This is a genomic window from Amycolatopsis benzoatilytica AK 16/65 (assembly GCF_000383915.1).
GTDB classification, from domain to species: Bacteria; Actinomycetota; Actinomycetes; order Mycobacteriales; family Pseudonocardiaceae; genus Amycolatopsis; species Amycolatopsis benzoatilytica.
On sequence record NZ_KB912942.1, the window covers coordinates 4543138 to 4599681 of the forward strand.

53 protein-coding genes, 2 tRNA genes, 2 pseudogenes and 1 riboswitch (2 of these 58 cut by a window edge) are annotated in these 56544 nt (G+C 69.1%); of the genes and pseudogenes, 22 read left to right on the forward strand and 35 right to left on the reverse strand.

The genetic code is table 11. From position 1 onward, the window contains the following. From AMYBE_RS0120885 to AMYBE_RS0120900, 4 genes are all read left to right on the forward strand, one after another. A protein-coding gene (locus tag AMYBE_RS0120885) for an ABC transporter permease (protein ID WP_020661336.1) crosses the window boundary here: on the forward strand, positions 1-190 show its 3' end. Its footprint begins 665 nt before the window's first position; only the last 190 of its 855 coding nucleotides appear in the window; its start codon lies beyond the left edge, outside the window; its stop codon occupies positions 188-190. A 6-nt stretch (positions 191-196) separates the two neighbouring features. Continuing rightward, a complete protein-coding gene (locus tag AMYBE_RS0120890; RefSeq protein ID WP_020661337.1) occupies positions 197-436 on the forward strand; it encodes a helix-turn-helix transcriptional regulator in 240 nt (79 codons plus the stop codon). A 67-nt stretch (positions 437-503) separates the two neighbouring features. Further along, a riboswitch (cobalamin riboswitch) is annotated at positions 504-578 on the forward strand. Between the two features lie 52 nt (positions 579-630). Then, positions 631-4236 carry a cobaltochelatase subunit CobN gene (gene cobN, locus AMYBE_RS0120895; RefSeq protein WP_020661338.1) on the forward strand — a complete coding sequence of 1202 codons (3606 nt, stop codon included), beginning with the start codon at positions 631-633 and terminating at the stop codon, positions 4234-4236. Between the two features lie 218 nt (positions 4237-4454). Continuing rightward, on the forward strand, positions 4455-5669 hold the full coding sequence (locus tag AMYBE_RS0120900) for a chitinase (RefSeq protein WP_020661339.1): 1215 nt from the start codon (positions 4455-4457) through the stop codon (positions 5667-5669). Positions 5670-5836: 167 nt separating this feature from the next. On the opposite strand, the gene AMYBE_RS0120905 is transcribed toward AMYBE_RS0120900, so the two are convergent. The 4 genes from AMYBE_RS0120905 to AMYBE_RS0120920 form a co-directional block, all read right to left on the reverse strand. Beyond that, entirely contained in the window at positions 5837-6952 is a 1116-nt protein-coding gene (locus tag AMYBE_RS0120905) for a dihydrofolate reductase family protein (RefSeq protein WP_020661340.1), read from the reverse strand. A 23-nt stretch (positions 6953-6975) separates the two neighbouring features. Then, positions 6976-8208 (reverse strand): aldehyde dehydrogenase family protein, encoded by a 1233-nt coding sequence (locus AMYBE_RS0120910; protein WP_020661341.1) that lies wholly within the window; start codon positions 8206-8208, stop codon positions 6976-6978. A gap of 209 nt (positions 8209-8417) precedes the next feature. Beyond that, complete coding sequence (locus AMYBE_RS0120915; RefSeq protein ID WP_020661342.1) at positions 8418-9134, reverse strand: M50 family metallopeptidase; 717 nt, start codon at positions 9132-9134, stop codon at positions 8418-8420. Positions 9135-9336: 202 nt separating this feature from the next. Beyond that, positions 9337-10263, reverse strand: coding sequence for a DNA-3-methyladenine glycosylase family protein (locus tag AMYBE_RS0120920; protein ID WP_020661343.1), 927 nt, complete (start codon positions 10261-10263; stop codon positions 9337-9339). 166 nt (positions 10264-10429) lie between these two features. On the opposite strand from AMYBE_RS0120920, the gene AMYBE_RS0120925 reads away from it, so the two are divergent. The 3 genes from AMYBE_RS0120925 to AMYBE_RS42060 all read left to right on the forward strand — a co-directional run bounded on the left by AMYBE_RS0120925 (position 10430) and on the right by AMYBE_RS42060 (position 13999). Continuing rightward, a complete protein-coding gene (locus AMYBE_RS0120925; protein WP_020661344.1) occupies positions 10430-11191 on the forward strand; it encodes a class I SAM-dependent methyltransferase in 762 nt (253 codons plus the stop codon). 37 nt (positions 11192-11228) lie between these two features. Then, positions 11229-12551 (forward strand): M20 family metallopeptidase, encoded by a 1323-nt coding sequence (locus tag AMYBE_RS0120930; protein WP_020661345.1) that lies wholly within the window; start codon positions 11229-11231, stop codon positions 12549-12551. Between the two features lie 566 nt (positions 12552-13117). Continuing rightward, the gene (locus AMYBE_RS42060) at positions 13118-13999 is read left to right on the forward strand and encodes a S1C family serine protease (protein WP_084470419.1); all 882 of its coding nucleotides are present in this window, start codon (positions 13118-13120) and stop codon (positions 13997-13999) included. A 119-nt stretch (positions 14000-14118) separates the two neighbouring features. On the opposite strand, the gene AMYBE_RS0120940 is transcribed toward AMYBE_RS42060, so the two are convergent. After that, positions 14119-14505: a DUF3224 domain-containing protein gene (locus AMYBE_RS0120940; RefSeq protein WP_020661347.1), complete on the reverse strand. Its 387-nt coding sequence runs from the start codon at positions 14503-14505 to the stop codon at positions 14119-14121. A 74-nt stretch (positions 14506-14579) separates the two neighbouring features. Continuing rightward, positions 14580-16118 carry a helicase HerA-like domain-containing protein gene (locus AMYBE_RS0120945; RefSeq protein WP_020661348.1) on the reverse strand — a complete coding sequence of 513 codons (1539 nt, stop codon included), beginning with the start codon at positions 16116-16118 and terminating at the stop codon, positions 14580-14582. 117 nt (positions 16119-16235) lie between these two features. Between AMYBE_RS0120945 and orn the strand changes: the two genes are divergently transcribed. The 3 genes from orn to AMYBE_RS0120960 all read left to right on the forward strand — a co-directional run bounded on the left by orn (position 16236) and on the right by AMYBE_RS0120960 (position 17336). Continuing rightward, positions 16236-16844 (forward strand): oligoribonuclease, encoded by a 609-nt coding sequence (orn, locus tag AMYBE_RS0120950; protein WP_027927853.1) that lies wholly within the window; start codon positions 16236-16238, stop codon positions 16842-16844. A 75-nt stretch (positions 16845-16919) separates the two neighbouring features. Beyond that, positions 16920-16995, forward strand: a tRNA-His gene (locus AMYBE_RS0120955). Between the two features lie 268 nt (positions 16996-17263). Beyond that, positions 17264-17336: transfer RNA gene (locus AMYBE_RS0120960), tRNA-Lys, on the forward strand. 203 nt (positions 17337-17539) lie between these two features. On the opposite strand, the pseudogene AMYBE_RS46890 reads toward AMYBE_RS0120960, so the two are convergent. The 5 genes and pseudogenes from AMYBE_RS46890 to AMYBE_RS46245 all read right to left on the reverse strand — a co-directional run. After that, a pseudogene (locus tag AMYBE_RS46890) lies at positions 17540-18532 on the reverse strand (tyrosine-type recombinase/integrase); the annotation flags it as partial. Between the two features lie 474 nt (positions 18533-19006). Beyond that, entirely contained in the window at positions 19007-19231 is a 225-nt protein-coding gene (locus AMYBE_RS0120970; protein WP_020661350.1) for a helix-turn-helix transcriptional regulator, read from the reverse strand. Next, positions 19228-20049 (reverse strand): DNA-methyltransferase, encoded by an 822-nt coding sequence (locus AMYBE_RS0120975; RefSeq protein ID WP_020661351.1) that lies wholly within the window; start codon positions 20047-20049, stop codon positions 19228-19230. The genes AMYBE_RS0120970 and AMYBE_RS0120975 overlap by 4 nt, the downstream gene beginning before the upstream one ends. A gap of 83 nt (positions 20050-20132) precedes the next feature. Continuing rightward, on the reverse strand, positions 20133-20699 hold the full coding sequence (locus tag AMYBE_RS44995; protein ID WP_154676264.1) for a hypothetical protein: 567 nt from the start codon (positions 20697-20699) through the stop codon (positions 20133-20135). A gap of 12 nt (positions 20700-20711) precedes the next feature. Beyond that, a complete protein-coding gene (locus AMYBE_RS46245) occupies positions 20712-21413 on the reverse strand; it encodes a hypothetical protein (protein WP_020661352.1) in 702 nt (233 codons plus the stop codon). A gap of 224 nt (positions 21414-21637) precedes the next feature. Between AMYBE_RS46245 and AMYBE_RS0120985 the strand changes: the two genes are divergently transcribed. Further along, complete coding sequence (locus AMYBE_RS0120985) at positions 21638-22018, forward strand: histone-like nucleoid-structuring protein Lsr2 (protein WP_020661353.1); 381 nt, start codon at positions 21638-21640, stop codon at positions 22016-22018. Here the strand turns inward: AMYBE_RS0120985 and AMYBE_RS44115 are convergent. Beyond that, positions 21945-22547 (reverse strand): hypothetical protein, encoded by a 603-nt coding sequence (locus tag AMYBE_RS44115; protein ID WP_245573229.1) that lies wholly within the window; start codon positions 22545-22547, stop codon positions 21945-21947. The two genes, AMYBE_RS0120985 and AMYBE_RS44115, sit on opposite strands and share 74 nt — an antisense overlap. Before the next feature lie 481 nt (positions 22548-23028). Next, a complete protein-coding gene (locus AMYBE_RS45470) occupies positions 23029-23412 on the reverse strand; it encodes a C40 family peptidase (protein ID WP_020661355.1) in 384 nt (127 codons plus the stop codon). 109 nt (positions 23413-23521) lie between these two features. Here AMYBE_RS45470 and AMYBE_RS45475 point away from each other — a divergent pair, with 109 nt between their 5' ends. Then, on the forward strand, positions 23522-23848 hold the full coding sequence (locus AMYBE_RS45475; RefSeq protein WP_169515260.1) for a hypothetical protein: 327 nt from the start codon (positions 23522-23524) through the stop codon (positions 23846-23848). 288 nt (positions 23849-24136) lie between these two features. On the opposite strand, the gene AMYBE_RS0121005 is transcribed toward AMYBE_RS45475, so the two are convergent. The 14 genes from AMYBE_RS0121005 to AMYBE_RS46250 all read right to left on the reverse strand — a co-directional run bounded on the left by AMYBE_RS0121005 (position 24137) and on the right by AMYBE_RS46250 (position 36924). Next, a complete protein-coding gene (locus tag AMYBE_RS0121005; protein ID WP_063710074.1) occupies positions 24137-24739 on the reverse strand; it encodes a TetR/AcrR family transcriptional regulator in 603 nt (200 codons plus the stop codon). Between the two features lie 29 nt (positions 24740-24768). Further along, complete coding sequence (locus tag AMYBE_RS0121010; protein ID WP_020661358.1) at positions 24769-25272, reverse strand: LLM class flavin-dependent oxidoreductase; 504 nt, start codon at positions 25270-25272, stop codon at positions 24769-24771. Next, on the reverse strand, positions 25269-25751 hold the full coding sequence (locus AMYBE_RS0121015) for a (2Fe-2S)-binding protein (protein WP_020661359.1): 483 nt from the start codon (positions 25749-25751) through the stop codon (positions 25269-25271). Before AMYBE_RS0121015 ends, AMYBE_RS0121010 begins: the two co-directional genes overlap by 4 nt. Next, positions 25748-26566, reverse strand: coding sequence for an FAD binding domain-containing protein (locus tag AMYBE_RS0121020; protein ID WP_020661360.1), 819 nt, complete (start codon positions 26564-26566; stop codon positions 25748-25750). The genes AMYBE_RS0121015 and AMYBE_RS0121020 overlap by 4 nt, the downstream gene beginning before the upstream one ends. A 10-nt stretch (positions 26567-26576) precedes the next feature. Further along, the gene (locus AMYBE_RS0121025) at positions 26577-27302 is read right to left on the reverse strand and encodes an enoyl-CoA hydratase (protein WP_020661361.1); all 726 of its coding nucleotides are present in this window, start codon (positions 27300-27302) and stop codon (positions 26577-26579) included. Beyond that, the gene (locus AMYBE_RS0121030; RefSeq protein WP_020661362.1) at positions 27299-29632 is read right to left on the reverse strand and encodes a xanthine dehydrogenase family protein molybdopterin-binding subunit; all 2334 of its coding nucleotides are present in this window, start codon (positions 29630-29632) and stop codon (positions 27299-27301) included. Before AMYBE_RS0121030 ends, AMYBE_RS0121025 begins: the two co-directional genes overlap by 4 nt. Next, positions 29629-30393 (reverse strand): SDR family NAD(P)-dependent oxidoreductase, encoded by a 765-nt coding sequence (locus AMYBE_RS0121035; protein WP_020661363.1) that lies wholly within the window; start codon positions 30391-30393, stop codon positions 29629-29631. The genes AMYBE_RS0121030 and AMYBE_RS0121035 overlap by 4 nt, the downstream gene beginning before the upstream one ends. 2 nt (positions 30394-30395) lie before the next feature. Further along, a complete protein-coding gene (locus AMYBE_RS0121040; RefSeq protein ID WP_020661364.1) occupies positions 30396-31190 on the reverse strand; it encodes an MBL fold metallo-hydrolase in 795 nt (264 codons plus the stop codon). Further along, on the reverse strand, positions 31187-32299 hold the full coding sequence (locus tag AMYBE_RS0121045) for a zinc-binding dehydrogenase (RefSeq protein WP_020661365.1): 1113 nt from the start codon (positions 32297-32299) through the stop codon (positions 31187-31189). The genes AMYBE_RS0121040 and AMYBE_RS0121045 overlap by 4 nt, the downstream gene beginning before the upstream one ends. Continuing rightward, positions 32296-33696 (reverse strand): aldehyde dehydrogenase family protein, encoded by a 1401-nt coding sequence (locus AMYBE_RS0121050; protein WP_020661366.1) that lies wholly within the window; start codon positions 33694-33696, stop codon positions 32296-32298. Before AMYBE_RS0121050 ends, AMYBE_RS0121045 begins: the two co-directional genes overlap by 4 nt. After that, positions 33693-34403 (reverse strand): SRPBCC family protein, encoded by a 711-nt coding sequence (locus tag AMYBE_RS42070; protein WP_020661367.1) that lies wholly within the window; start codon positions 34401-34403, stop codon positions 33693-33695. Before AMYBE_RS42070 ends, AMYBE_RS0121050 begins: the two co-directional genes overlap by 4 nt. Before the next feature lie 75 nt (positions 34404-34478). Next, entirely contained in the window at positions 34479-36023 is a 1545-nt protein-coding gene (locus AMYBE_RS0121060) for a class I adenylate-forming enzyme family protein (protein WP_020661368.1), read from the reverse strand. A 111-nt stretch (positions 36024-36134) separates the two neighbouring features. Then, positions 36135-36746, reverse strand: coding sequence for a TetR/AcrR family transcriptional regulator (locus AMYBE_RS0121065; RefSeq protein WP_020661369.1), 612 nt, complete (start codon positions 36744-36746; stop codon positions 36135-36137). A 1-nt stretch (position 36747) separates the two neighbouring features. Beyond that, on the reverse strand, positions 36748-36924 hold the full coding sequence (locus AMYBE_RS46250; protein ID WP_245573231.1) for a hypothetical protein: 177 nt from the start codon (positions 36922-36924) through the stop codon (positions 36748-36750). A gap of 114 nt (positions 36925-37038) precedes the next feature. On the opposite strand from AMYBE_RS46250, the gene AMYBE_RS46255 reads away from it, so the two are divergent. After that, on the forward strand, positions 37039-37374 hold the full coding sequence (locus tag AMYBE_RS46255) for a helix-turn-helix domain-containing protein (RefSeq protein ID WP_020661370.1): 336 nt from the start codon (positions 37039-37041) through the stop codon (positions 37372-37374). A 57-nt stretch (positions 37375-37431) separates the two neighbouring features. Continuing rightward, positions 37432-38796, forward strand: coding sequence for an MFS transporter (locus tag AMYBE_RS0121075; protein ID WP_020661371.1), 1365 nt, complete (start codon positions 37432-37434; stop codon positions 38794-38796). A 73-nt stretch (positions 38797-38869) separates the two neighbouring features. Here the strand turns inward: AMYBE_RS0121075 and AMYBE_RS0121080 are convergent, their stop codons facing one another. The 4 genes from AMYBE_RS0121080 to AMYBE_RS0121095 all read right to left on the reverse strand — a co-directional run bounded on the left by AMYBE_RS0121080 (position 38870) and on the right by AMYBE_RS0121095 (position 44012). After that, a complete protein-coding gene (locus tag AMYBE_RS0121080; RefSeq protein ID WP_020661372.1) occupies positions 38870-40480 on the reverse strand; it encodes a PucR family transcriptional regulator in 1611 nt (536 codons plus the stop codon). Further along, positions 40477-41553 carry an S-methyl thiohydantoin desulfurase family protein gene (locus tag AMYBE_RS0121085; protein ID WP_020661373.1) on the reverse strand — a complete coding sequence of 359 codons (1077 nt, stop codon included), beginning with the start codon at positions 41551-41553 and terminating at the stop codon, positions 40477-40479. The genes AMYBE_RS0121080 and AMYBE_RS0121085 overlap by 4 nt, the downstream gene beginning before the upstream one ends. A 234-nt stretch (positions 41554-41787) precedes the next feature. After that, positions 41788-43050: an NAD(P)/FAD-dependent oxidoreductase gene (locus AMYBE_RS42080; RefSeq protein ID WP_020661374.1), complete on the reverse strand. Its 1263-nt coding sequence runs from the start codon at positions 43048-43050 to the stop codon at positions 41788-41790. Next, entirely contained in the window at positions 43047-44012 is a 966-nt protein-coding gene (locus AMYBE_RS0121095) for an ornithine cyclodeaminase family protein (protein ID WP_020661375.1), read from the reverse strand. Before AMYBE_RS0121095 ends, AMYBE_RS42080 begins: the two co-directional genes overlap by 4 nt. Positions 44013-44173: 161 nt before the next feature. On the opposite strand from AMYBE_RS0121095, the gene AMYBE_RS0121100 reads away from it, so the two are divergent. The 8 genes from AMYBE_RS0121100 (at position 44174) to AMYBE_RS0121135 (ending at position 52931) form a co-directional block, all read left to right on the forward strand. Next, entirely contained in the window at positions 44174-45241 is a 1068-nt protein-coding gene (locus tag AMYBE_RS0121100) for an S-methyl thiohydantoin desulfurase family protein (RefSeq protein WP_020661376.1), read from the forward strand. Between the two features lie 8 nt (positions 45242-45249). Continuing rightward, positions 45250-46800, forward strand: coding sequence for a hydantoinase/oxoprolinase family protein (locus AMYBE_RS0121105; RefSeq protein ID WP_020661377.1), 1551 nt, complete (start codon positions 45250-45252; stop codon positions 46798-46800). Positions 46801-46811: 11 nt separating this feature from the next. After that, positions 46812-47207, forward strand: a complete 396-nt coding sequence (locus tag AMYBE_RS0121110; protein WP_020661378.1) for a nuclear transport factor 2 family protein — start codon at positions 46812-46814, stop codon at positions 47205-47207. Further along, complete coding sequence (locus tag AMYBE_RS0121115) at positions 47204-48247, forward strand: dipeptidase (protein WP_020661379.1); 1044 nt, start codon at positions 47204-47206, stop codon at positions 48245-48247. Before AMYBE_RS0121110 ends, AMYBE_RS0121115 begins: the two co-directional genes overlap by 4 nt. After that, entirely contained in the window at positions 48244-49020 is a 777-nt protein-coding gene (locus AMYBE_RS42085; protein ID WP_051124758.1) for an aspartate/glutamate racemase family protein, read from the forward strand. The genes AMYBE_RS0121115 and AMYBE_RS42085 overlap by 4 nt, the downstream gene beginning before the upstream one ends. Next, a complete protein-coding gene (locus AMYBE_RS0121125) occupies positions 49017-50000 on the forward strand; it encodes a zinc-dependent alcohol dehydrogenase family protein (RefSeq protein ID WP_020661381.1) in 984 nt (327 codons plus the stop codon). The genes AMYBE_RS42085 and AMYBE_RS0121125 overlap by 4 nt, the downstream gene beginning before the upstream one ends. Before the next feature lie 367 nt (positions 50001-50367). Continuing rightward, the gene (locus tag AMYBE_RS0121130) at positions 50368-52065 is read left to right on the forward strand and encodes a purine-cytosine permease family protein (RefSeq protein WP_020661382.1); all 1698 of its coding nucleotides are present in this window, start codon (positions 50368-50370) and stop codon (positions 52063-52065) included. A 20-nt stretch (positions 52066-52085) separates the two neighbouring features. Then, complete coding sequence (locus AMYBE_RS0121135) at positions 52086-52931, forward strand: carcinine hydrolase/isopenicillin-N N-acyltransferase family protein (protein WP_020661383.1); 846 nt, start codon at positions 52086-52088, stop codon at positions 52929-52931. A 246-nt stretch (positions 52932-53177) separates the two neighbouring features. Here the strand turns inward: AMYBE_RS0121135 and AMYBE_RS44130 are convergent. The 4 genes and pseudogenes from AMYBE_RS44130 to AMYBE_RS0121155 form a co-directional block, all read right to left on the reverse strand. Further along, positions 53178-53389 (reverse strand): annotated as a pseudogene (locus AMYBE_RS44130) (sugar kinase); the annotation flags it as partial. A gap of 1067 nt (positions 53390-54456) precedes the next feature. Then, the gene (locus tag AMYBE_RS0121145) at positions 54457-55407 is read right to left on the reverse strand and encodes a nucleoside hydrolase (protein WP_020661385.1); all 951 of its coding nucleotides are present in this window, start codon (positions 55405-55407) and stop codon (positions 54457-54459) included. Positions 55408-55534: 127 nt separating this feature from the next. Further along, complete coding sequence (locus AMYBE_RS0121150; protein ID WP_027927857.1) at positions 55535-55897, reverse strand: cupin domain-containing protein; 363 nt, start codon at positions 55895-55897, stop codon at positions 55535-55537. A gap of 216 nt (positions 55898-56113) precedes the next feature. Continuing rightward, positions 56114-56544 carry the final stretch of a phosphotriesterase family protein gene (locus AMYBE_RS0121155; RefSeq protein ID WP_020661387.1) on the reverse strand. The gene runs 667 nt beyond the window's last position, so 431 of the gene's 1098 nt are visible here — the last part of the coding sequence; the start codon falls outside the window, past its right edge; the stop codon is at positions 56114-56116.

Here is a 56544-nt window from a genome sequence, read left to right on the forward strand (position 1 = left end):
GCTGCTGCCGGACCAGGCGGTGGTAGTCGAGATCGGCCAGTCGTGGCGGCCGTGGGCGACCCTGGGGGTGCTGCTCGCCTGGGCCGTGATCGGATTGGCGCTGGCCCCGGCGCTGCTGCGGCGGATGGCCCGGCGGGAATCGGGGTCGTCGGTGGCGGCACGACGGGAAAGGGCACTTCAGCGTGTGTGAGGCGCGGTGAGCGAGAACGTCTACAACCGGATCGCGGTGCTGCGCGCCGAGCGCGGCATCTCGCGCCGGGAGCTCGCGGACGCGCTCGGCGTGCACTACCAGACGATCGGCTACCTGGAGCGCGGCGAGTACAGCCCAAGCCTGTACCTGGCGCTGCGGATCGCGGAGTTCTTCGAGGTCGCGGTGGAGGTGCTGTTCTCCACCGCGCCCTTCCCCCGGATCGGCGACGAGCGCCGGACCGGGTGAGGGTCTGCTCACCTTGACGACGCGGGTGCGCCCGGCGAGAGTGAGAGCGCACACGCGTCGGCGCGCGGAGGAACCCGGTGCGAGTCCGGGGCGGTCCCGCCACTGTGACCGTCGGCCCCGCGCCGTCGGCAGCCAGGAACTCCCGCCGACGCGCCCGACGACCCGGGGCGCGGACACCCCGAGTGAGGAACGCCGTGATCCTGCTGCTGTCCACTTCGGACACTGATCTGCTCAGCGCCCGGGCCAGCGGCGCGGACTACCGGCTCGGCAACCCGTCCCGGCTCCCGCTGCCGGATCTGCCCGCGCTGCTGGACGGGGCGCAGATCGTCGTCGTCCGGATCCTCGGCACGCCGCGGACCTGGCAGGAGGGCCTGGACACGCTGCGCGCGTCCGGCGCGCACGTGATCGTGCTGGGCGGCGAGCAGACGCCGGACGCGGAGCTGATGAAGCTGTCCACCACTCCGGCCGGCATCGCCGCGCAGGCGCACGCGTACCTGGCGCAGGGCGGCCCGGAAAACCTCACGCAGCTGCACCGGTTCCTGTCCGACACGCTGCTGCTCACCGGCGAAGGCTTCGAGCCGCCCGCCGAACTGCCCTCGTGGGGCGTTCTCGACCGGCCCGCTTCTCCGAACGACGGCCCGGTCATCGGGATCCTGTACTACCGCGCGCACCACCTGTCCGGAAACACCGGCTTCGTGCACGCGCTGGCCGACGCGGTCGAATCCGCCGGCGGCCGCGCGCTGCCGATCCACACCGCGTCCCTGCGCACCCGCGCGCCCGAGATGATGGCCGAACTGGGCAAAGCCGACGCGCTGCTGGTCACCGTCCTGGCCGCCGGCGGCACCCGCCCGTCCGAAGCGGGCGCCGGCGGGGACGACGAAGCCTGGGACGTCGCGGAAATGGCTGCGCTGGACATTCCGGTGCTGCAGGCGCTGTGCCTGACCAGCGACCGCGAAACCTGGTCCGAGAGCGACGACGGCCTGTCCCCGCTCGACGCCGGCAACCAGATGGCCGTCCCCGAGTTCGACGGCCGGATCATCACGGTCCCGTTCTCGTTCAAGGAATTCGACGAGGACGGACTCCCCCGCTACGTCGCGGACAACGAACGCGCCTCGCGCGTCGCCCGCATCGCTCTCGCGCACGCGCGCTTGCGCCACACCCCGCCGGAGTCGCGACGGATCGCCCTGATGCTGTCCGCGTACCCGACGAAGCATTCGCGAGTCGGCAACGCGGTCGGCCTGGACACCCCCGCGTCCGCGATCAAGCTGCTGCGCCTGATGCGCGACCGCGGCTACGACCTGGGTCCCGACGCCTTCCCCGGCATCGACCCGACCGGCACCGACCAGCCGGACGGCGACGCGCTCATCCACGCCCTGATCGCCGCCGGCGGCCAGGACCCGGAGTGGCTGACCGAAGAGCAGCTGTCCGGAAACCCGATCCGCGTCCCGGCCGCCCGCTACCGAGCGTGGTTCTCCGAGTTGCCCGCCGACTTGCGGGAGGCGATGGAACAGCACTGGGGCCCAGCGCCGGGCTCGCTGTACGTCGACACCTCGGCGAACCCCGAGGGCGACATCGTCCTGGCCTCGCTGCAGTCCGGCAACGTCGTGCTGATGATCCAGCCGCCCCGCGGTTTCGGCGAGAACCCGGTCGCGATCTACCACAATCCGGACCTGCCGCCGAGCCACCACTACCTGGCCGCCTACCGCTGGCTGGAAGAGGAATTCGGCGCCCACGCGGTAGTGCACCTGGGCAAGCACGGTTCGCTGGAATGGCTGCCGGGCAAGACGGCCGGCCTGTCCGCGTCCTGCGCTCCCGACGCCGTCCTCGGCAACCTGCCCCTGGTGTACCCGTTCCTGATCAACGACCCCGGCGAAGGCGCGCAAGCGAAACGCCGCGCGCACGCGACCATCGTGGACCATCTGGTCCCGCCGATGGCACGCGCCGAATCGTACGGCGATCTGGCCCGGCTGGAGCAGCTGCTGGACGAGCACGCCAACATCGCCGCGATGGACCCGGCGAAACTGCCGGCGATCCGCGCCCAGATCTGGACCCTCATCCAAGCCGCGAAACTCGACCACGACCTGGGCATCGACGAACGCCCGCACGACGCGGAGTTCGACGACTTCCTGCTGCACATCGACGGCTGGCTGTGCGAGGTGAAGGACGCCCAGATCCGCGACGGCCTGCACATCCTGGGCGCCGCGCCGGAGGGCGAGGCGCGCGTCAACCTGGTCCTCGCGATGCTCCGGGCCCAGCAGATGTGGGGCGGCAAGCAAGGTGCGGTGCCCGGTCTGCGCTCCGCCTTGGGCTTGAAGGAAAACTCGGACGCGCCGATGTCCGAAGTGGACGCCATCGAAGCCACCGCGCACTCGCTGGTCTCCGCGATGGAGTCCCGAGCGTGGAACCCGGCCGCGGTCGTCCCGGTAGTCAGCGACGTCCTGGGCTCCGAGGACGCGGAAGTCGCCCGCGTGCTGACCTTCGCCGCCACCGAGATCGTCCCCCGCCTGGCCGGCACCTCGGCGGAGGTGGAGGCGGTCCTGCACGCACTGGACGGCGGCTACATTCCCGCCGGCCCGAGTGGTTCCCCGTTGCGCGGCCTGGTGAACGTCCTGCCGACCGGCCGGAACTTCTACACCGTCGACCCGAAGGCCATCCCGAGCCGGCTGGCCTGGGAAACCGGCCAGGCGCTGGCCGATTCCCTGCTCCGCCGCTACCGCGAGGACAACGGCGACTGGCCGCGGTCGGTCGGCCTGTCCGTCTGGGGCACCTCCGCGATGCGCACCTCCGGCGACGACGCCGCGGAAGTCCTTGCCCTGCTGGGAATCCAGCCGGTATGGGACGAAGCCTCGCGCCGCGTCACCGGCCTGGAGCCGATCCCGCTCGCCGAGCTGGGCCGGCCGCGCATCGACGTGACAGTGCGCATCAGCGGCTTCTTCCGCGACGCGTTCCCGCACGTCATCGCCCTGCTGGACGATGCCGTCCGGCTGGCCGCGTCCCTGGACGAGCCGGAAGCGTCGAATTACGTCCGCGCGCACGTCGCCGCGGATTTGGCGGACCACGGCGACTCCCGCCGGGCCACCACCCGCATCTTCGGCTCGAAACCGGGTGCCTACGGGGCGGGCCTGCTGCCGCTGATGGACTCCGGAAACTGGCGGGACGACAAGGATCTGGCCGAGGTTTACGCGGTCTGGGGCGGCTTCGCCTACGGCCGCGACTTGGACGGGCGCCCGGCCCGCGAAGACATGGAGACGTCGTACAAGCGGATCGTGGTAGCCGCGAAGAACACCGACACCCGCGAACACGACATCGCCGATTCGGACGACTATTTCCAGTACCACGGCGGAATGATCGCCACCGTCCGCGCTCTGACCGGCACCGCGCCGGCGTCCTACGTCGGCGACTCGACCACGCCCGACGCCGTCCGCACCCGAACCCTGGGCGAGGAAACGGCCCGGGTGTTCCGCGCGCGGGTGGTGAACCCGCGCTGGCTGTCGGCGATGCGCCGGCACGGATACAAGGGCGCGTTCGAACTCGCCGCGACCGTGGACTACCTGTTCGGCTTCGACGCCACCGCGGGCGTGGTGGGCGACTGGATGTACGAAAAACTGTCGGAGTCCTACGTCCTGGACGAAGAGAACCAGCAGTTCATGCGCGATGCCAACCCATGGGCACTGCGAGGCATCATCGAGCGCCTGACCGAGGCGGCGGACCGGGGCCTATGGGAGGAACCGGATCCGGAGCTGCTGGCGCAGATGCGCGAGGTTTACCTGACGCTGGAAGGCGACCTGGAGAGCGACTGACGTCGCAGCTTCGCCGACATCGCAGCCCGGCCGTACAGTGCCGCGTGTCCGGACGGGCACTTCGTATTGCGCCACAAGAGTGACGCCACCACCCGCAAACCCGCCATATCCCCCAAACCGCCCGCACCCCTCCCCTCCCCCGCCGTCCGCACCTTGACTTCCTAATGGTCTAGTCCAATGCTTACCGCACCCACCTCCCCGCCCACTCCGGAGGACAGATGCAACGAAGCAGACTGGCCGCCACCCTCGTAGCCGCCGCCACCGTGCTCGGCACCGCCGCCACCCTGGCGGCGACCGCGCACGCACAGCCCGCGGCGCCGGCCGCCGCCGCGCTCGACAACAACTGGTACGCGGCCGCCCCGTACCTCATGCCGCAAAGCAACAACCCGCCCGACCCGGTGACCGTCATGAACGCCACCGGCCAGAAAGCCTTCCAGCTGGCGTTTATCCTCGCCCCGAAAAGCGGCGGCTGCACCCCCACCTGGGACGGCGATTCCCCGGTTTCGTCCGACACCACCGTCGGCGACGCGATCGCCAAGATCCGCGGCAACGGCGGCGACGTCTCGGTGTCGGCAGGCGGCTACAACGGCACCAAACTGGGCCAAACCTGCGGCACCGCCGACGCGACCGCGGCGGCCTACCAGCAAGTCGTCGACAAGTACCAGCTGAAAGCCCTGGACTTCGACCTCGAAGAACCGGAATACGAAAACACCGCCGCCATCGCCAACGAACTGGGCGCGGCGAAGAAACTCCAGGCCGCCAATCCGGGCCTGTTCGTCTCGGTGACCATGCCCGGCACTTCGGCCGGCACCGGCTGGTTCGGCACCCAGCTGCTGGACGAAGCGAAGTCGATCGGCTTCACTCCCAACGACTTCTCCATCATGCCCTTCGACGGCGGCTTCAACGGTGGCGCCTCGCAGGTCTCGGCACTGGAAGCCTTCCACGGCCTGCTGCAAAGTCACCTCGGCTGGGACAGCGCTACCGCGTACGCGCACGAGGGTTTTTCCGGCATGAACGGAAAATCCGACACCTCGGAGATCTTCAACCTGTCGGATTTCCAAACGGTGTACGACTACGCGACAAGCCATCACCTGGGCCGTTTCACGTTCTGGGCGGTGAACCGGGACCGCGCCTGCACGACGACGACGGACAATAGCGTCTGCTCGAACGTCCAGCAGAACGACTGGGACTTCACCAAGTTCACCACCAGGTTCGCCGGCGCGACCCCGCCGCAGACCAACCCGCCGACCAGCCCGACCACCAACCCGCCCGGCGCCTGCACCGCCCCGGATTGGCAGGCCGCCCAGGTCTACACGGGCGGCGCGGTGGTCTCCCACAACGGTCACCAGTGGACCGCGAAATGGTGGACCCAAGGCGACGAACCAGGCGGCAGCACCGGAGCCGGAGTCTGGACCGACGACGGCGCGTGCTGACCGTCTCGTCGGCTGCCCGTTTCACTGGCCGCCGTTTCACTGGCCGCCCCGGCTGATCAGCCTCGGCGGCCGGCACCCGGCCGGCCGGGTGCTGCAGCGCCGAACCCGCGCTGCAGCACCCATTTCCGCCTGCCCGCCAGTGCGCTAACTCGCCTTCGCCGCCAGGCTCAGGGCCGAACGCCCGGCAAATGCGTGTTCGCCCGCCGAACCTCCGACGCCAACGCGGGCACCTCGATCACCCGGCGTCCGGCCGCGACCAGCTGCTCGACCCCCTCGGCCTCCACGAACAGCGACGGCTCCCGCCAAGCCATCACCACGCGCGGAATCGCGGTCTCTAGAATCAGCTGCGTGCAGCTTTTCGGGTGCGACGCGCGGTCGCTGCACGGTTCGAGCGAGCTGTACATCGTCGCCGCAGCCAGCCGCGGATCACCCGGATCCAGCTTCGCCAGCGCCGACTCCTCCGCGTGGTTGCGCGGATCTCCCTCGCCGGAATGTCCGGTCGCCAGCACCGTTCCGTCCGGCAGCCCGACGATCGCGCCGACCCGGAACGTGGAACTCGGCGGGCACTCGTCCGCGAGCTCGATCGCTTGCCGCAACCGCAGCACGTCCAGCGGCGAAGGCTCGGCCGCCGCACGGTAACGCAGCACCGCGATCTCGCCGAGCCGCCGCACCTCGGTCAGTTCCAGCGGTCTCGGAAACGCACCCGGGCCGAGGAAGCGCGGCGCACGCGGATCGCCGACCATGATCGGCGCGATCGCGAGCCGCAGTTCGTCGGCGAGTCCGGCGTCAAGGAACTGGGTGTGCACCGCGCCGCCTCCTTCGACCAGCAGCGTCCGGATCCCCCGCGCGCCCAGGTCATCCAGGATCCGCTCTAGCCGAGGCGGGCTGCCCGCGTCCACGACCGTCGCGACCGCAGCAAGACTGTCGGCGCTGCCGGGCGGCGCGTAAACGAGCTTCGCGGTGTCCCCGACCGTGAAAAACTTCGACTCCGGGTCGAGCTTGCCGCTGCTGGTGACGGTCACCTTGACCGGCTGCTCGGGCCGGCCGGCCTCGACCCGCTCGCGCCGCAGCTCCGTCGAGCGCACGAGAAGCCGAGGGTTGTCGGCCCGCACCGTGCCCGCGCCGACGAGGATCGCGTCGGCCTCGGCACGGAGCCGGTCGACTTCCGCGAAGTCGTCCTCGTTGGACAGCAGGAGCCGGGCGCTGCCGGCGTCGTCCAGATAGCCGTCCAGCGATTGCGCTGCGGACAGCACCACGTGCGGCCGCCCGGTCGTCGTGCTCATGCGCTCATCGTGCCCCGCGTGGGTCAGGCAGGCACTACGGCGTACTGGCGTACGTACAAGTCGGTGTACGTCACCGGGCCGCGCGGCCCGGGCACCCGGTCCAGGTTGATGCCGGTCTCCGGCACCGCGAACAGCTTGAAGCCGTCGAGCAGCCGGGTCGGCGCGTTCCAGAACACACCGGTGCCGGTGTAGCCGTCGAAGAACTGCTCAGCGGCAGCCGGATTCTCGGTCGCGATCCCCGCGGCGAGTCCCGACGTGCGCTCGTTCGCGATCTCCACCGCGTCCGCGAGCCCGCCGACCTTCTCGACGGTCACGGTCGCCTCGTGCTCGGAGTCCAGCGCCCACTCGTAGCCGATCGGGTGCTCGTGCGGCGCGAGCGAAGGCGTGACCTTGCGCTCGGCCAGGGCCGACTCGATCTGCGGCCACACCGCGTCGTGCACGCCCTCGTGGATGAGCAGCAGGTTGAGCCGGTTGCAGACGCCGAGCCGGTCCAAGCTCGCGAACACGAGGTCCCGCACCTTGGCCGCGTCCGCCGCGACGTCGACGTACAGCACGCCACCGCCGTCGGCGTGCGCCAGCGTGCCGACGCCGTGCACCGCGGCCTCGGTCGCCAGCGCGCGCGTGCTGTCCCCGCTTCCGCGCAGGATCACGAGCGGCACCAGCCCAGGCAGCCGAACCAGCGCCGACGCGGCTTCCCGCTCGACACGCGGCACCAACTGCACCACGTCCGGGTTGATCCCGGCCGCCTCGAGCGCGGGCGCGATCACGACCTCGCGCAGCCGCTGCGCCGAACCGAGCGCAGCCGACCCGGTGCGCAGCACGCCGCCGTTGCGCGACTTCACCAGCTGCGACGCCACGTCGACCGTCACGTTCGGCCGCGCCTCGTAGTTCGCGCCGATGACGCCCACCGGACGCCGTCGCTCGACCAGCCGCAGCCCGCCGTCCAACGTGGACACCTCGATCGAGCGCTCCTGGTGCGGCGCGCCGGCCAGCAGCCGCAGCTGCTCGGCCATGCCGTCGAGCCGTTCCGGCGTGATGGTGAGCCGGTCAAGCAGCCCAGCGCTCATCCCGTCCGCAGTCGCCTTGGCGACGTCGGCCCGGTTCGCGTCGAGCACCGCTTCCCGGTGCTCGACGAGCCGCTCCGCCATCCCGACGAGCGCCGCGTCCACCGCGTCGTCCCCGGCGACCGCCAACGACGGCGCAGCCGCCTTCGCCGCCCGCGCGCACTCCTCGACGGCCTTCGCGACCTCGTCCATCGTCTGTCTCCCTCCGGCGGCATAGCAGACGTCTAGTCTGCCGTACCGACCACATTGGGCGACGACTGGCTCAGCCCTCGGGACGGGCGCAGGACCCGCTGTGACCGGTTCCGCGCAGCGAGGCACCGGCCATCGAGCGGAGACTATGTCGCCGCTCACACCCAGCCCGCGTCACCAAACGCCGCCGACCGCCGGCAGCGACGATTCCGTCACGGCGCCAGCGGCTGCAGCAGCCACAGCCCGCCAGCGACGACACAGCTCGCCGTGAGCACGCCGAACACCAGCACCCACAGCACCGCGGGCACGGCGGTCAACCGGCCGAGCTGGTCGGCGTCGGAGTCGCGCGCCTGGCCACGTCGCCGTTTGAGCTGCAGCTCCACCACCGGCCGGACTCCGCCCAACAGCAGGAACCAGGTCAGCAGGTACACGAACGGAGCCTGCACGACCTTCGGCGCGACCAGAGCCACCAGCCCCAGCACGACCGCGCTCGCTACCACCGTGAACACGCCGTACGCGTTGCGCACCATCAGCAGCACGCCGAGCAGCAGCAACGCGACCAGCACCAGCACCGCGGTGATCAGGTCGGACCCGACCAGCGTCGCGAACAGCAGCCCGAGGACCGACGGCGCGATGTACCCGGCCATCGCAGTGAAGGCCATGCCGGGCCCTTCCGGCTTGCCGCGCGACACCGTGACACCGGACGTGTCCGAATGCAGCCGGATCGATCGCAGCCGCCGGCCGACCAGGACCGCGGCCAGCGCGTGGCCGGCCTCGTGCACGATCGTGATGACGTTGCGCGCCCACCGCCACGGCGTCCCGCCGGTGAGCACCACCAGCAAGGCGACGCCACCGGTGACCAACGTGATGACACTCGGCGTATTCGCCTGCTGCAGCGCCGTGTTGACCGCGTCGCTGCCCGCGCTCAAGGCGGTGCCGGAGGCGCTTCCGGCACCCGGTCGGGCACTGAGAACGGTCGAGACGGCAAGTGCAGGCGTAATCACGCCGACACCTCACCACAAGCTCTATCTGGCCGCTGTGAGTGCCCGGGCAAGCGCCGCGGACCGCGGTTCGCTATGGCGGCGGCCTCATTCCATCCGGCCTCCTCTCTGCCGATGCTCGCCGCGTCGCTCAGTCCATCGGCTCCTCCGGAACCGACCGCAGCAGCTCATCCAGCCGGAAGAGGTGCGCGGCCCACGACCGGTACGGCCGCCAGCTGTCCGCCAAGCGCTCGAGTTGATCCGGCGGGGTGTCCGCCGGCAGCTCGTACTCTTTGCGGAGGAGCTCGTGCAAGCGGGCGTCCAGCCGGGGAAAGAGGTCCGGGTGCCCGGCGCCGTGCAGCAGGATCTGCTCAGCGGAGTAGGGGCCGATGCCCGGGATCGCCGACAACCGCGACACCGCTTCGGAGATCGGCAGGTCGACGAGTTCCCCCGCGTCGAGCCGTCCGGCGACGGCGGCTCGGGCGACCGCTCGAAGCCGGCCGAGCCGGAAGTTCCCGACGGACGGTTCGTTGCTCAGCTCGATCAGAATCTCCGGCGCGGGAAAGGAAACGAGCCCGTCCTCCCCGGTCGGCCGGCCGTGCCGGGCGGCGAGTTCCGCACGGAACCGGAACGCCTGATTCTCGCGCATCCCCTGGGTGAATACCGTCCAGCACGCTGCTTCGTACGGTGACGAGTGCAGCGCCGGACGAGCGCCCGGATACCGCGCCTGCAGCCGCCGGACCACCGAATCGCGGGCGGCGATCTCGACGAACCCGGAATCGTCGAGATCGAGCGAGAGCATCCGGCGCACCTGCGCGACGACCGGCGCGGCGATCTCCACGGGCGCGGCCACCCCGACTTCGACCAGCCCCGGGGATCTCTGGCGGATCGCCGCTCCGGCGTGCGTCCAGCTGCCGTCCGCCGGGAAGGCGAGGCGCAGCACACCGGCTTCGAGCGCGACCGAGCCGGCCCGGCCGGACCGGACGAGCCACTGTCCGGCCGCGGTCAGGTCGAAGGCTCCGCGGACGGCGATCTCGCCGGTCGGCAGGTCGATCGGGCGCAGGATCGGTGCGGTCATCGGACGGTCCTCCTCGCTGGCCTCCGCGGGTCGGAGACCGTGCGAACGACGTTAGGAGCGAGCACCGACAAGGTGGGGACTCGAACGCCTGATCGGGCAGATCTTCACTCTTACGAGTGATGGGTCCGTGCCGCATACTGCCGGTATCCCCAGCGAGAGGACCCCCGTGCCCCACCACAGCACCCAGGAGCGGCTGGCCGGCCTGCTCGCCGAGCCGGCCACGGCTGTCGACGGCTTCCTCGACACGCTCGGCGACGCGCCCCAGGCGGGCCCGCCTACCGGGCTGACCCAGCGGCTGATGCGCACCTCCCTGCTGCCGCAGGTCTACGAGCGATACTGGCGGCCAGTCCTCGGCCGGTTCCTCAAAGGCCCGGGCGGGCCCAGCATGACCGGCGAGGTCGAACTGGCCGCCGAACGGCTCGCGTTGCAACCGGGCCAGGTCGTGCTCGACGTCGCCTGCGGGACCGGCCGGTTCACCCGGGCGTTCGGCGAGGCGGTGCGCCCGGACGGCCTCGCGATCGGCCTCGACGGCGCTCGCACCATGCTTTCGCGCGCCGTCAAGGAAACCTCGTCCCCGACAGTCGCTTATCTTCGGGCGGACGCGGTCGAACCTCCGCTGCGTTCGTCCACTGTGGACGCGATTTGCTGTTTCGCGGCGCTGCACATGTTCGCGGAACCGGAACGCGCGTTGGACTCGTTCGCTCGCATCCTCCGTCCGGGCGGCCGGATCGTGCTGCTCACCAGCGCCCGCCGGGACTGGCAGCCGGCCCGGATCCTCGACACCGCAGGAGGAATCGCCAGCGGGCAGCGCATGTTCGACCGCGGCGAGATCTCGGCGAGCTTGCGCGCACGGGGCTTCGAAGAGGTCCGCGAACAGTACTTCGGCGTCGCCCAGCTCGTCTCCGGCAGGTTGTCCGACGTGCGGTGATCCATTTCTGTCGGGGCGCGGGACTAGCATGCGAACCATGACCCACGTCACTCCCGTCCCGCCCGACGACAGCTACCTCCGCTCCCTGGTCGACGCGACCGCCGACGCGGTTGCCGCCGCCGAACCGCTCGGTTCCGAGTACGCCGGAGCCGACCCGGAAATCCGTGCTGCGGTTGAAGAAGAAGTACGCGCCCGGGGGGACGAACTCGTCGCGCTCAGCCAAGACCTGCACGCACACCCGGAAGAAGGGTTCGCCGAACGCCGGTCGGTCGGCGCGCTCGCTGAACTGCTGCGAGCACGCGGGCACGAAGTCACCGTCGGTCTGGGCGGGCTCGACACGGCGCTGCGCACCGGAACGCCGGACAACGACGGTCCGCACATCGCCGTCCTGGCCGAGTACGACGCGCTGCCCGGTTTGGGACACGGCTGCGGACACAACGTCATCTGCACCGCCGGAGCAGGCGGGTTCCTCGGCGCGGCAGCAGTGGCGGAGCGGCTGGGCGGCCGGGTGTCGCTGGTGGGCACCCCGGCAGAGGAAGGCGGGGGCGGCAAGGAAACTCTTGCCCGGGCCGGAATTTTCGACGACATCGACGCGGTGATCATGCTGCATCCGTTCAGCCACGACATCGCCCTGCACCCGTTTCTCGGCAGGCGGCAGCTGGAGATGGTGTTCCACGGCGTCGGCGCACATGCGTCCGCGCAGCCGTTCATGGGCCGCAACGCACTGGATGCCGCGGTAGCCGCTTACCAAGGCGTTTCCGCGCTGCGGCAGCAATTGCCCGCCAGCGACCGGGTGCACGGCGTCTTCACCGACGGCGGCGCACGGCCGAACGTGATCCCGGCGCGGGCCGCGCTCCTGTTCTACCTGCGGTCGGCCAATCCGGAGACGCTGCGCGACCTAGGCTCCCGGATGACCGCGATCGCCCGCGGCGCGGCCGAAATGACCGGCTGCGGAGTGGAGTTGAACTGGGACTCCCAACCGGCCTACCTGCCGATCAGGTTCAACACCACGCTGGCCGGCCGGTGGACCGCCAATCAGCTCGGCACCGGACGGAAACCGCTGCCGCCGGGCATCGTGCCGGAATTCCTGACCGGCAGCACAGACCTGGGCAATTTATCCTTCCGGATGCCCGCGCTGCACCCGATGATCGCCGTTTCCGGGCCGACAGTCGCATTGCACACCAAGGAATTCGCCGAAGCCGCCGGCTCGCCTGCGGGTGATCAAGCGGTGCTCGACGGCGCACTGGGCCTGGCCCTGACCGCCGCCGACTACCTGGCGGACGCGGAGTTGCGCAAAGCAGTGCACGACGAGTTCGAGGCATCGGGAGGAGCGTTCGACGTGCCCAGCTTCTTCGGCTGACGGACGGCGTGGACGGTCGCGGAGGCTGGTGAGCACGGGTAAGCCGGGAAGGGAGTGGAGGCGCGGCTTTCGGCTTGCTGGCTGAGGGCCATTGCCCGGGCAGCGGCGGGCTACCTGGGCAGCAGCTGAGAATTCTCAGCTGATTCTTCTCAGCAAAGCCGGTGGGATTTCCACAGGATTCTCCTAACCTCGGACGCGAACCTGAGTGCATGACCGAGAACGAGAGCCGGCCCGGCCCCGCCACCCCCGGTGGGCGTCAGCCGCACCAGAGCAGTGAGCAGCAGTACGGCCAGTACGCGGCCGGCTCGAGTCCGCTCGGCGGCGGATGGCAACTGCCCGGTGGCGAGGAAGCGCCCACAGGCCAGCAGCCGATGCCGAACCGCACGCCGCCGCAGCCCGCGGCCCACCTGCGCCAGCCGGATTTCCAGCAGTCCGAAGCCACCAGGCAGCAGGGCGTCAGGCAGCAGGGTGTCAACACGTATTGGTCGGCAGAGGCGCTTCGTCCGGAACTGGGCGCGGCTCCGCAGCCCGGTCATCAGCGGCCCGGCACCCCCAACTACGGCCCGATGCCGCCCGTCCCCCAGCCCGGTCAGCCGCCTGCCGCATTGGCCGGGGCGCCGAAGCGGCGGGGCCGGCTCGCGGCACTCGTCGGGGCGACCGCGCTCGCCGCGGCGCTTCTCGGCGGCGGGGCCGGCGCGGCGATCGTCGGACTGACCTCCGGCGACAGCTCAGCGATCAGCGCGTCCTCGACCGCGACCGGGAAGACGGTCAGCAACACCTCCCCGTCCGGCGACGTCAGCACCATCGCCGCGAAGGTCCTGCCCAGCGTGGTGCAGGTAAACGTCACTACCGCTCAGGGCACTGCGATCGGGTCCGGCGTCATCCTCACCGGCGACGGGCGGATCCTCACCAACGCGCATGTCGTCCAGGGCGCGCGGTCGGTCACGGTTACCACGTCGGACGGCAAGAAGTACCAGGCCCAAGTCGTCGGCTCGAACACCAAGAGCGACATCGCCGTGGTCCAGGCCCAGGGCGCGAGCGGGCTGTCCGCCGCGACGCTGGGCGACTCCGGGAAGCTCGTCGTCGGGCAGCAGGTCGTCGCGATCGGGTCGCCGGGCGGGCTGCAGAACACCGTCACCAGCGGCATCGTCAGCGCGCTCAACCGGCCGCTCGCGGACGTCGGCGGCAGCGAAAGCCAGCAGGGCAGCGGACCGTTCGGCAGGCAGACCTCGAACAGCACCTCCGGTCCCAGCTACACCGCGATCCAGACGGACGCCTCGATCAACCAGGGCAACTCGGGCGGCGCGCTGGTCGACAGCCAGGGCCAGGTGATCGGCATCAACTCGGCGATCTACAGCCCGGGCGGCTCGACCGGCAGCGTCGGGATCGGCTTCGCCATCCCGATCAACGACGCCAAGAAGATCGTCGACCAGATCGTCAACGGCTGACAAAAGCTCGAGGGGCGGACCGCGGTCGGGGCGGCCCGCCTCCCGTCCTCACCCGTTCGGGGTGGTGAGGAACCTGGCCGCTCTCCCCGGGAATTCGGGGCCCGGGGAGAGCGGCCTTTTCATGCGCTCGGCAGCTCGTAGGCAAGCGTGAAGGTGTGTGCGCCCGCGTCGTCGACGGCGATGTCCGCCGATCCGGTGATGCCGGCCAGTTCGCCCGTGCCCGAGCCGGGCAGCAGGACCAGCGACAATCCCTCGTCGCCGGCCGCGTGCCGGAGGACGAAGCTGCCCTTGCGCCCGTCGACCGAACCGGCGAACCGCTCGAACGCGACGTACATCCGCGACGTCTCGTTCGACGCGGTCAGCATCTCCACCCGGCTGGTCCCCTCGACCGCGCCAGTGAACGTCTTCTCGATCCGCACCTGCGCGAACGCGGTGTTCCCGGTTTCGTCCTGCGCCTGCGGCTCCCATTTGTCCAGTTCGAACGTGGCAACGGCGATCGTGGTCATGCTTTCTCTCCTGTGCAGCGGGAACTCAGTCCACGACAGTCAACCGGCTAAACCTGCCATCTTCTGTCAGGTATCTATCGCCGCCGGTTGCCGAACAGGCCGCGAGTGAACTCTTTGCCGAGCGAGTTCGCCGCCGAGCGCATGAACGACTTGACCGCCGGGTTGCTCAGCACCTGCGAGAGCATCCCCGGCTCCTCCTTCGCTGGCTTGGTCGCGGCCGGCGCTTCCGGAGCCTCCGGTTCAGCGGCGGGGGCGGACGGCGCCGCCTTCGCCGCCAGCTTCTCGTACGCCGATTCCCGGTCGATCGTCTCCGCGTACTTACCGTTCAACTCCGACGACTCGACCGCCGCCCGGATCGCGTCCGCACCGATCGGACCCATCTTCGATCGCGGCGCGCGCAGCCGCGTCCACGCGACCGGCGTCGGAGCGCCGCGCTCGGACAGCACGGTCACGATCGCTTCGCCGATCCCGAGGGTCGTCAGTGCCGTCTCGAGGTCGTAGTGCGGTGTCTTCGGGTACGTCTTCACCGTGCGCGCCAACGCTTTCTGATCGTCTGGCGTGAACGCGCGCAATGCGTGCTGGATCCGCGCGCCGAGCTGGGACAGCACGTTGTTCGGGATGTCCGTGGGCAGCTGCGTACAGAAGAACACGCCGACGCCCTTCGACCGGATCAGCTTCACGGTCTGCTCGATCCGCTCCAGGAACGCCTTCGACGCATCGGAGAACAGCAGATGCGCCTCGTCGAAGAAGAACACCAGTTTCGGCTGGTCGAGGTCGCCTTCCTCGGGCAGTTCCTCGAACAGTTCGGCGAGCAGCCACATCAGGAAGGTCGAAAACAGCGCCGGCTTCCCCTGCAGGTTGTCCAGCTCCAGCAAGGTGATGACGCCTTTGCCGTCCTGCTGGCGCATCAAGTCGTGAACGTCCAGCTCGGGCTCGCCGAAGAACTCCTCGCCGCCCTGAGCCTCCAGATTGGACAGTGCGCGCAGGATGACGCCGGCCGTCGCCGCCGACACGCCTCCGATGCCTTTGAGGTCTTCCTTGCCTTCGGCACTGGTCAGGTACGTGATGACGGACCGCAGGTCCTTGGTGTCCAGCAGGGCCAGGCCCCGCTGGTCGGCCCAGTGGAAGATGAGGCCGAGCGTCGACTCCTGGGTCTCGTTCAGCCCCAGCACCTTCGACAGCAGGACCGGCCCGAAACTGGTGATCGTCGCTCGTACCGGGACGGCGGTCCCGCCGGTGCCCAAGGACAGGAACTGCACCGGCCCGGCCTCGGGCGCCCATGCGTCGCCCAGCTCGGCCGACCGTTTCGCGGTCCGGTCGCTGGCCTCGCCGGGAACCGACAGGCCGGACAGGTCGCCCTTGACGTCGGCCAGCACGACCGGCACCCCGGCCGCGGACAGCTGCTCGGAGATCAGCTGGAGGGTCTTCGTCTTGCCGGTGCCGGTCGCGCCCGCGACCAGGCCGTGCCGGTTCAACGTCGCCAACGGCAGCCGGACCGCCGCAGACGCGTCCGCCGTCCCGTCGATGACGACCGCGCCGAGTTCGACCGCCGCCCCGTCGCTCGCGTATCCCCGCGCGATCTCCGCCGCCGGTCCCGCCGTCTGCTCGGCCACTGGCCGCACCCCGTTTCGAGTCCGAAATCACACTCGCTGACTGGCTGGGCCGAGCGTAACGCGCCGGAAGCGCCGGGGACGGCGCCGATATCCCCGTGTCGGGTTAGGGTGATGCGGGTGAACGACCATCTTGTCTGGATCGACTGCGAGATGACGGGGCTGGACCTCGGCAAGGACGCGTTGATCGAAATAGCCGCACTGGTGACCGACGCCGACCTCAACGTGCTCGGAGACGGCGTCGACATCGTCATCCACGCCGACGACGCCAAACTCGACGGCATGCCGCAGGTCGTCCACGACATGCACGCCAAGTCCGGGCTCACCGAAGAGGTCCGCGCCTCCGCCATAACACTCGCCGAGGCCGAGCAGCGCGTCCTGGAGTACATCCGCGAGTTCGTGCCGGACCCGGCGAGCGCGCCGCTGGCCGGCAACTCGATCGCGACCGACCGCGGCTTCATCGCCCGCGACATGCCCGAGCTCGACGGTCACCTGCACTACCGGATGGTGGACGTGTCGTCGATCAAGGAACTGGTACGGCGCTGGTACCCGCGGATCTACTACGCCAAGCCGGAAAAAGGCCTCGCCCACCGCGCGCTGGCGGACATCAAGGAGTCGATCGGCGAGCTCGACTACTACCGTTCGGTCGCGTTCGTCCCGCAACCCGGCCCGACCAGCGACCAGGCCAAGGCCGCGGCCGCCGAAGTGCTGGAACGGCATCGAGGGTGACCCCCTGAAAAGCGTTCGCGGGCACCCGCTAGGATTGTCCGCAGCAAGGTGATCGAGAGGTCAGCTTGTCAGATGGTGGCTATAGCTCAGCTGGTAGAGCACCTGGTTGTGGTCCAGGAGGTCGCGGGTTCGAGCCCCGTTAGCCACCCCAACACCCCAGCTTCGCCAAGATTTCCCGGCGAGGTTGGGGTTTTGTCGTTTCCGGCTTCTTTCCGCCGGGTAACCTGGATCACGGACGGCCCGTTCCCGGGCCGGATGTCGCGCTGCCCTCCGCACGCGCCGCAGGAGTCCGGGGTCGACCCGGCTGACCTGCGGGTTCGCCCAAGCGAGGCAAAAGGGGACCCCCCTGAAACAGGGCTCGAAGGGCCTGCTAATCTTTTCCATGTCGCCAGGGAGACCAAGGCGGCGGGAAACACCAAGCGCCATTAGCTCAATTGGCAGAGCAGCTGGCTCTTAACCAGCGGGTTCGGGGTTCGAGTCCCTGATGGCGCACCCTCAATCCCCAGGTTGTCGGATACGACGACCTGGGGTTTTGTGTTATGCGGAAGTTGTTCTTCCGGTTGTCGACTGTCCATTGTGGTCTCCTGCGAGCCCGAGGGGAGCCCGAGAACGCTAGTCGGGTGCAGCGCGGCCTGACGGGGGATCGCCCCCGCCAGTCGGCGCGCGGCGTCGGCGGCGAGTTCCTGGGCGACGTTCGTGTAGAGGTCCATCGTGACCTTGATCGACGAGTGCCGGAGGATGTGCTGGATCACCTTCATCTCCACCCCCGCCGCGAGCATCAACGTCGCCGCGCCGTGGCGGAGTCCGTGGAGAGTGATCGGGGGCAGGCCGGCCAGTGCGATCAGGCGGGCGAACTCGTCCGCGACGTCCGCCGGATGCAACGGGCTCCCGTCGGGGCAGGTGAAGAGCAAGTCGTGCTCCCGCCAATCGCTGCCGAGTCGGGTCTTCGCCTCGTCCTGACGGGCCAGGTGCGCGGCAAGGACGAGCACGGTGTCCGGGTCGAGCGGCACGATCCCCTCCGACGACGGGGTCTTGGGCTTGGACTGGCCGGTCTCCCACCCGTACTGCACGATCTGGTTCGCCACCTCCAGACAGCCCGCGTCCAGGAACGTGTCCGAGCGGCGCTGCCCGCACGCCTCGCCCCGCCGCAACGCTGCATACGCGATCAGATGGAACAACGGGTAGAGCGGGTGGTCGACCGCGAAGTCGAGGAACCGCCCGGTCTGCTCCCCCGTCCACACCATCACCGGGAACGGCACCTCCCCGGTGCGCCGCCACTTCGCCACCCGCTCCGGCGTCCACAACCGCGGCTTCGGCCGCTCCGCCCGCGGCAACTCCACCAGCACCGCCACATTCACCAGCAACAACCCTTCCCGCACCCGCCGGTTGAGCAAGGCTCGCAGGGTTTCCCGGATCCGGTGCAACGACAACGGCCCCACCGGACGCTGCCACTTCACCGCCGCGACCTTCCGCGGATCACCACTGGCGCGGTACTGCTCGATCACATCGTTGTTCTCCGCGATCGCCTCGAACATCGCGTCCAAGTGCGCGACGCGGAGCCTGTCGCGCCGGACCTTCCCCAAGTGCGGGCGCAGATACAGCCGCACATGGGATTCGTAGGAACGGTAGGTGTTGCGGCTCACCGACCGCTTCTTCACCGCCAGAAACTCGTCGAACTCCTCATCCATCAAGGGATGCTCCAGGACCGTCGCGGCCGCGCGCACGAGGCGCCGCACGGCTTCGACGTCGGGCAGCGGGTCCTTCTTCGCGATCACCGACGCGACCAGGTCGCCGATCTTGCGCAACGTCTCCTCGTCCCCTTCCTGCGCGATCCCGAGCAAGTCTCGGACCCGACCGAGACCCGTCTCGGCCTCCGTCGCGCTCGCATACCCGCCGCGCCGCCGCGGGCGGCGGTTGCCCGCGGCGTCCGGCGGCAGCTCGATCCGGAAGAACCACTGCCCGTGCCGCTTGTTCCGCAGCTTCGGGCACTCCTCCCCCAGCGACCTCTTGTTGCCGTCCCGGCACGAACACCGCCGGAACACCGAACCCTTCGGCACCGTCACCCTTTGCTCCTTCGTCACGTCATCACCCACCAGGGCAGTTCTCGGGCGTAGATACTCGCGCTGCGACCACGACTCGGGGAAGCCCGAGCGGGGCCGAGATCACCGGATCAGGTGGTCGATTCCCAGCAGTCGCAGCAGGCCGACCGTCGGGACCCGGTACGCCGCGCCGACGCGCACGACAGGGCAAGGGAACGAGCCAGCCCGCGCCAGCGCATACGCGGTCGTCCGGCCGATCCCCAACGCCCGCCGCGCCGTCTCCAGATCCACGATCGCGGGCAATGCTTCGACCTCGCTCAGCGTCAACACCTCGGCGTCGACCGTCACGACCGCTCCCCCGCCAATCCCAGCCGCTGCCGCGCGATCTCGTGACACCGCGGATCGAGGTCGATCCCGATGAACCGGCACCGGTGCTCCCGCGCCGCGAGACCGGTGGTCCCGGTCCCCGAGAACGGGTCCAGCACCGTCCCGCCCGGACGACACCCAAGCCGCACACAGCGGCGCGCGATCTCCCGGGTCCCGACCGCCGGATGGTTCAGGCCCGTGCGGTCCGCCGAGACCGTCCACACCTCAGGCCCGGCCGCGGTCTCGGTGTCGTCTCGCTGGCCTCGGCCGAGCTCGAAAATAGTCTCGTAGCGACGGGCGAAGCGGTCCCGCACGCTCTCCGGTCGCGCGTTCGGCTTGTGCCACACCACCTCCCGGCGGATCACCCAGCCGCGGTCCCTCAGCGCGAACGCCACCCGCCACGGCACACCCACCAGATCCTTGGCCCGATGCTTCTGCTGCGGCGGCCGATGCGACCCGTACCGCGACCGCACTGCTGTCGAGCCGTCCGCGACGTAGTTGCCCCACGAACCGCCGTAGCTGTCGCCCAGGTTCAACCACACGGAACCACCCGGAACAAGCACCGGAGCGACCTCGTCGAACACCGCCGCCAGCGCCGCGACGTACTCCGCAACGGTCGGCTCGCCGCCCAGCTGGCCGGCGACCCGGTAGTCCCGGAGACCCCAGTACGGCGGAGACGTCACCACGCAATCGACCGAACCGGCAGGAACACGCGACAGCTCGTCGACCGCATCGCCGCAGTACAAGACGACCTGACCGTTGTCGTATGCCAACACCCGATTCTCGAATTCGTCAATCATCGCTTCCTCCACAGCCGCTGGACGTCCAGAGACACGGAGAAATCGGCACAATACGATACCGCGCGGACATTCGGCAGCCAAACTCAGGCAGCAGGAATTGCCTGCGATCCCGGAACAACTGAGCGGCCCCAGCGACGTGCCGCCGCCTCAGCATCGACCGTCAGATCCAGCACAGTCCCTCCCGGACGGCAAGCTGCCAACACGATCCTGTCGGTCAGGTGAGGCTCGCCAGCCAGTACGACGTCGCCTCGATTCGACCCCAACGCCGACCGCACGGCTGCCAAATCGAAGAAGTACCGAGTCTGTTTCACGCAGAAAAGCACTGTCTCATTCGGTCCGGAATCCGACTCGGCGACGACCGCATTGCGCAGCAGCCATCCACTGCGTTGAAGTTCGAGCGCCGCCTGCCACGGCCGCCCGGCAAGTCCCGCCGCAGTACGGACCTCCTCCACCAGAAACCATGCCGATCCGTCGGCACGCAGGACTCGCCGGAGCTCCGCCGCAAGGGCGCGCACTTCAGAGACGACCGCTGCAGGCCCCGCCCGGCTGAGCCTGACCATGCAGCAGTCCACAGAAGCGTCGGGAATTACCGCGATCACTGCGCTGACGAATCCCGGCCGAAGCGTTCGGACAGACATGCGCTCCTCCACGACCTGACGCTTTCAAAGGCCCGATATCGGCTGAATACTGCAACCGTTGGAGCAACGCGCGAGTCGATTCCTCCAGCGGCACACCCAGACTGGAACTCGACGCCCGCAACCGACTCGCGATGGTGGCCGCCGCGCGGTCACCAGCGAGCCCGGCCGCGGCTTGGCCAGGCCGGTGGCGAACCGCCGGTCGAACAGCCTGCGGACCACAGGCACGTCCGCTCCCACCTGGCGGCCGAGGAACCGCACGCCGCGCATCCGCCAGTAGTTCTCGCCCCGATACACGTCGAAGGCGCCGATCACGCTCCGCAGGCATGCCTCCGCCCGGCCTGGGATCTCCGATACGGTCGCGAACACCGGCTCGTCGGTGAGGAACTTGTTCTGCTGCAACGGTGCCCGCGCCGGGCCAGAGGAGAAAAGTCCTTGTCCGCGAGCAGCCAGAAGGAACTCGCCGGCCACCTCCGCAAGCCCCTCGCCCACCGCGCGCAACAATCCACCTGCGGACCCGGACGACGGCTGGTACTTCCGCGAGACGTGCCGCATTCGGGCCGGCGTCAGCGGGACCAGATCGATGCATACGTCGACCGTCTCGCCGAGATCCGGGCGAACATCGCCCAGCGCGTTCGCCAATGGCTGCAGGGGATCGTCCGGCCGGATCGGCAATGCCTTCGGCGAAAACTGCGGCGACCGCGCCAAAACCAGTTCGGCGCGTGCCACGTGGACTCGGTCAGCCTGCCTCATGCCAAACCCACCAGGACGGAGGCATCTCCTCCCAGCCTTCCCACGTCGCTGCCCATTGTCGGTCACCTCCGCACGTCGCGTTTCGCGGAGAAGACAAGGCATCGAGCGGCCACGATAATTCTTCCCGCCCGAGAGACCCGGATGACCGGTTGCTATCGTCAGGGCTTCACTTTCCCGCTTCCGAGGAGAAATCACCCGCCATGGCGCAAAAAGTTCTCGTCGAGATGATCGACGACCTCGACGGATCCGAAGCCGGCCAGACCGTCCCCTTCGGACTCGACGGAGCCCACTACGAAATCGACCTGTCCGACGACAACGCCGCCGCCCTGCGCGACGAACTCGCCCGGTTCATCTCCGCCGGCCGCCGGACCGGCGGCCGCCGGACCACCGCGCACACCGCTGCCGCCCCGACCGCAGAGGACCGCGAACGCTCCCGCGCCATCCGCGCATGGGCCGTCGAAAACGGCTGGGCCGTCGCCGACCGCGGCCGCATCCCAGCCGAAGTCATCACCGCATACAACGAACGCGACCAGAACGCTCCGAAGCCGCGCCGCAAGCGCACCACGAAGAAATCCTCCTGAATTCCCCGAGGCAATCGTCCCGGTTAGGGTTCTTTCTTTGCCATGATTGCCGAGGCGGTGTCTCCTCCCTCACCGGGGAGGTTTCACCGTCGCTCGCCGCCGAGGCTCGGCGGATTTCCACCTGCGGATAGCTCAGCTTGTTCAGGACGCCGGTGATCGACTCCCGCCCCTCGATGCTCATGGTCATTTTCCCGAACTCCGGGTCCGTGCTGAACCACACCCGGACACCGACGACCGACCGCGGCACCCAGCCGTGCACCGGCCGCGCCCGGCCCAGCTGGTGCGCGAACGCCACCACCGCCGGCAGCGACGGATCGAACGCCGTCGTCGGCAACAGCTCGTAGCGGACACGAGAGCGGAGGTGGCGGGAACGGAAGTGTCGGCGGAGGACAAAGACCGCGATCACGCTCGCCACCACCGCCGAGGTCACCCACCACAGCGCGGCACTCGTCAGCAGGTGGTCCGCATGGAGCGCCTGCGGCGCGCCGTTCCCCAGCACGGCCTGACGGCCATGCGTGCGGGAGAACATGTCGGCTTTATGAGCAAGTGGGTAAAGCACCGCTGAACAGCGGTTTCTCCAGTCAGCGGCCAAAGCCGCAGCGACTGGCCAAGGACGGGGTCGAGGTAGCCCCCAACGGCAAGAATCACGGCACACCTCCGGAAGATCGACCGGCGAAGACACGCCGTGTTCGACGGCGCGTGATTCGGCAGCGTGACCCCGCTGACTCGCCAATGCTGGCCGCGACAGGCCCTCTGCCGTCGAGTACCAGGAGAGGCAGTTTGACTGACGGGTCCAGATCGGGCGCCTCGCTGGCACGGAGCACACAGACGAGGTGATTGTCGCTCACCTGATCCAGCGAGGGAGCGCGGTGCGGCGGGACAGAAGCAGCCACTGAAGTTGCGGCGGATCCCCTGGTGCAAAACGAGAACCGACGACCACCGCGGTGATGCTTCCGGCTGCGCCCAGCCAGCCGAAGGCAATAAATGCCGCGCAATTGCCGCGCATGGCGCTACGGAAGAAGCCGGACACCGCCGGGGTACTCGTGGAGGTCGACAGGGTCGGTCCGAATGAAGGTGCCGGACGCAAAGGCGTTGATCATCTGGCCGTCGCCGAGGTAGATACCGACGTTGTGGATGACGCCGGGTCTGCAGAAGACGAGGTAGCCCGGATGCAGCGCCTCGATGCCCGCGGCCCGGGGCAGGCGATCGCCCAGGGCGAACTGGGCTCCGCGCTGGTGCGGCAGCGTGATGCCGACGCGGGCGCGGGCGTAGCGGGCGAGTCCGCCGCAGTCGAAGCCGATCTTGTTGTAGTCGCCGTGCCGGTCGGCTACTCTTCCGTCGCGGATTCCCTGGCTCGGACCGGCGGCGGTGCCGCCTCCCCAGGCGTAGGACACCGATCTGGGACATGGCCGCGTCGATGACCTGCTTGGCTCGTCCGCTCGCCGGTCCATGGGCGGCGGGGCGCAGTTGCAGCGCGTCGTAGCCGCGGGTGTCGGCGAGGACGTGATCGACGTAGACCCGGCTGGCGTTGTACGAGTAGATCGCGTCGCGCACTTCGGCGTCCTTGCCGAGGTCGCGGGGGCCGCGGCCGCACAGGTAGACGACGGCGAGGGCAGCGTCGAAGGCGTTCTGCGGGTTGCGGATTCCGTCATCGCTGCCGTCCTGCGCCACGGTCTGCCAAGTGGTGGAGAGGAACTGGAACGGTCCTTCGGCGCGGGCGAAGGTGCCGTCGGGGTTGCGGATCGGGGTGTGGTTGCCGCCGGTGCCGGCGCCGTCCAGTTGGGGCCGAGGATCGGCGGGTTGATGTCGCCGTTCGGTGCGATGGCGTAGCCGGCGGCGTGGCGGGATTCTTCCCCGGCGATGCCGGCGAGAATGCTCCAGCGGCAGCCGGGGCGAACCCGGGCGACCCGGTGTGCGGCGCGCGGGTGGGCAGTGAGCATGACGGACGGGATTCCGGGGCTTCTCCGGGTGCGTCGGTGGTTCGGTCGGAGGCGTCGTCGGCGATTGCGATCAGGACGCCGGCGGCCAGGACAACAGCGAGAAGCGGTCCGGCCAGATGGGAACAGCGGGGTCCAGAGCATGTCGACCCCGCAAGTCAGACCAGAAATGGCCGAGTGCTCAACTGTCCCTTGGGACTGCTGAGACAGGAGCCCTGGCCGGAATAGTTCTTATCGACTCTGCGCCAGCGATGCTCAACGCGTAACGGCTGTATTGTTCCGCGACATCGTCGGCGGACAGGTTTCCGTCGTCCCGGAACCACCGGGCGATGCTCACGCACATCTCCCGGATCGCGAATGAGGCAAGTGCCGGCGAACCGACATGGAAGGCTCCGGCGGCAGCTCCACCCGCGATGATCGCACGGAAGGCATGCTCGTGCTGTCGGCGCCGACTCTGCAGGCGGCTGCGATGGGGCTCGTCGAGAGAGTCCGTGTCGCGGTTGACCACCAGGGCCTCTCGGCGGTGTGTCGCGTGCCGGTAGGCGTAGACCCGGGTGGCCTCGCGTAGCCGAGTTTCCCAGTCTCCGTTCGCGGTCACGCGGTGGAACTCCTCGAGCACGGTCGCGGTGGTCTCGTCGACGATTGCGCGCAGCAGGTCCTGTTTGGACCGCATGTGGTTGTACAGGCTGGGTGTGCGGATGCCGAGAGTGTCGGCGATCTGGCTCAGCGCGGTGCCGTGGAACCCGCGCTCTGCGAAAAGGGTCAAGGCGACGTCGAGCACCATGGTCTCGCTCACGACAGCACGGAGTTCGGTCACCGCGTCACTCCGGCGAGCCAGGCGGATGCCTCGTCCACGGACTGGAGGCATTTCGTCAAGGGCGTCATGACTTCGTCGCGTTCCGGATGACGCCGGTGAGCGAACTCGGCGGCCAGCCGGGCGGGTCCTCGGCCGCTGCCCGCCACGAGCACAGGGAGCTTCGGCACGCGTTCGAGTACCTCTTCGAGCATCCTTTCTGCTGCCGCTGCTCCGCTGTAGGGGCCGTCGTCGGCAAGCAGCGGGCCGACGCCGAGGATGAAGCGGCCATCGCTGAGGTAATCAAGGGTTTCGGCTGCATCCGCCACGGCCGGCGCGTCCTTGGAAGTGGTCAAGCAGCAGATGCGGACCCGCCGGGTCACCACGGCGGCCGCCGCGCACGAGACGAAGTCCTCTTCGAAGTACAGCGTGTCGCAGCCGGCTTCGTCGAGAACTTGGCAGGTGCGCCGAAGCCCGGCTGCCGGCGCGCCGCGGAGCCGCAGGACGACCCCGCGGCGCGTCACGACGGCTCCGGTTCGGCGGCCAGTTCGCTCGCCGCCGCCTCGACAGCGTCGATGATGCCGACGTAGCCGGTGCACCGGCAGATGTTGCCCGACAGCTCTTCTCGGATGCGGGCCCGGCACGGCCGTTCTTCGCGGTTGAGCAAGTCGAGCGCGGACATCAGCATGCCCGGAGTACAGAAGCCGCACTGCAACCCATGGTGCGTCGAAAACGCCTCCTGGAGGGGGTGTAGGCAGCCGTCTTGCCCGGCCATCCCCTCGACCGTCGTCACCGAGGTGCCTTCCGCTTGGACCGCGAACATGAGGCACGCGCGGACCGGGTCGCCGTCGACCAGAACGGTGCACGCGCCGCAGACCCCGTGCTCACAACCGACGTGCGTGCCGGTCAGTCCGAGGTCCTCGCGCAGCGCGTCAGCGAGCGTTCGCCTCGGCTCGACGTCGATCTGCTGACGATCCCCGTTGACAGCGAGTTCGATCTTCATGCTGCGACACGCTCCTTTTCCTGCCCGAGGGCACGGAGGACGAATTCCTCAGTCATCGCACGCCGGTACTCGGCCGAGGCGTGGATGTCGGAGCTCGGCGAGGCGGCTGCGGCGGCTGCGGCAGCCACCTCGTGCGGTGGAGCGCCGGCGTCGAGCAACTGCTCAGCCTCCTCGGCGCGCAGCGGGACGCCGCCGACGCCGCCGATCGCGATCCGCCAGTGTCCGCCGACCTCGGCGGCGGCGACGGTGACCAGACCGAAGTCGCCGTGCCGGCGGGAGAACTCCGCGAATCCCCAGCGCTGCGGCAACGGCATGTCGACCGCAGTGACCACCTCGTCGTCGGCGAGCGTGGTTTCCAACGGACCGGTGCAGAAGTCTGCCGCGGAGCTTGTGCGAGTACCGTGCAGGCTAGCGATGTGAACGGTCGCGCCGAGCGCAGCGGCGACCACTGGCAGTTCCGCGGCCGGGTCGGCGTGGGAGATGCTGCCGCCGCAGGTGCCCCGGGAACGGATCGCCGTGTGCCCGATCCACCGCGCGGCCTCGGCAAGCATCGGGTGTGCCGTTTGCTCCACGAGGCGGGCGTGGCGGACGAGCGCCCCGATCCGGAGGGCGCCGTCAACCGGCACGATCGTGGACAGCCCGGGGATCCGGTTGATGTCGACCAGGACCTTGGGCCGCGCCATGCGCAGCGCGAGTACCGGCACCAGGCTCTGTCCGCCGGCGATGATCTTCCCGTCGCCGGCTGCGTCGGCCAGGGCCTGCACGGCTTCCCGGACGCTCGTGGCGCGGAGGTAGTCGAACGGAGCTGGTTTCATGGCGGACCTTTCAGCGCCCGCGGAACCGCGGGGCGCGTTTCTCGTCGCGGGCACGCTGGCTCTCGGCGAAATCTTCACTGCTCCAACAGGAATCGAAAAGCTGGTCGAGGCGGGGATCCCACCGCCGAGGCTCGAACAGCGACTCCAGCGCGGTCTTTGCGTATCGCAACGACAACGGCGCGAACTCCGCGATCTCCCGGGCCCACGCGGTCGCCTCGGCGTCCGTCCCTAGCCGGTCCGCCAGACCGCAGCCGAGTGCGCGTGCCGCGTCCAGCCGCTCGCAGCCGAGCAGCACTGCGCGCGCTGCTCCGCCGCCCGCCAGCAGCGCCAGCCGCCGGACGGTCCACGGGTCCACCGCGAGCCCATTGCGGGCTGTCGGCACCGCGAAGACCGCGGTGTCGGCCGCCACGCGCAGGTCGCAGGCGATCGCGAGCTGTGTCCCGGCCCCGATCGCGGGACCGTTGACCGCCGCGATCACTGGTACCGGCGCGGCGGTGATGGCGTGCAGAGTCGCGTAGAGCGCGGTGCGGAACCCTTCGCCGTAGACACCGCCGAAGTCGGCACCGGCACAGAAGCTCGTGCCGGCACCGGTCACGACGATCGCGCGGGAGGTGTCCGCGAACTTCTCCACCGCCGCTCGCAGCGACTGCAGATGTTCGATGTCGAGAGCGTTGCGCTTCTCGTGGCGGTCGAGCACGATCCGCCCTACGCCGCCCTGTTCCTCGGTGGTGATCATCGCAGTGCCTCCCACACGGCAGCCGGGGACAGCGGCAGGTGGGTGACCCGGACGCCGAGAGCATCGGCAATGGCCCCGGCCAGCACCGCGTTCGGGCCGAGGGTGCCGCCCTCGCCGACTCCGCGTACCCCCAACGGGTTGTCCGCCGGATTCGACAGGTGGTCGATGACGAGGTCCGGGACCTCGGCGCTCGTGGGCATGAGGTAGTCCATCAGCGTTCCGGTGGACAGGTTCCCTGACTCGTCGTAGATCAGGTGCTCGTACAGCGCGCCGCCGATGCCCTGGGCGATCGACCCGGCGATCTGCCCCTCGACGATCTGCGGGTTGATCACCGTGCCCGCGTCCTCGACGCACACCCACTTGAGGATCCGGATTTCTCCGGTCGCCCGGTCGACTTCGACGACCGCGGCCTGCGCGCCCGCCGCGAACGCGCCCCGGATCGGGTCGTAGAACTCCGTCGCCTCCAGGCCTGGCTCGATGCCCTCGGGCAGTCGATTCGACTCGAGGTAGGCGACCCGGGCGACTTCGGCCAGCGTCCCGAGCGGCTTCGGCTCGCCCACGACCCTGACCTCCCCCGCCTTGATCTCGACATCGGCCGGGCCCACCTCGAACAACTCGCTCGCCAGCCGGATGATCTTCTCCCGCACCGACGTTCCGGCACGGTGGGCGGCCCCGCCCCCGATGACGGCCTGCCGCGAGGAAAACGCGCCGAACCCCCACAAGGATTCGTTCGTGTCGCCGATGCGCACCTCGACGTCCTCAAAGCGGACACCGACCGCATCTGCGACGATCTGCGCGACTGTCGTCTCCAAGCCCTGCCCCTGCGACGTGACTCCGGAAAGGACAGTCACGCGGCCATCGGGATCGACCCGGACCGTGCAGGCGTCGTGTCCGGTGCGGAACGGCATCCGCGGCCCCGCGGCAGCAGCCCGGCCGAGGCCGGTCAGCTCGTTGTAGCAGGCCATCCCGAGCCCGATCGGGTTCTTCCCTTCCTCTCGCCGCCGGCCTTGCTCCACGAGGAAGTCGTCGTAGCCGATGGCGGCGATCGCCTTCTCGAGGCACTCGCCGTACCACCCGGAGTCGTCGACGAGCCGGGACGGCATCCGGTACGGGATCTCCGCCGGGGTAATCAGATTTCTTCTGCGGATGTCCAAAGAGGACATCCGCAGGGCGGCTGCGGCTTCGTCAAGCAGGGTTTCCATCGCGAAGACGCTCGCGGGGCGGGCGACGCCGCGATATGGCCCGGATGGCGACGTGTTGGTCGCGACGCCGCGGACAGTGCACCGGTAATTCCGCAACCGGTACGGCCCAGACAGGAGCCCGCCGGCCATCAGCGGCTCGATGCCGGCTGTCCACGGGTAGACCGAATAGGCGCCCACGTTGCACGTGACGTCGGCGTCCAACGCCACCAGCTCGCCGTCGGCGGTGAACCCCGCTCGCACCCGATACCGGTGGTCTCGGGCGTGCGTCGCGGCCAGGAGGTGCTCGGCACGGTCTTCGACCCACTTCACCGGGATGCCGGGCATCTGCTGTGCGACCAGGCAGACAGCGACGTCTTCGGGATAGAGCACCGCCTTGACGCCGAAACCGCCGCCGACATCGGGAGCGATGACCCGGATGGTGCCCTCGGGCAGGCCCAGCAGCTCGGCGAGCATGTTCCGCGCGATGTGCGGCACCTGGGTGCCGGACCAGAACGTCAGGCGCTCGCCGTCCCAGACCGCCGCCCCGGCTCGGCACTCCATCGGGTTGCCCGCGTGCCGGTTGGTCACCAACTCGCGCTCGATGACCAGATGGGCCTGCGCCAAGGCATCCGGCACCTCGCCGGTGTCGAAAGTGCGCTCCAGCAGGACGTTGTCCGGCGCGTCTGCGTGCACCGGCTCCTTCGGCGCCACCCATGCGGTGACCGCGGCGGGCAACGGCTCGTAGTCCACGTCGATCAGCTCGAGCGCATCCTCGGCCTGATACCGATCGTCTGCTACCACTACGGCCACCGGCTCACCGGCGAACCGCACCTTGTCCCGGGCCAGGATCGGCTGCTCGGTCTCCACATAGGACGGCAACGCGGACCTCGCACGGAGCCCGATCGCCGCGAACGCCGGGTGGTCGCCGCTGAACACCGCGCGCGCGGCGACGCCTAGTGCGGAGGTGTCGACGGACTTGATCCGGGCGTGGCCGTAGGGGCTGCGCAGGAACGCGACGTGTCGCATCCTCGGCAGCTGCAGGTCGGAGACGTACCGGCCGCGGCCGGTCAGCAGCCGCGTGTCCTCTTTGCGGCGGAAGGCTCGTCCGACCGCGCGCCCGTCGTCGGGCTCGTCGTCGTGCGCGGTCATGGCATCGTGTACCCGCCGTTGACCGACACGATCTGCCCGGTGGTCCAGGACGACAGCGGCGAGGCCAACAGCAGGATGGTCGGGGTGATGTCGGCGGGCGTGCCCAGGCGGCGCAGCGGGTACGCGGAGAGGATCTTCTTCATCTTGGCCTCGTCCGCGTTGCCGGTGTGGGCGTCGAGGCTCTGGGTCTGCACGAGCGCGATCGAGACGGCGTTCGCACGGATCTTGTGCCGCGCCAGTTCTTTGGCCAGCGATTTGGTCAACCCGACGGTTGTCGAGCGGGTGGTCGCCGTGACGAGCAGCCGCGATTCGCCCACGCGGCCGGAGTCGCCCATCAGGCTGACGATCGACCCGCCGCCGTTCTCCGCCATCTGCCGAGCCACCGCCTGGGTGACGCGCAGCGTGCCCGCCACCGTCACCCCGATCTGCGGCGCCCAGTCCTCTTCGGTCGTCTCGAGGAACGGCTTGCTCTGGGTCGCGGCCGCGTTGTTGACCAGCACGTCGATCGACCCCATCTGGTCGGCGACCTCGGCCACCGCGCGCATCACGGATTCGCCGTCCTGCAGGTTCGCGCCCACGGCGATCGCCTTGACGCCCAGAGCAGCCGCCTCCTTCGCGCCTTGTTCCGCGCCGTCGGAGGAGGAGTTGTAGTGGAAGGCGACATTGGCGCCTTCCGCTGCGAACGCGAGCCCGATCGCACGGCCCAGGCCCTGCCCGGCACCGGTTACGAGGACGTTCTTGCCGCGGAGCTGAAGATCCATGGTCATTCCTTCTCGAGTGGGGTGAACCGGCGCTCGCCGTCCACGGTGATCAGGCGGCCGGGCGGGAAGTGCGCGGCGGCGACGAAATCGGGCTGGTCCGTGACGACCGCGACGAGGTCCGCGCGCACCTTCCGCGCGGCCACCGGGTCAAGGTCGAAGACGGCTTCCCATGCGGGATCCGTGAGTTCGACCGGGGAGTGCGCGACATCGCCGAGCAGCATCGCCCGTTCCCCTTCGCTCGACACCACGTAGACCGCAGTCCCCGGGGTGTGGCCGGGCAGGTGGCGGACGTCGAACCCCGGAGCGAGGGTGGTGTCGTGCTCGAACGTCTCCAGCCGCTCGGTGAGCGGGGAAAGCTTGCGCACCGCGCCTGGATCGGCGTCGGGACTCTCGACGAAGTGCGCCCAGTCGGCGCGGTGGACGCGGTAGGTCGCGTCCGGGAACACGACCTCGCCCTTCTTCGTGGCCCACCCCACGTGGTCGAAGTGCAGGTGGGTGAAGACGACGTCGGTGACGTCCCAGGGATCCACCCCGAGCGCACGCAGGCTCTCCAGAAACCGCCCGCCGTGGTACTTGTCGTTGTCGATCGTCCCGACACCCGCATCCACCAGGATGACCCGTTCCCCGGTCCGCACCAGGAAGCCGCCGAGCTCGAGCCGCAGGCGGCCGGACTCGTCGAGGAGATGCTCGTGACAGGACCACGCGTCCGACCGCCCCGGGTAGGTCAGCACCTCGCGGGCAGGCTCCTGGCCGTAACCGTCGTAGACGGGTTCGACGCTCAGCGCCCCGACCTTCATCGGGCACCGTCCGGCACGACCAACGTGCGGATGCCGCGTCCGGCGGCCATTTCCGCCAGCGCAGCCTCCACATCGGACAGTTTGCCGTGCCCGGTCACCATCGCCGCCAAGTCGAGCCGGCCGTCCCGGATGTGGTCGAAATAGCGCGGCAGGTCTCGGTTCGCGTCCAGCGAGCCGGCGACACAGCCCACGAGGGTTCGGGCGAAGTGGAACAGTTCCAAGGCACTGAAGCTGACCTGGTCGTCCTTTCCGCCGATGCCGACCACGCATGCGGTCCCGCCACGCCGGGTCATTCCCCACGCGTCGCGGATCGTCCGCGAGGAACCCACGCAGTCGAAAGCGAAGTCGACGCCTTGCTTGTCGGTGAGCCCGCGGACGGCCTTCTTGGTGTTGTCGTCGGCTGGCACGAAGTGGTGCGCGCCGAGCGCGATCGCCAAACTCGCCTTGTCCTGATTGCGATCCACCGCGATGACATTCGCGGCGCCGGCGAGTCGGGCGCCCTGCACCGCGGCCAGTCCGACGCCGCCGAGGCCGACGACGAGCACCGACGAGCCGGGAGTGACGGCGGCGGTCTTCGTGACCGCGCCCACGCCAGTCGTGATGGCGCAGCCCAGCAAAGCGGCGTCTTCAGTGCTGATGTCGTCGGGCACCTTGACCGCAGCCGCGGACGGGACGACGGTCTGGTCGGCGAACGAGCCGACCGTCAGTCCGGGGTAGACCGGCTCACCCGACGAGTCCAGCGCGTAGGGCTCGGCACCCCGCGCGGACCCGTTGACGCACAAGTGCGGTTCGTTGCGCGCGCAGCTGACGCAGTGCCCGCACGGCGTGATCCACAGCAGGATGACGCGGTCGCCTTCCCGCAGGTCTGTGACGGCGGAACCGGTCTCCACTACGGTGCCGCAGGCTTCGTGCCCGAGCACCGCAGGCAACTGCTGGGCGAGCACGCCGCGGGCAAGCGACAGGTCGGAGTGGCAAACGCCAGTGGCGTCGATGCGTACCCGGATGTCACCCGCCCCAACGTCCTTCAGCCGGATGCGTTCGACCTCCATCGGCTTGTCCGGCGACCGCAGCACGAGCGCGTTCACTTCGACCTGGTATCCGTCCGTCACAGCTGCACCGCCTTGATCTCGAGGACGTCTTCGATGCCGAAGTCGCCGATCTCCCGGCCGACGCCGGACTGCTTGTAACCGCCGAAGGGGGCGCGCGGGTTGAACGGCGCCGCGTTGACGTCGATCTGGCCGGTGCGGATCCGGGCCGCCCAGTCCAGTGCCTGGTCGACGTCGTCGATCCACAGCGCGCCGCCGAGGCCGTAGATCGAGTCGTTGGCCAGCTCGATCGCGTGGTCGTCGGAGTCGGCCGGCAGGATCGACAGGACCGGGCCGAAGATCTCTTCCCTGGCGAGCCGTGAGGCGGGGTCGACCTCGCTGAAGACGGCTGGGGCGACGAAGTGTCCGTTGTCCGGAACCGGAAGGCTCCCCGTGACAAGCTTGCCGCCCTGCGGGTCGAGGAAGCTCTCGACCTCCTTGCGCTGCCCCGCCGAGATCAGCGGGCCGAGCCGGTCGCCGGGCACGTACTTGGCCGCCGCCGCGGCGGCGAGCTGCTCCACCTGCGCCAAGCGGGACGCCGGGACGATGAGGCGGGACAACGCCGTGCAGGTCTGGCCGCCGTTGAGGAAGCAGTTGGCCACGGTCACCTTGACCGCCTTCGCCAGCAGCTCGTCGGACACGTCCGAGAGCACCACGCTCGCGGACTTGCCGCCGAGTTCCAGGGTTACGCCCTTGACGGTCGCGGCCGCGGCCGCGGCGACCTGCCGCCCCACCGGCGTGGAGCCGGTGAAGGAGACGTGGTCGACGCCCGGGTGGCGAGACAGCAGGTCACCCACCACCCGACCGCCTCCGGTGACCAGGTTCAGCACCCCGGGCGGGAACTTGGCGGCCTCGAAAGCGCGTGCCAGCTCGAACGCGGTCAGCGGGGTGAGGGCGGCGGGCTTGAGCACCACTGTGCAGCCGGCCGCGATCGCCGGAACGACCTTCACGATCACCTGGTGCAGCGGGAGATTCCACGGCGTCACCGCCGCGACGACGCCGACCGGCTCGCGCAGGATCACCGAGTTGTCGCGCTGGGCGCGGAAGGGGAATTCCGCGAGGGCGTCCGCCGTGCGGGCGATGACGGCGAGCGGCACGTCCACGTGCAGCTTCCGTGCCAGCGGCAGCGGTGAGCCTTGTTCGCGGTTGACGAGGCCGGCGAAGGCGTCGGCCCGGTCCGCGAGGACGTCCTTCAGGCGGCGCAGCGCCGCCACCCGGTCTTCGACCGGCGTGGCCGCCCACTTCGGGAAGGCCGCGCGGGCGGCGCTCACCGCCTGGTCGACGTCGAACTCGGTCCCCTGGGTCACCACACCGGTGATTTCCTCGGTGGCCGGGTTCTCGACTTCGCTGTCGTCGCCGTGGCCGGCGACCCAGTCGCCGCCGATGTAGAGCGCGGGTTCGCGGATCAGCTCGTCCGTCACAGGACCGCCTCCTCGGGGTAGGTCCGGCCGGTTGCGACCGGAAACGACAGGTTGATCACTACGGGCGGGGCGACCGACGGGGCACCGGAACGGCCGCGGTTGCGCAACACCAGGATCCCGGCCAGGAGCGCGATCAGTCCGCCGACGACGGGCAGCGCGCGCTTGGCGATCAGGCCGCCCATGCTCGAGAAGACGTCGAGCGCTTCGACCTCGTCGGCGGGAGCGGCGGCGCGGGCCGCGCCAGGCGCCTCGGTCGACGCGGAGCCCGGGGCGAACTCGGCTTCCAGCCGTCGCACGAACTGGCCGATCAGCTTGTTCGTGACGTCCGAGATGACTCCCCGGCCGAACTGGGCGACCCGCCCGGACAAGTCGAGCTCGGTGCGGACGTCGACCTTGGTTCCCGACCCCTGTTCGGCCAGGCTCATGGTCACCGTCGCCGCGGCGTTGCCTTGCCCGCCCGCGTCCTTGCCTTCGGCACGGACCACCGCTCGGTGCGCTTTGTCGTCCTTCTCGGCGAACCGGGCGGTTCCCCGGTACTGCGCCGACACGGGGCCGACCTTGATCTTGACCCCGCCGCGGTACACGCCGTCCTCCACGCCCTGCAGCGAGGCGCCCGGCAGGCACGGTGCGACGCGTTCCAGATCGGTCAGCACCCGCCAGGCGTCATCGACCGGCAGATTGACCGTGAAGGTGTTGGAGAGCTCCACCTGAACCACCTTACTAATTAACGTTAGTTTGTATGCTACGGGCAGTCGGATGCCAGGTCAATGACGCGGGGCCCCTCAGCCGGCCGGCGTCGGCAACTGCTTCCGCAGAAGGAACCGCATGATCTTGCCCGAGCCTGTGCGCGGGATCGACTCGATCTCGAAGACGTCTGCCGGGACCTTGAACTTCGACAGCTCGCGGGCGCATCGGCCCAAGAGCGCGTCGACGTCCAGCTTTCCCGGCTCTTCCGGGACGACGAACGCCACCGGCACCTCGCCGAGATCGGGGTGCTCACGCGCCACCACGGCGGCATCGCGGACTTCGTCCGCTTTGAGCAGCACGGCTTCGACCTCGGCCGGGTAGATATTCTCCCCGCCCCGGATGATGAGCTCCTTGGTCCGGCCGCTGATGGTCAGGAAGCCGTTGGCATCGCGCCTGCCCAAGTCTCCGGTCCGGTACCAGCCGTCCTGGAGCACTTCGGCGGTGGCCTCGTCGAGGTTGTGATAGCCGCGCATCACATTCGGTCCGCTGACCCACAGCTCGCCTTCTTCGCCCACGCCGACATCGCGACCGCTCACCGGGTCCACCAGGCGCACCCCGATCCCCGGCATCGGCAGCCCGCACGAGCCGAGCACGCGCCCGCCGTCGGGGGTGTTCATGGTGACCATCGTCGAGGTCTCGGTGATGCCGTAGCCCTCCAGCAGCTTGACTCCGAACACCTGCTCGAATTCGGCGTTCAGGGCAGCGGGCAGGATCGCCCCGGCGGACAGGCACAGCCGCAGTCCTTCGGCATCGACCGTGCGTTCCCGGGCGGAGTGCACGAGGTACTGGAACATGGTCGGCACTCCGGGCAGGATGGTGAAGTCCTCCGTGGCCAGCAAATCGAGCACCCGGCCGGGCGAGAACCTGGGCAGGATGCGTTCGGTCGCGCCCGTCGCGAACACTCCCAGCACGCACAGGACCAGCGCGTAGGAATGGAACAACGGCAAGGGACACAGCACCCGGTCCTGTTCGGACATTCCGGCGATCGGGGCCCAGCACGCGGCCACCACCCACAGGCAGCCGCGCTGCGTGAGCACAACCCCCTTGGGCCGGCCGGTGGTCCCGGAGGTGTAAAGCATCCACGCGGCGTCGTCCAGTCCGAGGTCGTCGCGCGGCGGGCCGGCAGGCTCGGTGGTGGCAAGTTCCTCGTACGACCGCGCGTCCTCGACCCGGCCCGGCCGGACCACGAGGACCATCGCGCCTCGGAGGCGGCCGAGCTCGCGGGCGTGCGCGAGGTGGGCCCGGTCGGTGATGATGACCGAGGCGCCGGAGTCGACGAGCATGTGCTCGATCTCCGCGGGAGCGGCATCGGCGTTCACACAGACGCCGACCAGCGAAGCCCGGGTCGTCATGAGGTAGGCCTCGGCGATGTCCGCACTGTTGTCCAGGTAGATCAGCACGCGATCACCCCGGGCAATGCCCGCGCTGACCAGGTGACCGGCCACCCGGCGGGTGCGGTCGGCGAGGTCCTGGTAGCTGACTGAACGACGGTCGTCGCTGAAAACGATCTTGTCGCCCCACCGCGCAGCCTGCTCGACGAGCAGCTGCGGCACGGGACGGATCAGCTCGACTCTGAGCATGAGCACTCCTGACGGGACAAGTTACTAACTAATGCTCGTTAGTTTTGTCAGGGTAGCGCTGCCCTTCTCACTGCACAAGGGGTCGGCCGGGAGAGTCGGGCCGAGGGCCGGTCAGCTCAGGCCGGCGACGCGGAGCGCATAGCGGCTGTAGGTTTCGGCGACGGCTTCGGCCGACTGCGGGCCGTCCTCCCGGAACCACCGGGCGATGCTCACGCACATTTCGAGGATGCCGAATGCGGCCAAGGTGGGCTCCGGTTCTGTGAACCGGCCTTCGCGGACGCCCTCCTCGATGAGGTCGCGGATGGCACAGGCATGGCGGCGGCGCAGCTCGAGCACCTCCGAGCGCACTGGTTCTTCCAAGCTGTCGACGTCGCGGTTGACGATGATCGCCTCACGACGGTGGGTGGCGTGCCGCAACGCATAGACACGCGCGGCCCGACGCAGCCGTTCCACCACGTCACCGACGCCGTGCACCGCCTGCTCGTAGTCCGCCCACACCTGCTCGGTGGTGTCGGCGATGATGTCCCGCAGCAGGTCCTGCTTCGACTTCATGTGGTTGTAGAGGCTCGGCGTGCGGATGCCCAAGGCATCGGCGATCTGGCTCAGTGCGGTGCCGTGGTACCCCCGCTCGGCGAACAACGTCAGCGCGGCCTCCCGAACCGCACCCGGGCTCACGGTCGCCTTGGTCTCGCTTCGCCCCGCCGACGTCTTTGAACTCACCATCTCATGATGACAGGGCCGCTGCCCGTACCCGTCCTCCGGGCACTCCCAGCAGGCACCCCGGTGTCATCGGCATGTCCCGGATCTGCCTGCGAGCGACGTGCAGCCACAGGTCCAGGTCGGCGATCGCGTCGAGCGGGTCGACCGCGCTGGTGGCCCCGGTGCCACCCGTCGCTACCACTCACCAGGCGACGGGAACCGGTGCGGACCGCCGGGTGGTGGCGCCGATCTACCGGGCCGAGATGGTGTACCGGATCCTGCAACTGAGCAGTACCCGCGGCTGCTGGAAATCGCGGTGGTGGCGCGCAACCCGGTTAGAGAGGTCGTCTCCTACGTGCAGGACAACACGTCCGAGCCGCTGACGGTAACCGATATGGCGGAACGGGTTTCGCTCAGCCCGTCGGCGTTTTCGCACCTCTTCTGTGAGGTGACGGGGAAATCGCCGTACCAGTTCGCGAAGGAGATGCGGCTCAACCGCGCCCGTGACCTGTTGATCGGAGGAACGCTGAGTGTCACGCAGGCTCACGATTCGGGGCGACCCCGCGCGTATTCCGATCTTCGCCCCGCCGGAATTGGACGCATCGCCCAAGCCGGGCTGCTCGATCAGTGCGCACAGCACATCGTCGGCTGAATGACCGGGTGCCTACAGTTCGCACACTTCTCAAGCCGTCCGCCCGGAGGTCGTCCGATGAGCAGCGAAGAAGCGGGCCGAACCCGCGCCCCGTCGACAGAGGCGTTGGGCAGATCAGCCGCGACCGTCTCAGTCGGGTCCATGTTCCACCGGATGCCGCTGTCGCGGGTCCACATCAAGATCGGAATCGCACTCTACGCCGCGCTCGCCATCGAGTCGTGGGAAATGCTGAGCCTGACCTACATCGCCCCCGCGGTGGAGGCCGGACTGCGCGTCACCGCAGCCCAGTTGGGACTCGTCATCTCCGCGCTCTTCTTCGGCATGATCCCCGGAGCCCTCGCCTGGGGGCCGATTTCCGACCGGATCGGCAGGCGCGCGACCTGCACGTGGAGTCTCGCCGGGTACGGCGTTGTCACCCTAGTCGGCAGCTTCTCCCCCAATTACGAGATGCTTCTCGTCACGCGGGCCGTGGCGGGTTTCCTCTTCGCCGGCATCCTGACCATCACCTTCCCCTACTTTGAAGAGCTGCTGCCGGTACGGCATCGCGGCCGACTCGCCGTATACCTGGCAGCGGGCTGGCCGCTCGGCATGCTCCTCGCCGTCGGCATCACCGCGCTGCTCGGCGCGCACGAATGGCGCGGCGTCATCATCGCGAGCGCGGTCGCCAGCCTGTGGGTGCTCGTCATCCGCCGTTGGGTGCCGGAGTCCCCGTATTGGCTCGTCCAGCGCGGCCGCCGGGACGAGGCGCTGACGACCCTGCGGCGCCTCGGCGCCGCGGACGCGGAGAACCTCAGCGCGCAGTCCTTGTCCGTCCCCGAGGTGCGGGCGGGTTCGTTCGCGGCGCTGTTCCGGGGACGGCTCGGCCGGATCACTGTTTTGCAGCTGGTCGTGAATTTCCTGTTCTCCTGGGGATACTGGGGCCTGCAGACGTGGCTGCCGACCCTGCTCGAACAGCGCGGTCTGTCCGCATCCTCGAGCCTGGGGTTCGCCGCGATCAGCGCGGTGTTCATGATTCCCGGGTACGTCAGCGCTTCCTGGCTCACCGGCAGGTACGGCCGCAAAAAGATCTTCGTCGGCTACGTCCTCGCTGCCGCGGCCGGCGGATTCTACTTCGCGAACGCCAGTACGCTTGCCGAGTTGTACATCGGCAGCTTCGTGTTGTCGTTCTTCAGCCTTGGCGCATGGGGGGTTTGGGACACCTGGGTCGGCGAGATCTATCCGTCGCCGGTACGGGGCTTGGGCTACAGCGTCGGCTTCTGCGGCCAGCGCGTCGCGAACACGATCGCGCCCAGCGTGGTCGGGATTCTCCTGGCACACGCGAGCGGATTCTCCTCGACTGTTCTTTTCATCGACCTTTTCCTCGTCGCGACAGCAGTTTTCGCCGTGGTGATACCCGAAACGGAAGGGCGGGAGCTCGCGTAGCGGCCGCACGCGATACAGCACTGTGAGCCTGTCACCGCACTGCCTACCGGCGAGTGCGGTGACAGGCTCGTTCTCAGCCGCGCAGCTTCGCCAATCGACACGCGAGCTGGACCGCGAGCCGCTCGTCCGGGTCGTCGAGATCCGCGGACAGCACGCTCTTCGCCCGGGAGATCCGGTTCACGACGGTGTTGCGATGGACTCCGAGGATTTCGGCCGTCACGGTCGGAGAGGACTCGTTGTCCAGGAACACTTCGAGGGTGCTGAGCAGCTCCTCTTGCCGGTCGATCTCGAGCACCGGGCGCAGCAGGCTGCGCGCGAGGTCGCGGGACTCCTCGGAGCTGTACCAGCCGACCAAGATCCGTTGCAGGCCGACCTCGTCGATGTGCTGCACGCCGCTGCGGGATCCGGCCCCCTGGGCGATAGTCATCGCCTCGTGGGCTTCGGCCAGGCTGCGTTTCAGTCCCTGCAGTCCGAGATACGGCCGGCCGATCCCGGCATAAACCCTGAGGTGGTCCCGTTTTTCCAGAAAACGTCGTACTGCCTGGCGGACCGCCGCGGTGTCGTGCGCGAAACTCGCGGCCGGTGGCTCCACGAGCCGTACGGTCCAGGTCGTCCATCCGTCGGAGCGTTCGACGAGGGGACCGTCAAAGCCGGCCTCCGCCAAGAGCGCCCGCACCGGATCGGTGAGCGCGAGGATCTGCATCGAGTCGACGGGCCCGGCGATCCGCAGATGCACGGCGGTGGCCCAGCCGTCGGTGATCCACCCTAGCGTGGCGACCTGCTGTACCAGCGCTGCGGACGGGCGGCCGGCGGTGGCGATGATGGCGTTGAGCACGCCGAGACGAGCGCGGGCGTCGCGTTCCTGTTCGAGCCGGTCAGAAATCAGCCGATTGGCGACGTAACTGCTGCCGATCTTCAGCAACGACCGGGCCGCGCTGGTGCGCACCTCGCCTGGTGCCTCCAGCTCGGCGACGATCCAGAAGCTCGGCCGTTCGCCGCTGGCCAGCGTCACCGGCTGGGTGACGCGGTGGGTTGTGCCGACCACAGTGGACAGTTGGACGTTGACCTGGTCTTTGCGGAGCAAGGGCGGCGTCAGAGGATCCCCGGCGAGCAGCTCGCCCTCCGCGGCGACGAGCGACACCTGCGCGCCGAGAGCCTGCCGCACGACGTCCAGGACGCCCGCGACCCCGCTGCTGGGGGACAGATGGGCCAGCTTGTCCACCGCGTCCACGATCACCCGGGCCAGCACGCGTTGCGGTGCTTCGACCAGCTCCCTCAGCGCGTCGGCCAGCTCGAGGACAGTGTCGTCGGTCTCGACCAGCGCGACACCGCTGCGGTCGGCCAGACGGCAGCTGGCGATGCCCGGCGGCTGTTCCGGAGAAACGACAACGAGCATGACCGCGCCCGCCTCGCCCATCCAGCGCAGGGTGACGTCCACCAAGTACGTGTCGAGAGCGAGTTCACGACCGTCCAGCAGGACGATGGCACCGGCAAAGCTGCCTTCGCGCGAACGTCCGGCAGGAGCGATCAGCACGCGGGTCGCACGCCGGTCGAGGGCGGACTCGCCACCGAGGAGAGTGGCCGCGGCCAGCCTGCCCCACCTGAGCACCTCGCCGAGACGGATGCCCGGTCCGTCCGGATCGCGCTGCGATGCGGCGGTGCCGCTTCCGGCATCCCCACTCATCGAATCGTCCCGTTCAGCGGAGCGAAATCGACGTCGTAACCGAACGCGGCAGGCCCGACGACGTCGAGGAACCCTTCGCGGTTCCACTGTTCGGCACAAGGCAAACCCAGCACCGTGACCCGCTCGCCGTAGCTCAGCGCCTCCGTCGTGACCGGTTCCGCCGTGTCGTGGTCGAGCATGCAGATGAGATCGGGCGGCGTTACGACGGGGAGCCCGTCCTCGATCGCGAGCAGAAGCTCGTTCTGCATCTCGATCCGCATCGTGCAGGTCGGATCGACGAACCCCTCGATCGTCACGGTGCCGCGGGCGAAGCCGGTCGTCGTCCGCCGGTCCAGGTCGATGATCTTCCCCTCGAAGACCTTCCGGCCTCCGGTGAACTCGAGGAATCCCTGCCACGCGCCGTTCTCCCGGCGCTGGATCGCGCGCAGCAACCGGCCGATCGTGCTGCAGTACTCCAGCGAGTCGGGGATCGCGGTCGCCTTCGCCTGGGCGACGGTCATCGGGTACGAGGCCAAGGCGTTCGCCAGCCCGAGCATCATCGCCGAGCCGCGGACCAGCCGTTCGCCCACCTGGTTCGTGATCGCCTCGAAGGTGATCTTGTTGCCCTTCTCGTCCGCGAGGCTCATCGGGGACGCGCTGATGCCGCCGAGGGTGAACGTGGTCATCTCGATCTGCGGGAAAGTGCGTCGCATCCCGTCCGCGTCCACGCAAGGAACGCCCAGTTCGACGGCCACCGCCAGCGGGATCAGCGTGTTCATCCCGCCTGCCTCGACCGGCATGATGCCGTCGACCTTGCGGCCGAGGTACGACGAGAGAGCGCGCACCGCGGCGATGAACTCCCGGCCGGCGGGGATTTTCTCGACGATGGCCGTGGACGCGCCCACTACCCCGACCGTGACCAGCTGCGCGTCGTCCGGGAACTCGTCGAGTTTGGCTACGGTGACCGGCCCGTAGTCGTCGATGGCCTGCTCCGCGATGAGCCTCGCGAGGGCCGGGTCTCCCCCGCCGCCGTTGCCCAGCAACGTGGCGCCGAGCGTCAGCTCGTCCAACTCCGGTTTGCCGAGCTGCCTCATGGCACGTCCTTCCCCGGGCGACGATCCGAAGATTACGAGGACACCGTAAGCCCGGCGACCAGCAATCTGCTCAACCGGAATCCGGATTATTGTGCGTTCCGCACAATGGCTGCGCGTACCCGCGAGCGTCCTCGCTCGGCGGCTCACCTGCCCGGCCAGTCACTCCGCGACGAGGGAGCTCCCGGGCATCCCGGCACTTCAGCCGGGTGGCCGCTGCCGGCGAGGTGCGTGGGATCAGCCTCTCTTGGACCGCGCCAGCCGGTGCCGGTCCGGGCCGAACGGGGCGAGCAGCGGATCGGATTCGCCGGTCACGATCTGCCTGCTCAGCAGCTGCCCGGTAATCGGTCCGAGGGTGATCCCGAGCATCGCGTGGCCAGCCGCGACGTAGATTGGCGCCCGCGTAGGCAGGCGTCCGACGACCGGCAGTCCGTCCGGGGTGAGGGGTCGCAACCCGCTCCAGGCCCGGGGAGCGCGGACCGGCCAGCGGGGGAAGTACGCGCGCATCGCGTTGGCGACACCGGCCGCGCGACGGTGATCGATCTCGCTGTTCTCCGCCCCGAACTCCATCGTTCCGGCAAGGCGGATCCCCTGGTCCAACGGCGTCACGGCGACCTTGTGGTCGCTCAGGTACACGGCATGGCCGAGGGTGAACGGCGCTGGACGGTAGTCGAATCCGTAGCCCTTCCCGCCGCGGATGCGGACCGGCTTCGCCACCATCGCGGTGAGTGCGCGGGTGCCGACACCGGCAGCCAGCACCAAAGCACCGGTGGACAAGGAGACGCCGCCCGCGGTCAGGCGCACGCACCCGACGCCTTCGGCGATCTGCGTTACGGGGGCATGAAGACGCAGCCGCACACCGGTTTGCGCGCACGCGGCCGCCAATCCGTCGACCAGGGAAGAAGGGTCGACGTGTTGGTCGCTGCGGCACAGAATGCCGCCGACGACGCCCTGGCCCGCCTCCGGCTCCAGTTCCCGGACTTCCCTGCCGGCAAGCAACTCCGCGCCCGGCAGGCCGAGCTTCTCCATGACTGTGAGGTCGTCGAGATGAGACTGAATGCCGTGCTCCTCGACGAAGAGCAGCAGGACGCCGCGGGCGTGCCGCTCGAAGTCCACGCCGAGCCGGACGAGTTCGTCGAATGCCGCGACCGCGCCGACCGCGAGCGACGCGGTCGCCGCCAGCCCCCGCCGATAGGCCGCGGGACGGGCAGCGAAGAGCATGCGGGCAAGGAAAGAGACGTACCCGGCGGACGGTTCCAGTCCGATCTTGAGGGCGCCTTCTCTGCGGCCGAACCACTTCGCTGCGGCACGAAGCGCTGCCGGAGAAGGCACTGGCTCGCTCATCGAAGGCACGACCCAGCCCGCGTTGTTGCGCGAGGCGCCCGCACCGATGCCGCCGCTGTCGATGACTTCCACGCTCGCGCCGGCCTGAGCCAGGAACAGAGCCGTGGAGAGGCCGACCGCGCCGGCGCCGACAACCGTGACGTCCGGCCGGTTCACCACGGGATCCGCCGTCCCACCCCGGCACTGCTCGCGCGGTCGAGAATCGCCGCGGTGACCGCGGCGTCCTGAATTCCGACGCCGACGGTGTTGTAGTAGGTCCACTCCGCGTCGGGCGGGCGCGTGAAACCCTGGGTGAGCGCTTCCCCCAGAGTCGTGATCCGGTCGAGTCCGAGCACGCCCGCGGCGATTGCGTGCTTGACCGGGCCTGCGTGCTCGAGGGCAGTCGGGGCATCGTCGACGACCACGGCGGACCGGGCAACGATGTCGTCGCCGACCTCGCGCCGGTTCGGCCCGAAGGAGCCGACGCTGATCACCGTCGCACCGGCCGCGAGCCAGTCCGCTTCCAGCACCGGCGTGAGGCTGGTGGTACAAGTGATCACGAGGCCCGCACCGGCGACAGCCTCGCGACCTGACCGGCACGCCGTGATCCGGTCCGAAATGGTGCCGGGTTCCAGATGCGGCGCCCACACGCGAACCTCGGCGCCGGGGTAACGGCGCCTGATCGCGTCCGCGTGCGCGCGACCTTGGGTTCCGTAGCCGATGACCGCCACCGCCTCGGGCGGCGGGGCAAGGGTCTGGGCTGCCAGCAGCGACGCAGCGACCGTGCGCAGTTTCGTGACTGCCTCGCCGTTCACCAGCGCGGCGGGACGCCCGGTCACCGCGTCGAGGGCGACTACCATCGCGTGAATGGTCGGCAATCCGCGGGCAACGTTGGAGGGCACGACGCAACCGATCTTCGCGACCACCCCCGCGTCGAGAGATTGCCGTGCCACGTAAGCGAACGCGGTGTCGCCATGGGTCCCTTCGGAAAGGATCCGGGGTGCGAGGAACGCTTGCCCCGCGGCCAATGCGGTGAACGCCGCACGCTGCGTATCGACGGCCTCCTCCACCGAGAGAAGGCCGTCGACTTCGCTGGCCGTCAGCAGCAGCAGGTCGGATACGTCGGGTTGTTGAGTCACCTCCCAAGCCTGACCGAGCCGCCGATACGCCCCAATGGGCGTTCGGTCCAACGACCTCCGGCGAAGCAGTGCGAAGTGCCCATCGTCGGCGAGCGCGGCCGGGTTCTACCGTCCCTGCCAACGATTCTTCGCAGGACAGCTCGGGAAGGAACACTCGCGACATGCGGAAACTCGCACTGGACGCGCTCGATCAGCTGACGCTGGGCGCGACCCTACTCGGCACCGGCGGCGGAGGTGATCCGTTCATCGCCAAGCTCATGGTCGAGCAGGCGATCAACGACCACGGTCCCATCGACATCGTGGGCCTCGACGAACTTCCCGCCGCGGCGCAGCTGGCGACCGTGGCCGTCGTCGGCGCGCCGACGGTCATCATCGAAAAGATCCCGTCCGGCAGCGAATTCGCCGATGCGGTGCGCGCGCTCGTCTCCTATCTGGGGCGCGACATCGACGCGATCATGCCGGTCGAGGTCGGCGGTATGAACACCTTGATTCCGCTGGCCGTCGCCGCCGAACTCGGCGTTCCCTGCGTGGACGCCGACGGCATGCGCCGCGCTTTCCCGCAGATCGAGATGACCACGTTCACCCTGGCCGGCCTGTCCGCTTCTCCGATGAGCCTCGCGGACGAGAAGGGCAACCGGATCGCGTTCGAGACCGTCTCGAACCAAGTCGGCGAGAAACTGGTCCGCGGCTCCGCCATGATGCTCGGCCTCGCGAACGCGCTGGCCGCCTATCCGATGACAGTCGCCGAAGCCCGCGACGCGGCCGTGTGGGGTTCGATGCAGTTCTGCAGCGAGATCGGCGGTCTCCTGCGCGCGGTGCAGCGCCAGGAAGACGGGAGCTGGGACCGGTTCCTGGACTTCGCCGACGGCCGGGTCGTGTTCGACGGCAAGATCATCGACCTCGACCGGCGGACCACGACCGGCTTCGCGCGCGGCACGGTCACCGTCGAGGACTTCGCCGACCCGAGCCGGACGCTCCGGATCGAAATCCAGAACGAACTGCTGCTCGCGATCGAGAACGGCCGTCCGGTCGTCACGCCGCCGGACCTGATCTGCATGCTCGATTTCGAGACGGCCGAGCCGATCACCACCGAGAGCCTCGCCTACGGCCAGCGAGTGCGTGTCCTCGGCTTGCCCTGCGCCGACGGCTGGAAGCGCGACGGGATGCTCGACATCGTCGGTCCAGCTGCCTTCGGCTACGACGTCGACTACGTCCCCCTGAAAGGTTGAGCCGCCCCATGAGCCTGAAAATCGGTATCGACGTCGGCGGAACCAACACCGACGCGGTCGTCGTGGACAGCGCCGGCAAGGTCGTCGCCGCCACCAAGTCGGCCACCACCCCCGATCCCTTCGACGGGATCCGCGCATCGCTGTCCAAGGTTGTCGCCGAGGTCGACCAGGACCGGATCACCCAGGCGATGCTCGGCACCACCCACCCCGCCAACGCGATCATCCAGCGCCGCGGTCTCCAGCGGGTCGGGGTGATCCGGCTAGCGGCACCGGCCTCGCGCGGCGTCCGCCCTGGGGTCTCGTGGCCCGCGGACCTGCTTGAAACGATCATGGGCCCGGCCGAGATCGTCGGCGGCGGCAACGAGTTCGACGGCTCCGAGATCGCCCCGCTCGACGAGGACGCGGTCCGCCGGTTCGCGGCGCGCTGCGCCGGCACGGTCGCCGCGGTCGCGGTGTCCGCGCCCTTCTCCCCCGCGAACCACGTCCACGAACTGCGGGCCGCGGAGATCATCGCCGAGGAACTGGGACCGGACTTCCCCGTGTCGCTGAGCCATCAGGTCGGCGCGCTCGGCCTGCTCGAACGGGAAAACGCCACCGTCCTGAACTCCGCCCTCCTCGGCGTGGCACGGGACGTCGTCAACGGTTTCCAGACCGCGCTGGCGGAGAACGGGCTGAGCATCGACTCCTTCCTGACGCAGAACGACGGCACCCTCATGACCGCCGAGGAGACGGCCCGTTTCCCCGTCCTGACGCTGGGGTCCGGACCGACCAACTCCATGCGGGGCGCCTGCTCGCTCGCCGGCCTCTCCGACGCGCTCGTCGTCGACGTTGGCGGCACCTCGGCCGACATCGGCATCCTCGTCGACGGCTTCCCCCGCGAGTCCACCGCGGCGATCGAGGTCGGCGGCGTGCGCACCAACTTCCGCATGCCGGACTTGATCTCGATCGGCCTCGGCGGCGGCACCGTGGTGCGCGGCACGGGGCGCGGGGTGACCGTCGGGCCTGATTCCGTCGGCTACCGCGTCGTGTCCGAGGCGCTGGTGTGCGGAGGGTCCACCCTCACCCTCTCCGACATCTCCACCCGGGCGGGCCGGCTGACCGGATTCGGCGACCCGGCGTCCGTCGCGTCCCTCTCGCCCAGCACCGTCGATGCTGCCCTGGCGTGGGTGGACGAGCAGATCCGGATCATCGCCGACCGCATGAAAGCCAGCCGGCACGAACTGCCGCTCATCGCCGTCGGCGGCGGCTCCCACCTCGTGCCGGACAAGGTTCCGGGAGTCACCGAAGTGGTTCGGCCCGACCACCACGCCGTGGCCAACGCCTACGGCGCCGCCATCGCGGATGCCTCGGGCACCGTCGATCGAGTATTCCGCTACGAGGACAAAGGCCGCGAGGCGTGCTTGGCCGAGGCCCGGGAACTCGCCGTCAACGCGGCCATCCGCTCGGGCGCGGACCCGGGCGCCGTCCGCATCACGTCCGTCCACGAGGTGCCGCTGTCCTACGTCCCCGGCCAAGCGTGCCGGGTGCAGGTCAAGGCAGCCGGGCCGCTCAAGTCATGAAGGAGCAGACGATGGACGCCGACGCGATCTGGCTCGCCTACAACAGCGCCGAGAACGTCGGCGACTTCGAGACCATGGGATCGCTGGTCGCCGCCGACCTCGACGTCGCCGTCAACGGCCAGCCCGCTGTCGGCTCCGCACAAGACGATTCCGACGCGATGCGCGAACTCCGCGCGGTGTATCCGGACTACCGCCGGCAGGTCGACGAAACCCTCGCCGTCGGCGACCGTGCCGTCGTCCGCTGGCGGATGTCCGGCACCTCGAGCCGGCCGGGCGTGCCGGACCTCGATGTCGCAGGCTGCTCGATCGTGACCGTGACGAACGGGGTGATGAGCTCCGCGTACCTCTACTACGACGGAGCCGCGCTCGACGCCGTGCTCGAAGCCGCCGCAAAGGAGCGCCCATGAGCTACCGGGTGGCGGACTGCCACAACGACCTGCTGATGGCCGTGCGCCATCTGCGCGAACGGGGACGCGAAGACCCCTTCGGCGACTTCTGGCTGCCCCAGCTTCGCCAGGGCGGCGTGAGCCTCCAAGTGCTCCCGGTGGCGACTGAGGAACAGTTCGTGGGCGAGGGCGCGCTGCGCCGGTGTTTGCTGATGATCGAGGAAGCGCGCCACATCGCCGACGTGCACCGCGACGCCGTCGCGCTCGTCTCGACCCGCGCCGAAATCGCCGAGACGATCGCGTCCGGAAAGATCGCGCTCCTGCTGGCGATCGAGGGAGCCGAGCCGCTTGGTCATTCGCTCGAGCTGGTGAACGTGATGCGGCGCGAGGGCGTGCGGATGTGTTCGCTGGCATGGAACCGGCGCACGATGATGGCAGACGGCATCGCCGAGCGCGACACCGGCGGCCGCCTCACCCAACTGGGGATCGACGCCGTGCGGCGCATGGAAGACCTCGGCATCATCGTCGACGTTTCCCACCTTTCCGAGGCCGGCTTCTTCCACCTCGCCGAGGTCGCTCGCAAGCCGTTCATCGCGTCGCACTCCTCTTGCCGTGCGCTGGCCGATCACCCGCGCAACCTCACCGACGAGCAGATCGCGGTGCTCGGCGCGGCCGGCGGATTCCTGGCCGTCAACGCGTTCGGTCCCTTCCTGACCGACGAAGTCCCTACGCTGGACCGGTTCCTGGACCACATGGAGCACGCCATGGGCCTGCTCGGGCCGGACCGGGTGGGACTCGGCACCGACTTCATCGACGACGTCGCCGACGTCGTCGACCCTGTCTTCACCGGCCTCCTCGTCGACTGGACCCAGATCCCCAAAACCGCGGGACTGCAACGCCCAGCCGATTTCGCCGCGCTCGCCGAAGCAGCCGAGAAACGCTTCGGCAGGAACCTGGCGCGGCAAATCCTCGGCGACAACCTCACGGAGTTCATCTGTTCGATGCTCGATGGCCAAACCGCCGAAGAGGCGACATCGCACCGTCAAGGAGCAAGCACGTGACACGGAGAATCCTCTGGCTCAACCCCGTCATGAACAGTGCCTACGACGTCCCGATCGGCGACAGCCTGCGTGCTGAGGCGCGGGAGGACACCCGCTTGGACGTGGCGTCGCTCGACGGAACCGGGCCCGTCCACCTCGAATACAACGCGTACGAACTGATGGTGGCCGAGCCCTCGCTGCGGACCGTGCTCTGGGCCGAGCAGCAGTGCTACGACGCCATAGTGATCGGATGCTTCTACGACCCGTTTGTACGCGCCGCGAAAGAGGTGACCAGGCGGATGCCAGTCACCGCCCCGGCCGAGGCCTGCATCCGGGTCGCCCAGTCGGTCGGCGAACGGTTTTCCGTGCTCGTGGGGCGCGCGAAGTGGATTCCCGAGATGGAGGAGAACATCCACCGTTACGGGGCGGAGCGTTCGCTCGCCTCCTTCCGAGAACTCGGCATGGGCGTCAACGACTTCCAGACCGACCCGGCGTTCACCGAGCGACGCATCCTCGAAGAGGCGCGCGCCGCCGTCGAGCAGGACCGGGCCGACGCCGTGATCCTCGGCTGCACCATCGAGTTCGGGTTCTACCGCACCCTGCAGGCGCAACTGGGCGTGCCCGTCATCGACGCCACCGTCGCCCCGCTCCGCTATGCCGAGTTCCTCGCCGACGTCGCGACGCTGCAGGGCTGGACAGTGTCCGGACGCTTGGGCTATCAGAGCCCGGCAGCGGCCGAATACTCCGGCTTCCTGGCCCCGTTGGAGCCGAACCTGACCAAGGATCCGCGATGAGCGACGCCGTCTACTTCACCGAGTTCGGGGGCTCCGAGGTCCTGCGTGTCGGACCGTGGCCGGAACAACCGCTCGGCGAGCGCGACGTGCGCATCAGGGTCTCGGCGTTCGCGCTCAACCGCGCGGACCTCATGTACCTGGCCGGCGAGCACTACACAATCCCCGCTTTCCCGTCCCGAATAGGCTCTGAAGCCTGCGGAGTGGTCACCGAGACCGGCTCCGAGGTCACCGCGTTCGTTCCCGGAGACAGGGTCACCACCATCCCGTTTTTCACGCAGAACGGCGTCCAGGGCATTAGTGCGGTCGTGCCGGACGATTACGTCACCACCGCGCCCGACGGGCTCGACGACCATGAGGCAACCGCGGTTTGGATGCAGTACCTGACACCGTATTTCGCGTTCAAGGAAGTCTGCGATCTCGGCGAGGGAGACGCAGTCCTGATCACAGCCGCGTCCAGCTCCGCCGGACTGGGCGCGCTACAGCTGTGCCGGGAGCTCGGCGTGGCCGCGATCGCGACCACCCGGTCGCCAGCGAAGGCGGAGATCCTGCGGCAATCGGGCGCGAGCGAGGTAGTCGTAGGCGACGAGAACCTGGCGAAGGCGATCTCCCGCGCCAGCAACGGAAAAGGACTGCAGGCGGCATTCGACCCCCTCGGCGGCGATTCGCTGCAGCGCTACGCCGACCACCTGGCTCCGGGCGCGACCGTCTTCGGGTACGGCACGCTGACCGACCGCCAGCCAGTGGTCCCAGCTGCCGCCATGTGCCGGGCGCGGGCGGTGTTCCACCCGTACTCGATGTTCAACCACGTGGACGACCCTGGCCAGCGTGCCCGCGGAATAGCCCTGGTCAGCGAAGCCATCCGGTCCGGGTGCCTCCGGCCCCGCGTCGACCGGGTCTTCGGCTTCGAACACGTGGTGGACGCGTACCGGTACATGCAATCCGGCAACCAGGCGGGGAAGATCGTCGTGACGGTTCCCTGACCTCTTCTCGGGGAAGTGAACGTCCTCCGGGTTCTCGGTGGAAGTACACCACGTGCGCGGGAGCTCTGCACCTAGCGTCTCGTGAAGCCGGTGTCTTTGCTTTGCAGGGTTGTCGACGAGTTTCTTGATGTTGGTCTGGTCGAGGCGGACCTTGACGCCGGTGAAGGCGCGGCGAGCCAGGCCCCGGAAGGGCCCCTTGCGGGAATCTGAGTCCGGCGAGGGCCCCTTCACGGCAGTTCCGCAGTAAAGCGAACAGAGTCGCGCGGCACTTGTGGGCTAGCGCCGAGACGCTGGCCTGGGTCACGCGGCGGAGCGCACGCAGGCTCGTGAGAGTCCCCCGCCCTCGACGAATTTCTGAGGAGAGACAGTGAGCGATACCGGTGACCTGCCCGCGCGAATCGGCTCCGGCAGCGTCGCACGCGACGACTACGCCTTGGGCAAGGTGCCGCCCACCTGGCGCTATCGCACGTCCGAGATCGTGCTTTCGCTGACGGGCGGTGCCACGGCGGCCATCTTCCTTTCGCTGCCCGCCGGACTGGCGGCATCTTTCGGCATCGCGAACGTGCTCGTCGCGATCGTTTACGCGGTCCTGGTGCAGACCCTGCTCAACGTGCTGTATGTCAAGACCGCCTCGCGCACTGGACTGGGCTCCGCACTCATGTCGCGCGGCCTCGCCCTCGGCTTCGACGGCGCTGCCTGGACCACGCTGCTCTACTGGGTGAGCTGGCTGACCTACTTCGCGACCGAAGGCCAGATCCTCTCCAGCGCCTTGTCCGCGCAGACGGGCATCCCGGTGAAGGTCTCGTACCTGCTGGTGGGTTTGGTGTTCCTGCCGCTGGTGCTGTATGGGTTGCAGTTCGTCGCCAAGTTCCAGAAATGGACGCTCTACGCCTACGTCGTCGGACTCGCGGCACTGCTGGTCATCGTGCTGTCCCGAGCGGATCTGTCGGTGACGCGCGAGTTCATCGCCGCGCACGTGGGCAGTGTGGGCGGAATCGGGCTGCTCGGCGCGGTCGCGTCGTACAACGGACTGGTCGGCAACGTGGCGTTCGGGCACGCCGACATGGGACGGCTGCTCGCGAACGACCACAGCCTCGTCCGCAGCGGCCGCCGCGGCACACTGTGTGTCGCGCTGCTGCCGTACGCCTTCGGCGCCTACGTCATCGCCGGCGCGATCGGCCTGCTCCTGTGGGCGGCCTCGGGCGGCGATGCCAACCCGGGCCAGTACATGGTCGCCATCATGGGCGTCGGCGGCTTCCTGCTCATCGTGATCACTCAACTGCGGATCAACCTGATCAACGCCTACAGTGGCTCGTTGTCGCTGGCGAACTTCTTCTCCCGTCTGCGTTTCACGCCGGGACGATCTTTCTGGGCGGTCGTCATGGTCGTGCTCGGCACTCTGGCGATGTACCTCAACGTCCTCGACCACCTGGGCACCGTCCTCGCCGTCGAGGGAGTGCTGCTGGCCGCCTGGATCGGCGTCAGCATCGCCGACCTGCTGCTGGTCCGGGGGCGGGGCGGACACGGGCCGGACAACGGCCGGTTCATCGAGTACCGCCGCGCCATGCTGCGCCACTGGAACTGGTCCGGGGTAGTCCCTCTGTTCGCCGCGACCATCGTCGGCTCCTTTCTGGCCGTGGGCGGCCTTCTTGGACATCTGGGCGGCCAGGTCACGCTCTACCTGTCCAACTGGGTCAGCTTCCTGATCGCCGGCGGCCTGACCTGGTGGCTGGGCACGCGCGCTCGTGGCCGCGGCTACGCGATCCGCCCTCGGATCGCCTGGCCGCGAGAAGATCTCGTCGTCGAGTGCCCCCTCGACGGCGAGGTGGTCAGCACCGACGACCTGTTCCCGTGCCCGTACCACAAGCAGTGGATCTGTTCTCAGGACTGCATGCACACCAAGGAGTGCGGCGACGCCTGCCGCTCCATGCCGGAGCCGGTCCTGGTGCAGATCGCGCAACTGCCGCCGCGCACGCCCGGCCTCGAGGCGGCCAACGCGCGTCTGCGCGGCAAAACCCGGCCGCCGCAGACGGCAGCCCGCAATGCTGATTCCGCATCGGAGTAGTCATGTGTTTCCTGGCAGGAATGAACGGCCCGCGGCACTGGCTGCTGGCCAGCAACAGCGACAACCCGTACACCACAAAGAATCATCTGCTGGCCGCGAGCGGCGAACGCCACTCGTACTTGGCAGTCCGGGTCGTCGTGCCGCCGGCCGACGTGCTCGTGCCGTGGGCGGGAATGCTCACTCGCGGAGTCAACAGTGCCGGGCTCGGCTTCACCTACGCGTTCGTGCCGGAGCGGAACATGGCGGACTACCCCACGCAGGAGTGGTCCGCCGGGATGCTCGCGAATGCGTCCACTGTGGACGAGGCGGTGGCCTACCTGCGCGAGGACAGCACGCTGCCGGGCAACTACCTGCTCGCCGACCGCGCAGGCGCCATGGCAGCGGTAGAGGTGGGAGGCGGACGGGTGGCGGTGTGCGGTCCCGCGACCGGCACCGAAGCGCGAGCCAATGTGTGGCAGCGCCTCGCCGAAAACCCGGCTCCTGCCTGGGACGAGGCCACCGCGTCGACACACCGGCACGGCCGGGGCAGCGAGCTGCTCGGCGCGCTGGACAGCGCTACACCGGAAGCGTTGCGGCAGGTTCTGCGGGATCACCAGGAAGACGGCGAGCCGGCCGGAAAGCACGGCCGGTCGTTGTGCAACCACGGCACGAGCGACGGCACAATCTCCAGCGAAATCATCGACCCGGCCGGGCACCTGTGGTTTGGTTTCGGATTCCCGTGCGGGCGGTCCCGAGGGTACGAGCAGGACGGCCGCAGGCCGTGGGGACGGGCGGTCCGCTTCTCACTGCCGGAGGATTCCGAAAGCGGGGACCTCACCACCGCTGACGGCGCTATCACGCCCCTTGGCGTGCAGCTCATGTCCTGACCGCGCCCCTCCAGCGCGCTGGCGCGATCATGCGGGTCGGTGACGAACGGACGGCGCGGGGCATCGGACGGGCCGGAAGGTCGTCGCGGGTCTGAAGTGACGACGGCCGGCTTTCGTTCACCGCGCTCGCGCGCGGTCCGGCGGCCCCGGATCCCGCGCCCGCCAGCGGATCGCACCCCTGTTCGCCGAGACCGGAACGCCCGCCTCCGGCGGGTCGCCGCCGCGGCCCGCCGGAGGCGGGCTGTCTCAAGCGACCGCCTCGGCCAGCTGCGGGTGCCCGGCCGGGCTGCCGAGGTCAAGCCAGCGGGCCAGCCGGTCGGGCGCGAACAGCTCGCCGAGGACCCATGAAGGCCGCGCCGACGACACCGGCGCGGGCCCAGCGAGGAGCTGGCGATCCGCGGGTCGCGGGTGGCCAGCGGCAGCGACCGGCGGTAGATCGCCTCCCGGATGGCCGCCAACGGATCAGCCTGCTGTCTGGCCGCGCTCACCAGGACGGTCCCTTGAGCATGCCTGAGCTTCCGCCTAGGCTTTTGCCGCCTGCCGCCCCAGACCCCCGGCGAATCGGACGGAGACAGAATAGATCGCCGGGGAAGCCGATCCTCTCTGGCCACTCCGGCGAATCGTGATGCGGTCCCGGGCGCTCGCCGGCGCCGGGACGCAACAGCGCGGACCGGCCGGACGAGGGGGCCGGCCGGTCTGCCTGGCTGAGTCGGCGCCGAGAGTCTTGCCGGCCGGGGCCGATCGGGTTGAGGGGAGCCATCGACGGGAACCCGGATTCGTAATGCCTCGGCCAGCCGGCCGGAACGTCCGGCGAGCGCGGAGACAGCGCACGAGCCGCGCATCGGATCGGATCGGTCCCGAATTGCAGCAGCCGCACAGGGCGGCGTCCGCATCGGCCGGCCCAGCATACCGACCGGGAGCCACTCGACGACGCAGCAGAATATGCGAGGGCCAGCAGGGCTGACTGCCGTGCGGGCTCCCAGGTTCCCGGCAGCCACGCTCCCAGGCGGAGTGAGGTCGCGAGCCTGTCCCGCAGCAAGGCAGAGGACACCGGGTCCTGCCGCAGCGGCGCGGCCGATCGAGCTACCCCCGGGAAACGACGAGGCGCGCCGGATGACCTTGCCACGAGCGTCAAAGGCCGACGAGGCCCTCGTCATCGGCTGCCTTTCGAAATTCAGCGAGAGCATCGTCACCGTTGCCCGGAATCCGATTCGCCCCCGCTGTGAATCGGCAATCCCCACCCCTCGGTGCCACCAGCGGTCTCCCCGCAGGCAACTCCCGACGAGACACGGTCACCGGCAGCGGCTCGAGGCACCGCAAGCTCCCGGCCAAGCATTGCTATTTCGCAGCATGGGCACCGGGGAGGCGCGCGGCCAGGTCAGCCCCGACCTCGGCCAGCCCCGCCCACTTGCTGCCTCCGCGAGGAAGTCGCGTTGCCCCGATGCGCACCGAAGCTGCCCGAAGCCGACTGGATCAACCAGCCCTCACCGGAGGCCCTCATACAGACCGGCTGGCAAGACGAGCATCAAACTGCTCGACATGTTCCGCGAAGGCACTCGTCGAGAATCCGGTGAAATCGAGCCGAATCCGCGTGCTTCGCGAAACGGGCATTCGCCGGCTCGCCTCGGTACCCGTGGAAGTCGACGGTTGTGCGCCCGTAGTTGTGCGGGCTCACCGTGTCGACCTCCACGTACGCCTCCGTGATGTCAAGGACTTTCGGGTCGATCGCATACGCAACGCACAACGCGTCATGCGGCGGCGCAGACGAGCCGACTCCGACAGGACTGACAGACGCCTCGTAACCATCGATGTAGTATTCGGTCACAGCGGCCGCGACGTCTCCGGCCCGCGTTCCCAGCGCTCGATAGCGGTGCAAGTCGTCCCGGCTGACGAGCACTTCGTGCGTCGCGTCGAGCGCGGCCATCGTAAGGCGCGTGATGCCAGCTCTGAGCACTACGTTCGCTGCGACGGCGTCGGTGAACATGTTGAACTCAGCGGCCAGGGTTCTATTCCCGAAGGTCGATGCTCCGCCCATGAGGACGACCTCGTCGATCGCATCGAGGATGTCGGGCGCGACGGTGATCGCGGCGGCGATGTTGGTGAGCGGAGCGACCGAGATCAGCGTGACCTGCCTTGTTGTCTGGCGCAGAGTCTCGATGAGCCATTCGACGCCGTGCCGACTGAGTGGTTGAAGCCCCGACGTGCCAACAGGCAATGTGCTCTCATGGAATACGTCCTCCACCTCGTTCGCCCCCGACGTGTAAGGCTTCGGAGCAAAGGGACGCGAGAGCCCGGCGTGGACCTCGATGTCGCTCCTGTCGATCGCGTTCAGCACCCGGAGAGTGTTGTCGGTGGTCTCTTCGAGCGAGAGGTTGCCGGCAACAGTCGTGCAACCGAGAAGCTCGATGGCGGGATGAGTCGCGGCCATGATGATTGCGACAGCGTCGTCGTTGCCGGTGTCGACATCGAGGATCACGGGACGGCGTGACATATGGGCCTCTCAAGATCGGGTTGATGGGGATTCGGGGACACGCTGGGCGATGGCTGCGGACAAGTCCCGCCGTACTCGGATCGACAACCGCGAGTCGGGCGCGCGCCGGCGGTCACGAGGAACGATGCTGGGCTCCGGAGTCCGACCAGACGGACACCTTGCGCAATCGCTCGAAGGTGCGCCAGGTGTTCCGTTGGCCGGCATTGAGGCGGACGACGTCGCCTGGGCCGATCTGGAGCCGCTCCTTCGTGTCCTCGAATGTCACTTCGGCGCGGCCCTCGAGAACGACGAAGATCTCGTCGGCAGTCAGCCCGCCGATGAGACCCGGCTCCGCCTCCCACACCCCGACGTTGACGCCATCGACCATTCCGATGTGACAGGCCCCCGTATGGATGGTTGTGCACCTGTCTTCCAGGGACTCGTAGCCCTCTGCAACGAGGTCGTAGTTGAATGCATTCCCGAGGTATTGCGTCACCTTCTTGGTCCTTTCGATGCGTGAATCCTGTTGTCGCAGCTGTCGCGCGAGCTCTTCGTCGCTACACTGCCTGCGACGCTTCCAGCCGTGCCGTCAAGGACGACCCCTCTGTGCAGGCCCCGCGGCCGCGCGTCCTTCCGACAGGTACCGGCAATTGCGGAGTGCTCAGGCGAGCGCAAGGCAAGTCGCTTCTGCTGTGCGTGGTCTCCCCTGCGTTCACCTCCGCGCTCCCGAGCCGCTGTCGCCAGCGGCCGAGGCAAGCGCGGAACCGACGAACAGGCGCCGGGGGTTGGCCGTCAGCAGATCGGCGGTCACCCCGCCCGGCACGCCGTGGCGCTGGAGCCGAGGGAGGAACAGCCGAGGCACGTAGCCGAGGCCGTTTCCCCCGTTCCGCGTCCACATGTTCTTGAGCGACAGGTCATGGCTGAGGAGGAGGCGGGAGGCGTGCCCAGCCGCGACGAGGCGCGCGATCGCCGCGGCCGTCTGTTCCGGCGCAGGCGACTGTCCCTCGCCCGGAAAGTAGTTGGACATGCCGATCATGTCGAACTCGAGCCAGACACCCCGATCAGCTACTTCGCGTTGGTAGACAACGTCCTCGCCGGATGGATCCATGTGACAGAGGACCACTGCCTCCGGCGCAACGCCCT

Excerpts from the sequence above, each read along its gene's own strand:
- AMYBE_RS0120930 (WP_020661345.1), top strand. The coding sequence starts at position 11,229 with ATGACCCACGTCACTCCCGTCCCGCCCGACGACAGCTACCTCCGCTCC.
- AMYBE_RS0121030 (WP_020661362.1), bottom strand. The coding sequence starts at position 29,632 with ATGACCGCGCACGACGACGAGCCCGACGACGGGCGCGCGGTCGGACGA.
- AMYBE_RS0121105 (WP_020661377.1), top strand. The coding sequence starts at position 45,250 with ATGAGCCTGAAAATCGGTATCGACGTCGGCGGAACCAACACCGACGCG.
- AMYBE_RS0121035 (WP_020661363.1), bottom strand. The coding sequence starts at position 30,393 with ATGGATCTTCAGCTCCGCGGCAAGAACGTCCTCGTAACCGGTGCCGGG.
- AMYBE_RS0121085 (WP_020661373.1), bottom strand. The coding sequence starts at position 41,553 with ATGAGGCAGCTCGGCAAACCGGAGTTGGACGAGCTGACGCTCGGCGCC.
- AMYBE_RS42060 (WP_084470419.1), top strand. The coding sequence starts at position 13,118 with ATGCCGCCCGTCCCCCAGCCCGGTCAGCCGCCTGCCGCATTGGCCGGG.
- AMYBE_RS0121115 (WP_020661379.1), top strand. The coding sequence starts at position 47,204 with ATGAGCTACCGGGTGGCGGACTGCCACAACGACCTGCTGATGGCCGTG.
- AMYBE_RS0121065 (WP_020661369.1), bottom strand. The coding sequence starts at position 36,746 with ATGGTGAGTTCAAAGACGTCGGCGGGGCGAAGCGAGACCAAGGCGACC.
- AMYBE_RS0121080 (WP_020661372.1), bottom strand. The coding sequence starts at position 40,480 with ATGAGTGGGGATGCCGGAAGCGGCACCGCCGCATCGCAGCGCGATCCG.
- AMYBE_RS44115 (WP_245573229.1), bottom strand. The coding sequence starts at position 22,547 with ATGTTCTCCCGCACGCATGGCCGTCAGGCCGTGCTGGGGAACGGCGCG.
- AMYBE_RS0120920 (WP_020661343.1), bottom strand. The coding sequence starts at position 10,263 with ATGACCGCACCGATCCTGCGCCCGATCGACCTGCCGACCGGCGAGATC.
- AMYBE_RS0121015 (WP_020661359.1), bottom strand. The coding sequence starts at position 25,751 with ATGAAGATCGAACTCGCTGTCAACGGGGATCGTCAGCAGATCGACGTC.
- AMYBE_RS0121135 (WP_020661383.1), top strand. The coding sequence starts at position 52,086 with ATGAACGGCCCGCGGCACTGGCTGCTGGCCAGCAACAGCGACAACCCG.
- AMYBE_RS0121040 (WP_020661364.1), bottom strand. The coding sequence starts at position 31,190 with ATGAAGGTCGGGGCGCTGAGCGTCGAACCCGTCTACGACGGTTACGGC.
- AMYBE_RS0120940 (WP_020661347.1), bottom strand. The coding sequence starts at position 14,505 with ATGACCACGATCGCCGTTGCCACGTTCGAACTGGACAAATGGGAGCCG.
- AMYBE_RS0120905 (WP_020661340.1), bottom strand. The coding sequence starts at position 6,952 with ATGAGCACGACGACCGGGCGGCCGCACGTGGTGCTGTCCGCAGCGCAA.
- AMYBE_RS0121005 (WP_063710074.1), bottom strand. The coding sequence starts at position 24,739 with ATGGTGCTCGACGTCGCCTTGACCCTTTTCGCAGAGCGCGGGTTCCAC.
- AMYBE_RS0121110 (WP_020661378.1), top strand. The coding sequence starts at position 46,812 with ATGGACGCCGACGCGATCTGGCTCGCCTACAACAGCGCCGAGAACGTC.
- AMYBE_RS0121125 (WP_020661381.1), top strand. The coding sequence starts at position 49,017 with ATGAGCGACGCCGTCTACTTCACCGAGTTCGGGGGCTCCGAGGTCCTG.
- AMYBE_RS0121100 (WP_020661376.1), top strand. The coding sequence starts at position 44,174 with ATGCGGAAACTCGCACTGGACGCGCTCGATCAGCTGACGCTGGGCGCG.
- AMYBE_RS0121075 (WP_020661371.1), top strand. The coding sequence starts at position 37,432 with ATGAGCAGCGAAGAAGCGGGCCGAACCCGCGCCCCGTCGACAGAGGCG.
- AMYBE_RS0121025 (WP_020661361.1), bottom strand. The coding sequence starts at position 27,302 with ATGATCACCACCGAGGAACAGGGCGGCGTAGGGCGGATCGTGCTCGAC.
- AMYBE_RS0120900 (WP_020661339.1), top strand. The coding sequence starts at position 4,455 with ATGCAACGAAGCAGACTGGCCGCCACCCTCGTAGCCGCCGCCACCGTG.
- AMYBE_RS0120910 (WP_020661341.1), bottom strand. The coding sequence starts at position 8,208 with ATGGACGAGGTCGCGAAGGCCGTCGAGGAGTGCGCGCGGGCGGCGAAG.
- AMYBE_RS0121020 (WP_020661360.1), bottom strand. The coding sequence starts at position 26,566 with ATGAAACCAGCTCCGTTCGACTACCTCCGCGCCACGAGCGTCCGGGAA.
- AMYBE_RS0121060 (WP_020661368.1), bottom strand. The coding sequence starts at position 36,023 with ATGCTCAGAGTCGAGCTGATCCGTCCCGTGCCGCAGCTGCTCGTCGAG.
- AMYBE_RS0120975 (WP_020661351.1), bottom strand. The coding sequence starts at position 20,049 with ATGATTGACGAATTCGAGAATCGGGTGTTGGCATACGACAACGGTCAG.
- AMYBE_RS0120985 (WP_020661353.1), top strand. The coding sequence starts at position 21,638 with ATGGCGCAAAAAGTTCTCGTCGAGATGATCGACGACCTCGACGGATCC.